We start from the raw sequence: 54955 nt of genomic DNA, 5'->3' as shown, positions 1-54955 counted from the left end.
GCGCCAACGATTTTCGAGGTGGTCATGCATATTCATATTCTTGGTATCTGCGGCACGTTCATGGGCTCGCTGGCGGTCCTCGCCAAGGAACTGGGGCATCGTGTCACCGGTTCCGACGCCAACGTCTACCCGCCGATGAGCACGCAGTTGCAGGCGCAGGGCATCGAGCTGACCCAGGGCTATGACCCTGAACAGCTGGAGCCCGCGCCGGATCTGGTGGTGATTGGCAATGCGCTGTCGCGCGGCAATCCTGCCGTGGAATACGTGCTCAACCGTGGCTTGCCGTATGTGTCGGGCCCGCAATGGCTGGCCGACCATGTGCTGCAAGGCCGCTGGGTACTGGCCGTGGCCGGCACGCATGGCAAGACCACCACCAGCAGCATGCTGGCCTGGGTGCTTGAGCACGCCGGCATGGCGCCGGGCTTCTTGATCGGCGGTATTCCGCAGAACTTCACCGTGTCGGCCCGTCTGGGCGATACGCCGTTCTTCGTGGTCGAGGCCGACGAGTACGACAGCGCCTTCTTCGACAAGCGCTCCAAGTTCGTTCACTACCGCCCACGCACTGCGATCCTCAACAACCTTGAGTTCGATCACGCCGACATCTTCCCTGACCTGGCCGCCATCGAGCGCCAGTTCCATCACCTGGTGCGCATCATCCCGAGTGAAGGCCTGGTGATTCATCCGACCACGGAGCCGGCCTTGCAGCGCGTGGTGCAAATGGGCTGCTGGACGCCGGTGCAGACCACCGGTGCCGGCGGCCAATGGCAGGCCCGCTTGCTCAGCGAAGACGGATCGCGCTTTGAAGTGCTGTTCGACGATCAGGTGCAAGGCACCGTCGAGTGGCCAATGACCGGCCAGCACAACGTGGCCAATGCCCTGGCGACGCTGGCGGCGGCGCGTCATGTCGGCGTGTTGCCGGCCCAGGGCGTCGAGGCGCTGAGCGCATTCAAGAGCGTCAAGCGGCGCATGGAAGTGGTTGCCCAGGTCAACGGCATCACGCTGTACGACGATTTTGCCCACCACCCAACGGCCATCGCCACGACCCTGGACGGCCTGCGCAAGAAGGTCAATGACGCGCCGATCATCGCCGTCATCGAGCCGCGCTCAAACTCGATGAAGCTGGGCGCACACCGTGATGGCCTGCCCGAAAGCGTGCAACAGGCCGATCAGGTGGTCTGGTATGCGCCGGCCAATCTGGGCTGGGACCTGGGCGCCACAGCGGCGCAGTGTCCGGTGCCGGCTGTAGTCTGTGATTCGCTTGAGGCCATCATTGCCCGGGTCAAGAGCCAGGCGCAGCCCGGCACGCATGTGGTGATCATGAGCAACGGCGGCTTTGGCGGCCTGCACGGCAAACTGGCCGAGGCGCTGCAATGAGCGGCCCGGAGCGCATCACAGTAGCCGTCACCGGCGCGTCCGGCGCGCAATATGCTCTGCGCCTGCTGGACTGCCTGGTGCGCGAAGACCGCGAGGTGCATTTTCTGATCTCCAAGGCCGCGCAATTGGTGATGGCCACTGAGACGGACGTTCGTCTGCCGCCCAAGCCTGCGATGATGCAGGCCTTTCTGACCGAGTACACCGGGGCTGCGGCCGGGCAGATTCGCGTCTACGGCCGCGATGACTGGATGTCGCCGGTGGCCTCGGGTTCCGGCGCACCTGGCGCGATGGTCGTGGTGCCATGTTCCACCGGCAGCTTGTCGGCGATTGCCAGTGGCGCCTGCAACAACCTGATCGAGCGGGCAGCCGACGTGACGCTTAAAGAGCGCCGCCCGCTGATATTGGTGCCGCGTGAGGCGCCGTACTCCAGCATCCACCTGGAAAACATGCTCAAGCTGTCGAACATGGGCGCGGTGATCCTGCCGGCTTCCCCCGGCTTCTATCATCAGCCGCAGACCATCGACGATCTGGTGGACTTTGTCGTGGCGCGGATTCTCAATCTGCTGAACATCCCGCAGGACATGCTGCCGCGCTGGGGCGAGCACCATATGGGCAGTGACGAATAGAGCGCGCTCTGGACGCTGCCCGGTCATTTCCCCAGCTTGCGCAACTCATCGGACTCGACCACCCGCACCCCGTTCTGCTCTTCCAGCGCCAGGCGCCACAAGGCGCGGGCCAGGCTGCAGGCCTCGATAGCGCCGTATTTGCCGGGCAGCAGCTTGGCGATCGGCGCGGCCAGTTGCTCGGCCCAACGGGTTTCGGTGCGGTTGCCGACCAGCAGCGACGGGCGGGCGATGGTCAGTTGCGGCCAGCCCTGGCGCTTCAGCGCCTCTTCCATCTCGCCCTTGATGCGGTTGTAGAACACGCTTGAGTCCGGATCGGCACCAATCGCGCTGATCACTAGCAGATGACGGGCGCCCAAGGCGCGCGCGCGTTCGGCGAAGGCGACTACCAGATCGAGATCGACAGCACGAAAAGCCTCTTGCGAGCCTGCCTGCTTGATCGTGGTGCCCAGGCAGGAATAAGCGATGTCCACGCGGCCACCAAGGCTGGGCAGCAGTGTGGCCAATTCGCCGATGGGATTTTCCAGGTCGATATGGCTGGCAAGAGGGCGCCGGGTCGGGGCCAGCACGCGGCTGACCGTGGGCTCGTTGAGCAACCGGTCGAGCAGATGCTCGCCGGTAAGGCCCGTGGCGCCTGCGAGCAGAATATGTTGTGGCGTCAGGTACATGATGGCTCTCCCTTGATACTTACAGCCTAGGACATCCAGCGTCAGGCATCGGTGCCCCGGTTGCTAGCGGCTACTGGAGGTTTTTGCGTCCTTGCGTGTCAGCGTCGTGGTCAGTGCGCGTTCTGCTTGCTGCTTGCGCAACAATTGCCAGCGGGCGATTACCCCCTTTGGTGCCCAGATCTGCGGTTCGGAAGCCTCGAAATTGTCTTCGATCTCACGCTGGGCGACATAGGCGCTGGCGTGTTCGAACGCTTGTTTCAAGTCATCTGTTTCGACCAGCGCCTTGGCAAATAGTGCGTCGCCGAAATAGGTGAAGTCCGCCTCTTCAGAGCAGCCGAACGATACTCGGTCGGCCCGTGAAGCGGTGATTACCAAGGTGCGCTCGTCTTTGAGCGGTGCGATGAACCCGCCCGAATAGCAGGCCGAGATCACCACGACCTTGTCGCGGTTTTTCAGTGGCGCCATGAGCACCGCCAACTCGTCGGCGGGCAGGTCCGACAGCGACAGGCGCGGCTGGTCCAGGACCAGCTCATGGTCGTGGGTGCCGTGGCTGGTCAGGTAGATGAAAATCAGGTCTTCAGGGCCACTGCGCTGGGCCAGGGTCTGCACCGCGCGGCTGATGGTTTCGCGCGTGGCCAGCGGGCGGTTCTGCATCTGGTCGCGATGGTTGACCAGGCTTACCTGGCCATGCGCGCCGAAGCGCGTTTTCAGCAGGTTGCTGACGTAGTCGGCTTCACGCATGAACACGCTCTGCTTGCCATCGCCGCCCACAACCAGGCTGTACAGCTCCACTGCCGGCGTCGAGGCCGGCACCGCTTTCAGGGCGCTGTCGAGCAATGCGCCCTGTGCCAGCAGGCCGGTTTCCAGGCTGTCGGGCAGCAAGTTGCCCTGTTCGTCGCGCACTCTTTGGCCATTGGCCCACACACCTCGTTGCACGCGACCGTCGGCCTGGGTCAGTACACCGGCGCCTTGATAGGTGTCATTGGCGAAGCCGCCGACAAAGGTACTGCCATCGGCCAGGCGCAGGCGGCCTTCACCCATGAAGCGCCAGTTATTGAATTCGCCCTCGTAGCGGCTGCCGTCGGCACCGATCAGCTCGCCCTTGCCGGTGAATGCGCCATTCTTGAACTGACCGCTCCAGACATCGCCTTCGCTGTTCTCGTAGCGGCCTTTACCGTCGAGCTGGTTGTCATGAAAGTTGCCCAGGTACTGATCGCCCTCGGCACTGGTAAAGGTGCCAATGCCCTGCAACTGGCCAGCAACGAAGCGGCCGCTGAACTGATTGCCATTGGCATCGCTGCGCACCCCTTCGCCGTCGGGCTTGCCCTTGACGAACTGGCCCTGATACTGGCTGCCGTCATCCAGCTCCAGGCGTCCCGAGCCGTCGTAGAGGTCAGACTTGAACTGGCCGCGATACAGCACGCCTTTTTCCTTGAGCGTGCCTTCGCCGTCGCGACGGCCCTTTTTGAAGCCGCCGACATAACTGCCGTTGTGGGTGGTCAGGCTGCCCTGGCCATTGAACAGCCCCTGCTCGAAGCCACCTTTGTACACATCGCCGTTGCTGGCGTGCCACTCGCCCTGGCCATGCCATTGGCCGTTGTCGAACTGGCCGGCGTACCAACTGCCATTGGGGTAATCGATACGGCCCTGGCCTTGCAGCAGGCCATTGACCAGTTCGCCCCGATAGCGACCACCGTCCGGCAGGCGGCCATCGGGCGGCAGCAGGGATTCGCCGTCTCCGCAGCCAGCGATCAGAAGGGTCAATGCCAAGGGTGCAAGCGCGCGCATGTCAGGTCTCGACGAGGTATGAATCCGGGAGGTGTGCGCCGGACAGAGCCAGGCGCACGGAAGTGCGATACAACAGGCGCGAGTATGCCGCAGCGTGTCAGGGCGGCGAAACAGTCAGTAGCGACTGTTTCATGTCTGTGGACGTTACACGAAGCACAGCGTCAGAGGCTCGGCGACGTAGGCCGGCTTGTCCTGGCCTTCGATTTCCAGGGTCACCGTGCCTTTGAGCAGCCATTGGCCGGGTTTCTTTTCGGATACATCCGTGAGTTTCAAATGCAGTCGCACCCGCGAGCCGACCGCCACCGGCTGGATGAAACGCACGCTGTCCAGGCCATAGTTGACGACCATCTTCAGGCCTTCGGGCAATACCAACAGGTCACCCATCAGCTTGGGAATCAGCGACAGCGACAGAAAACCATGGGCGATGGTGCCGCCAAAGGGTGTTTGCGCGGCCTTGACCGGGTCGACATGGATGAACTGAAAATCGCCGGTGGCCTCGGCGAACAGGTCGATGCGATCCTGTTCGATGGTCAGCCAGTCGGAATGTCCCAGGTCCTGACCCACATAGTCGCTCAGTTGGGCTACCGGTACGTAAGGCATGTTTCTCTCTCCTTGAGGCGTGATGCATTGATAAAGGCCGCTGAAGATCAGCAGAGCCTGGCCGGTTGGTCAAGTCCGGCAAGGTGCATCGATGGTGGTCTATAGCCTGGCGCCTCTCGTGCTTATAATGCCCACCGCGAAATAGGTCATCTGCCGGAGTAAGCATGCTGCTACGAGGACTGACGGCACTGGTGTTGTTCCAGTTGCTGGGGACTGCGCTCAATCATCTGCTCATATCGATCCTGCCCGGCCCGATCATCGGCATGATCCTGCTGCTGGTATTTCTGCTGGTGCGCGGCGAGGTGGACGAGCCGATCAGCGTGGCCGCCAGCAGCCTGCTGCGTTATCTGCCGCTGCTGCTGGTGCCGCCGGCAGTGGGCGTGATGGCGTATGCCGGCGCTATCGCCGAGGATTTCTGGGCCATCAGTGGCACGCTGGTGGTGTCGCTGGCGCTGTCGATGGTGTTTGTCGGCGTGTTGATGCAAAAACTCGCCGAGCGTCAGGCGCGTCGCAAGGAGCCGTCATGACTCTGGACTGGCACGGCGCCTGGGTCTCGGTGATTCACCATCCGCTGTTCGGCATCGGCATTACGCTGGCCGCTTATCAACTGGCCATTGCCGCCTACGAGCGAACCCGCTGGCTGTTCCTGCAGCCGGTGCTGCTGTCGATGCTGGTGTTGATCGGCATTTTGCTGGCGTGCGCAATCGATTACAGCGAATACCGTAAAAGCACCGAAATTCTCGGCGTACTGTTGGGGCCCGCTACGGTGGCGCTGGCTGTGCCGCTGTACCTGAATCTGCGCCGGATTCGTCAGTTGTTCTGGCCAACCTTGACTACGCTGGTGCTGGGCGGTGTGTTCGCCACCGGCGCCTGTCTGCTGCTGGGCGTATTGCTGGGCGTCGATCACATGATCCTGATGACCCTGGCGCCCAAGTCGGTGACCTCGCCGATCGCCATGCTGGTGGCTGAGCAAATGGGCGGCGTTGCGGGTCTTGCGGCAGTGTTCGTGTTGATTACCGGTGTGCTGGGCGCGATCTGCGGCCCGGCACTGTTGTCGCTGGCCAGGGTCAACCATCCAGCCGCGCGCGGTATGGCGCTGGGTCTGACCGCGCATGCGGTGGGCACCTCGCTGGCGTTGCAGGAAGGTGAAGAAACCGGCGCGTTTGCGGCGCTGGCCATGAGCCTGATGGGTGTGGCGACGGCATTGTGCCTGCCACTGGCGGTGTCTTTGGTTGTTTGAGGGAGTGTGTCATGACGTTGCCGCTGTTCCCGCTCAATGCGGTGCTGTTTCCGGGGTGTGTGCTGGACCTGCAACTGTTCGAGGCACGCTATCTGGACATGATCGGCCGGTGCATGAAGCGCGGCGAAAGTTTCGGCATCGTGTGCATTACCGAAGGCCGTGAAGTCGGCCCGGCGCCGGGCAGTTATTCACTGATCGGCTGCGAGGCACTGGTGCGCGACTTTCAGCAGCAGGACAACGGCTTGCTTGGCATTCGCGTCGAAGGCGGGCGGCGTTTTCGGGTGAACAGTGCCGAGGTGCAGCGCGACCAGTTGCTGGTCGCCGAGGTGCAATGGCTTGAAGAGCAACACGAGCGACCCTTGCAGGAAGAGGACGCCGATCTTGTGGCGCTGCTGCAAGCATTGGCCGAACATCCCATGGTCGCTTCACTGAACATGGGCCTGAATGCCGAGGGCCAGCAATCGCTGGCCAATCAGTTGGCTTACCTGCTGCCGTTCAGCGAGCAGGACAAGATCGACCTGCTGGAAATCGATGACCCCGAAGAGCGTCTGGATGCGATCCAGACGCTGCTCGATGATATTCAGGGCGACGCGTAAAGCCGCCCCCGCGCGTTATCAATACTGGTAACGCAACACCGCATGCGACAGCGCATGCACGGCAAAACCGCCCAGCAGCGCCGTCACGGCCGGTAGCAGCAGCCACCAGACCCGTGGCGACATGGCCGGCAATGGCGTGCGGTGCTGGATGAGGGTCAGGCTGGCGGCACAGATTCCCAGCGCCAGCATCATCCCGGCCAGGATATCGGTCGGCCAGTGCACGCCCAGGTACACCCGTGACAAGGCGATGGCCAGCGCCGGAATCGCACCCAGCACCAGCCAGGCCAGACGCAAGCGCACCGGCTGATTGCGCCCGGCCAGCACCGCCAGGGTCATGAACAGCGCAAAGGCTGCCGAGCTATGGCCACTGGGCATGCTGTAGCTGGTCAACGGGTCGAGCAGCACCTCGGGGCGGGCGCGGGCGAACAGCGCCTTGAGCGTGCCGTTGGCCACTGCGGTGCCCAGCAAGGTCATCAGCGCGAAGGCAGCATGGCGCCACTGGCGGGCGATCAGCAGCGCGACGATCACCACGATGGCTGCCAGCAACTGGGTTCTGAAATCACCGATGCTGGTCACCAGCAGCACGATATTCTGCGCCGTCTCGCTGCGATGCTCCTGTACCAGGGTCATCAGGCCCTGGTCGAAGCGGTCCAGGTGCGGCCAGCCGACGAACAACGCCGCCATGACCAACAGGCACAGGCCGCTGATCAGCTTGGTGGCGTAGCGCTGCTGACGCAGGCTGCACTGGATGCTCAGGCCGAACAGGATCGCGAGACCTGCGCCGACCACCGCCGCTTCGGTCCAGAAACCTTCTGGCAACGGCAGGCGAATCGCCGCCCCGGTCGCCCAGCCCGGCAGCAGATAAGCAATCGACCAGCCGATGGCGGCCACAATGCTGACCGCGAGAAAGCGTATGAACGGCATGTCGCACATGCCGGCGATCATCGGCAGCATCGGCCGCAGCGGCCCGATGAAGCGCCCGACCAGCAGGCTGGCAATCCCGTAACGCTGGAAATAGGCCTCGGCGCCGGTCATCCACTCCGGGTGCGAACGCAGGCCCGGCAGGCGGCGGATGTTCTGGTGAAAATGCCGACCGAGGTAGTACGACACCAGATCGCCCAGCAATCCGCCCAGCACGCCCAGCAACAGCACCTCGCTCAACGGCAGGATGCCGCTGCCCGCCAGTGCGGCGATGGCGAACATCAATATCGTGCCAGGGACCACGATCCCGGCAATCGCCACGCATTCAACAAACGCCACGACAAAAATCGCCACCGCCACCCAGGAAGGGTTGGCCGTCAGCCAGCCGGTGATGCCGTCAAGCCAGTGACCCATGGTCAGGTTCCTTGATTCAGATAAAAGTAATCGCGGCCTTCGACCTGACCGCGACGCAGTGGGTTCCGTGTGCACCACCGTGCCTGTTCGGCATCGACGAAGCGGTACATCAGTTGCTCATCGCGCCCGGCAGGAATGCCCAGGCGAGTGGTTTGAATAATGCGCGCAGGGCGCAGACCGACGTCCTCGACGAACAAACGGTCAGGGTCGAAACGCCTTGCATCCCACACCGGCACTTTCAGGCCCATGGCCTTGCACAGCAGTGTCTGCCCGGCGCACAGCCGCGTCGGGTCGCGCAGGGCGCCGCTGGCATCGGGGTTGTTCAGTTGCATCTGCGCCAGGGCGTTGGCATCGCTGAAGGCGTCGACCCACGGCATGCCGGACTTGATCAGCACCGCATTGCCGGGCCCTTCGGCGCTGAAGTTCAGCGAGTCGCCACCGCGTGCGTAATACATGTAGATATGCCCGCCATCAAGAAACAGCGCCTTGCGCTTTTCGGTATAGCCCAGAGAGGCATGGCTGCCTTTTTCGGCCAGGTAATACGCCTCGGTCTCGATGATGCGCGCGGCCAGCCACAGCTCGCCGACCTTGTGGCGAATGACCTTGCCCAGCAGGTCGCGGGCCAATACCTGTGCATCGCGGTTGAAGAAGCTGTCGGGCAGGGCGTTGGGCATAAAAGGCACGTCTGAAGGTTCGGGGCAGTGACAAGGCGCAGAATCATAGCAAGCAACGTTTGGAATGCAGCTCAATCCTTGTGTTCCGCCCGCTTTGTTGTTTCTGGAAATGACAAGGCATGGCCTGGCTGGCAACGGGCCGGCTGTCAGGCCTGCGAGACACGGTGTTGATGAAGATTTTACAAGGATGTCGACCATCCGCCTGTCTGCGCTGTCGTTCGGGCGGCCCGACAGCTATAATCGACCGCTTTCCTCTTTGCCAAGACCTCTTGAGACCATGACTGAGTCTGTTCTTGACTACATGACCCGCCTGGGCACGGCTGCCCGCCAAGCATCGCGTGTGATCGGCCGGGCCAGTACTGCGCAGAAGAACCGCGCCCTGCTGGCCACCGCCGCTGCGCTGGACGCCGCCCGTGCCGAGCTGTCTGCCGCCAACGAGCAAGACCTTGCCAATGGTCAGGCCAATGGCCTGGACGCGGCGCTGCTCGATCGCCTGGCCCTGACCCCCGCACGCATCGACAGCATGATCGTCGGGCTGCGTCAGGTTGCCAGTCTGCCGGACCCGGTGGGCGCGATCCGCGACATGAGTCATCGGCCCTCGGGTATTCAGGTCGGCAAGATGCGCGTACCGCTGGGTGTGGTCGGCATCATTTATGAATCGCGGCCGAACGTGACCATCGATGCCGCCAGTCTGTGCCTGAAGTCCGGCAACGCGACCATTCTGCGTGGCGGCTCAGAGGCCATTCACTCCAACCGTGCCATCGCCGCCTGCATCGCCCGTGGCCTGACCGACGCCGGTCTGCCGGCCGGTGTGGTGCAAGTGGTCGAAACCACCGATCGCGCCGCCGTCGGCGCGCTGATCACCATGCCCGAGTTTGTCGACGTGATCGTGCCGCGTGGCGGCAAGGGCCTGATCGAGCGCATCAGCCGCGATGCCCGTGTGCCGGTCATCAAGCACCTGGACGGCATCTGCCATATTTATATCAGTGCCCACGCCGACCTGAGCAAGGGCCAGCAAATCGCGTTCAACGCCAAGACTTACCGTTACGGTATCTGTGGCGCGATGGAAACCCTGCTGGTCGACCAGGCGGTCGCGGCCGATTTTCTGCCGCCGATGGCCGCGCAACTGCGTGAAAAGGGCGTCGAGCTGCGCGGCTGCGAGCGTACCCGCGCCTTGATCGAGGCGCTGCCGGCCAGCGAAGAAGACTGGCACACCGAATACCTGGCGCCGATCCTGTCGATCCGTGTGGTGGCCAGTCTTGATGAGGCCATCGAGCACATCAACCATTACGGCTCGCACCACAGCGACGGCATCGTTTCCGAGCATCAGGGGCAGATCCGGCGCTTCATGGCCGAAGTCGACTCCAGCTCGGTGATGGTCAACGCGCCAACCTGCTTTGCCGACGGTTTCGAGTACGGGTTGGGTGCCGAGATCGGCATTTCCACCGACAAGCTGCACGCCCGTGGCCCGGTTGGTCTTGAAGGCCTGACCTGCGAGAAATACATCGTGATCGGCGATGGCCAGTTGCGCGGACAGGAGCCGGTCTGATTTGAGCGAATCCGCGCCAGCCTTGTCCAGGCGTATCGGCATGTTGGGCGGCACGTTTGACCCGGTGCATATCGGTCATCTGCGTGGCGCCCTCGAGGTTGCCGAACTGCTGGGTCTCGATGAGTTGCGCCTGACGCCCAGCGCCCGGCCGCCGCATCGCGAGCTGCCGAACGTGTCGGCTCAGGACCGGCTGGCCATGGTGCGTTGCGCGGTGGCCGGGGTCGCGCCGCTGACGGTGGATGACCGCGAGCTTTTGCGCGACAAGCCGTCGTACACCCTCGACACCCTGGAGTCGATGCGCAGCGGGATGGACCCCGCAGATCAACTGTTTCTGCTGCTGGGCTGGGATGCATTCTGCAGCCTGCCGGCCTGGTACCGCTGGGAACAGTTGCTCGATTATTGCCACATTGTGGTGCTGCAACGTCCGGATGCGGACAGCGAGCCGCCCGAAGCCTTGCGCGATCTGCTGGCGGCGCGGGCGGTCAGCGACCCGACGGCCCTGCAAGGGCCCGGCGGGAACATTACGTTTGTCTGGCAGACCCCGTTGTCGGTGTCTGCCACCCAGATCCGCCAATTACTGGCCGACGGCCGATCGGTACGCTTTCTGGTACCCGATGCGGTTCTGGCCTATATCGAAGCACACGGGCTGTACCGTGCGCCGAATACCGATGGAGCCTCCTAGGCGACTTGCACGGCAAGTCCCAGGGGGCGTCCACATTGATGAGTGAATGAGTTTTTTATGAGCAAACAGAAATTGAACAGTGAAGAAGTCGTCCAGTTGGCTACCGCCGCTCTGGAAGATGTAAAAGGCACTGACATCCTTGCGATCAACGTGCGCGACAAGACCAGCATCGCCGACTACATGCTGATCTGCACCGGTACCTCCAACCGCCAGCTCAACGCACTGGTCGACAGCGTCCGTGAAAAGGTCAAGGCCGCCGGCGTGCAACCGCTGAGCGAAGAAGGCAAGGGCGACAGCGACTGGGTGCTGCTGGACCTGGGCGATGTCGTGGTTCACGTGATGACCGCCGCCGCCCGTCAGTTCTACGACCTTGAGCGCCTGTGGCAGGGTGCCGAGCAAAGCCGCGCTGCCAGCGCCGCACACCACACTCCAGGCTTCGAATAAGCCTGGTCGTGCGTATACGCCTGATTGCCGTTGGCTCGCGCATGCCCAAGTGGGTCGAAGAGGGCTGGCACGAGTACGCCAAGCGCCTGCCTTCGGAGCTTGCTCTGGAACTGGTCGAGATACCGCTCAATACCCGTGGCAAGAACGCCGACGTGGCGCGCCTGATCCGTCAGGAAGGCGAAGCCATGCTGGCCAAGGTGCAGCCGGGCGAGCGTATCGTCACGCTTGAAGTACAGGGCAAGCCCTGGAGCACCGAGCAACTGGCGAGTGAGCTGGACCGCTGGCGCCTGGATGCGCGCACCGTTAACCTCATGGTCGGCGGCCCGGAAGGGCTGGCGCCGGAGGTCTGCGCGCGCAGCGAACAGCGCTGGTCGTTGTCGCCGCTGACTTTGCCGCATCCGCTGGTGCGCATCCTGATCGGCGAACAGATCTACCGCGCCTGGACAGTTCTGTCCGGGCACCCTTACCACAAGTAGTTCGCCCTCCCAATGTCCCAGCCGATCCGCCTCAAAGACCACGAGAAAGACGCACGCCTGGTGCGCAGCCGTGTCGTGGTCGGGGCCGTGGCCATCATGCTGCTGGTCTGTGTACTGATTGCCCGCCTGTACTACCTGCAGGTCATTCAGTACGACTACCACTCGACGCTGTCGGAGAACAACCGGGTTCATGTCCAGCCGATTCCGCCCAGTCGCGGCCTGATCTACGACCGTAATGGTCTGGTGGTGGCCGACAACCGGCCCAGTTTCAGCCTGAGCATGACCCGCGAGCGGGCCGGTGATTGGGCCGGCGTGCTCGACACCATCGTCGAGGTGCTGCAACTGAGCCCCGATGACCGCGCGATCTTCGAAAAACGCATGAAGCAGGGGCGTCGGCCGTTCGAGCCGGTGCCGATCCTCTTTGAGTTGACCGAAGAGCAGATCGCCCTGGTGGCGGTCAATCAGTTCCGCCTGCCCGGTGTCGAAGTGGTCGCGCAACTGGTCCGGCATTACCCGCAGGGCGCGCACTTTGCGCACTCGGTCGGGTATGTGGGGCGCATCAACGAGAAAGAGCTCAAGAGCCTCGACCCGGTTGCCTACAGCGGCACGCACCATATCGGCAAGACCGGCATCGAGCGCTTCTATGAGAACGAACTGCACGGTCAGGTCGGCTACGAAGAGGTCGAAACCAACGCTCGCGGTCGCGTATTGCGCGTGCTCAAGCGCACCGACCCGGTGCCGGGCAAGGACATTGTCCTGAGCCTCGACATCCACCTGCAGGAAGCCGCCGAAGCTGCACTCGGCGGTCGCCGCGGTGCCGTGGTGGCCCTGGACCCGAACACCGGCGAAGTGCTGGCCATGGTCAGTGCGCCGAGCTTTGACCCGAACCTGTTCGTGACCGGCATCAGCTTCAAGGCCTATGCCGAGCTGCGCGATTCCATCGACCGGCCGCTGTTCAACCGTATCCTGCGCGGCCTGTACCCGCCGGGTTCGACCATCAAGCCTGCGGTGGCCATCGCCGGCCTCGATGGCGGCGCGGTGACGCCAGGATCGCGGGTGTTCGACCCCGGTTACTACCAGTTGCCCAACTATGACCACAAGTACCGTAACTGGAACCGCTCCGGTGACGGCTGGGTCGACCTCGATACCGCGATTATGCGGTCCAACGACACCTACTTCTATGACCTGGCGCACAAGCTGGGCATCGACAAGCTGTCGACCTACATGAACAAGTTCGGTATCGGCCAGAAAGTCTCGCTGGACATGTTCGAAGAGTCGCCGGGCCTGATGCCGTCCCGCGAATGGAAGCGCACCACGCGCCGCCAGGCCTGGTTCCCCGGCGAAACCCTGATTCTGGGTATCGGCCAGGGCTATATGCAGGCCACGCCGCTGCAACTGGCCCAGGCCACTGCGCTGGTGGCCAGCAAGGGCAAGTGGATTCGTCCGCACCTGGCCAAGACCATCGAAGGCGAACCGCCGGTCGACCCCAATCCGATGCCGGACATCCTCCTGCGCGATCCCAACAACTGGGCGCGGGTCAACCATGGCATGCAGGAAGTGATGCACGGCGCACGCGGTACTGCGCGCAAGGCGGCAGTCGGTGCGCAATACCGGATTGCCGGCAAGAGCGGTACGGCGCAGGTGGTAGCGATCAAGCAGGGCGAAAAATACGACCGTACCAAGGTCCAGGAGCGCCATCGCGACCACGCCCTGTTCGTCGGCTTTGCACCGGCCGACAATCCCAAGATCGTGGTGGCGGTGATGGTCGAGAACGGCGAGTCCGGTTCCGGCGTCGCCGCCCCTGTGGTCCGTCAGGTCATGGATGCCTGGCTGCTCGACCAGAACGGCCATCTCAAGCCCGAATATGCAGGCTCCCTCAACCCTGAGCGCGGCAGCGCGCCGACCGCAGAGGCCGCTGCCCGTGAAGAGTAATTTCGACCGTATCCTGTCCAGCGAAGACGTCATGCGTCGCCGCGCGACCTTTCTGCAACGTATTCATATCGACGGCCCTTTGCTGGTGCTGCTGCTGATACTGGCGGCCGGCAGCCTGTTCGTCCTGTATTCGGCCAGCGGCAAGAACTGGGACCTGCTGCTCAAGCAAGCCAGCTCCTTTGGTCTGGGCATGATCGCCATGGTGATCATTGCCCAGTTCGAGCCGCGCTTCATGGCCCGTTGGGTGCCGGTCGGCTATGTGATCGGGGTGATCCTGCTGCTGGTGGTCGATATCATGGGCCACAACGCCATGGGTGCGACCCGCTGGATCAACATTCCCGGGGTTATCCGCTTCCAGCCCTCGGAATTCCTGAAGATTCTGATGCCGGCGACCATCGCCTGGTACCTGTCCAAGCGCACCTTGCCGCCGCAGCTCAAGCATGTGGCCGTCAGCCTGGCGCTGATCGGCGTGCCCTTTGTCCTGATCGTGCGCCAGCCGGACCTCGGCACTTCGCTGCTGATCCTGGCCTCCGGTGCGTTCGTGCTGTTCATGGCCGGCTTGCGCTGGCGCTGGATCATCAGCGTGCTGGCCGCTGCGGTGCCGGCTGCTGTGGTGATGTGGTTCTTCTTCATGCATGACTACCAGAAGCAGCGCGTACTGACGTTTCTCGACCCCGAGAGCGACCCGCTGGGCACCGGCTGGAACATCATTCAGTCCAAGGCGGCCATCGGCTCCGGCGGCGTGTTCGGCAAGGGCTGGCTGCTGGGCACCCAGTCACACCTGGACTTTCTGCCGGAAAGCCACACCGACTTCATCATCGCGGTACTTGGCGAAGAATTCGGCCTGGTCGGCATCTGTGCGCTGCTGATCATCTATCTGTTGCTGATCGGCCGGGGCCTGGTGATTACCGCCCAGGCCCAGACCCTGTTCGGCAAGCTGCTGGCCGGGGCACTGACCATGACGTTCTTTGTCTATGTGTTCGTCAATATCGGCATGGTCAGCGGTTTACTGCCAGTGGTAGGCGTCCCGTTACCCTTCATTAGCTATGGGGGAACTTCGTTGGTGACGCTACTGTCAGCGTTTGGAATTTTGATGTCGATTCATACTCATCGAAAATGGATCGCACAAACTTGATCAAGGTGAACAATTCAATGCAAGCAGTGCGCAACTGGGCTCGCTACGCTCCGCTGGTTGGCCTGGTGGGAATTCTCGGCTCGCTGCAAGAGGCTATGGCTGGCTCCTATGATGGCTCGCCCCAGGTGGCTGAGTTCGTTGGCCAGATGACCCGCGATCATGGTTTCGCGGGCGAACAACTGATGGGCATCTTTCGCGAAGTCGAGCGCAAGCAGGCGATTCTCGACGCCATTTCGCGGCCGGCCGAGCGGGTCAAGCCGTGGAAGGAATACCGGCCGATGTTCCTCACCGAGGCGCGCATCGCCCGTGGCGTGGATTTCTGGCGTCAGCACGAAGCTGCCCTGGCGCGGGCCGAGCGTGAATACGGCGTGCCGGCCCAGGTCATCGTGGCGATCATCGGCGTCGAGACGTTCTTTGGCCGTAACACCGGCAATTACCGGGTGATCGATGCGCTGTCCACGCTGGGCTTCGATTACCCGCCGCGCGCCGACTTCTTTCGCAAGGAACTGCGCGAGTACCTGTTGCTGGCTCGCGAGCAGCAGGTCGACCCGCTGACCATCAAGGGCTCCTACGCCGGCGCCATGGGCCTGCCGCAGTTCATGCCCAGCAGCTTTCGCGCCTATGCCGTGGATTTCGACGGCGACGGGCACATCAATATCTGGACCGACCCGGACGACGCCATTGGAAGTGTCGCCAGTTATTTCAAGCGCCATGGCTGGACGGCCGGGCAGCCGGTGGTCAGCCGCGCCAGTGTCCAGGGCGCGCAGGTCGACAAGGGTTTGAGCCCTGGACTTGACCCGGTCATGAGCCTTGGGGAGTTGCGGGCGCTGGGCTGGTCAAGTCATGATGCGCTGCGCGCCGACCTGCCGGTCACTGCCTTTCGTCTTGAGGGTGACCAAGGCCCTGAATACTGGATAGGCTTGAATAATTTTTATGTCATTACCCGTTATAACCGCAGCGTGATGTACGCCATGGCCGTGCATCAGTTATCCGAATCCCTGGTTCAAGCTCGAGGCCTCAAGTAATGCGGGCAAGTACCTCACTGAAACTGCTGGTATGCGTAGGGCTCGGGCTGGTACTGGCCAGCTGCTCGTCGCCCAGCCGCTCTCCACAGAAAAGCGGTCCGGTCGTGCGCGCCACGCCGGGCCTGGACATCAACCGTGCCCACAAGGACGGGGCGCCGTGGTGGGATGTCGACATCACCAAGATTCCCGACGCCACGCCGACCGTGCACACCGGCGCCTTCAAGGCCAACCCGTACACCGTACTGGGCAAGAACTATTTCCCCATGAACGACGGCAGGCGTTATGTCGCCACCGGCACCGCGTCCTGGTACGGCACCAAGTTCCACGGCCAGAACACCGCCAATGGCGAGGTGTATGACCTGTACGGCATGAGTGCCGCGCACAAGACCTTGCCGCTGCCGACGTATGTGAAGGTCACCAACCTGGACAACAACCGCACCGTGGTACTGCGCGTCAATGACCGTGGGCCGTTTTATTCGGACCGCATCATCGACCTGTCTTACGCGGCAGCGAAAAAGCTCGGGTACGCCGAAAGCGGCACCGCACGGGTCAAGGTCGAAGGCATCGACCCGCAGCAATGGTGGGACCAGCGCGGCGGCCAGGCGCCGTTGATGCTCAGCCAGCCGCAAGTGGCGCCCAAGGCTGCCGCGCCGGTGATCACCGCCTCGACCGGCACCATCGAGCAGTGGACGCCGCCACCTCAACAGCATGCCGCGCCTGCCGTGCCGCTGCAGCTTGAGGCAAAAAAAAACGATTCAGGATCAGCCGCTGGGCTGTTTCTCCAGGTGGGAGCCTTCGCCAACCCGGATGCTGCGGAACTGCTGCGCTCCAAGCTGAGCACGATGGTCCGGGCGCCGGTGTTCGTGAGTTCGATCGCGCGCAACCAGCAGACACTTTATCGCGTGCGGATGGGACCGGTCGCAACCCAGGGTGAAGCCCAGCAATTGCAGGACAGTGTCAGGTCGGCCAATCTGGGTTCGCCCAGCATGGTGACCCCGGATTGACCCGCGTCGCCTGCGGCCATGGCCGCAGGCACCGGTGTTGCACCAAGGCCTTAACCTGCCGGGCAGAGCAGTAGGTGACGGTGCATCGGCAAGCTTGTTCTTGCCTGCCAGGCCAGACCTGGCGTCACGGGAATCGGGAAGGTGTGACCTTGCCCGGATCCTTGAGTTTTGCCCGCGAGGGCATGTTTGCCATCAGTAATTTCGAGAGACGGATGAACATCACAACCTTTGCAAAACGTTTGTGCCTGCTAGTGCCACTGATGATCACGCCTACTGCCTGGGCCGTAGAGCAGATGACACCGGCTGCACCCCAACTGGCCGCCAAATCCTACGTGTTGATGGACGCCGCCAGCGGCAACGTTCTGGTTGAGAACAATAGCGACCAGCGTCTGCCACCGGCCAGCCTCACCAAACTGATGACGGCCTACATCGCGACCCTGGAAATCCGTCGCGGCCAGATCGGCGAGAACGATCCGGTAACCGTCAGCGAGAACTCCTGGCGCACCGGCGGCTCGCGGATGTTCATCAAGGTCGGCAGCCAGGTCAGCGTCAGCGACCTGCTGCATGGCGTCATCATCCAGTCGGGCAACGACGCCAGCGTGGCGATTGCCGAGCACATCGCCGGCAGCGAAGATGCATTCGCCGACATGATGAACAAGACCGCCGCCGATCTGGGGCTGACCAACACCCACTTCATGAACCCCACCGGCCTGCCGAACCCGGAGCACTACTCCTCGGCGCACGACATGGCCAAGCTGGCACGGGCAATCATTCATGAAGACCCGGCGCACTACGCGATCTATTCGCAGAAAGAGTTTTTCTGGAACGGCATCAAGCAGCCCAACCGCAACCTGCTGCTGTGGCGCGACAAGACCGTTGACGGTCTGAAAACCGGCCACACCGACGAGGCCGGCTACTGCCTGGTGTCTTCGGCCGTACGTGACGGCATGCGCCTGATCGCCGTGGTGTTCGGCACCAACAGTGAGCAGGCCCGCGCTGCTGAAACCCAGAAGCTGCTGACTTACGGTTTCCGTTTCTTCGAAACCCAGAACTTCTATCAGAAGGGCGCAGAGCTGGCCCAGGCACCGGTCTGGAAAGGCGCTACCCGTCAGGTCAAGGCTGGCCTTGCCGACGATCTGAGCCTGACCATGCCTAAAGGGCAGATGAAGAAGCTGTCGGCCAGCATGACCATGAACCCGCAACTGGTAGCCCCCATCGCCAAAGGCGATGTAATCGGCAAGGTTGAAGTGCGCATGGAAGACAAAGTGGTGCACACCGCTGACCTCATCGCTCTGGAAAGCGTCGAGGAGGGTGGCTTTTTCCGCCGCGCGTGGGATAGCATTCGCCTGTTCTTCTCCGGCTTGTTCAGCTGACAACCCAGAAATCAATGCCGACTCTCTCGCGGCCCGTCCATGATCTGGACGGGCCGCGTGTCCGTCGTCACGGCTTGTGAGACCTTTACTGCCATGACCGATACTGATGTACAACCGCCAAAAATCGAATTTCCTTGCGCCGACTACCCGATCAAAGTGATCGGCGACACTGGCGTCGGGTTCACCAGCAACGTGCTTGAGATCCTCAAGGCGCATGCCGAGGTGGATGTCACTACCCTGGCCGAGCGCCAGAGCAGCAACGGCAAGTACACCACTGTCCAGTTGCACATCATCGCCACGGGCGAGGATCAGCTGCGCGATATCAATAGCGCCCTGCGCGCGACGGGTTTCGTGCACATGGTGCTTTGATGGGCGATGTTCTGGGCATTCGCGAGCTGGGTCTGGTCGAGTACCAACAGGCCTGGCATGCGATGCAACGCTTCACCGACACCCGTGGGCGCGAGGCCGGCGACGAAGTCTGGCTGGTGCAGCACCCGCCGGTGTTCACCCAGGGCCAGTCCGGAAAGCCCGAGCATTTATTGCTGCCGGGCGATATTCCTGTCGTACAGGTCGATCGTGGTGGCCAGGTGACTTATCATGGTCCCGGCCAACTGGTGGCGTACCTGTTGCTCGATGTCCGGCGCAAAGGCTGTGGCGTGCGAGACCTGGTGACGCGCATCGAGAACAGCCTGATCGATTTGCTGGGCAGCTATGGTGTCCAGGCGGCGGCCAAGGCCGACGCGCCGGGTGTCTATGTCGAGGGGGCGAAAATTGCCTCCCTCGGCCTGCGCATTCGCAACGGTTGCTCCTTTCATGGTCTGGCGCTGAACGTCGACATGGACCTGGCGCCGTTCCAGCGCATCAACCCCTGCGGGTATGCAGGGCTGACGATGACCCAGCTGAGTGAGCATGCAGGGTCAATAGAATTTGCCGAGGTAAGTGCCCGGCTGCGTGCGCAGCTCGTCAAACACCTCGACTATGCAGAGCAGGCGACCCTTACGGGCGGAATAGACTGATATGACTGAAACCGTGCAAACCCTGATCCCGACGCTGGATATTTCCGAGCGCGCGCCCCGCCCTAAAGTCGAAGCAGGTGTAAAGCTGCGTGGCGCGGAAAAAGTCGCACGTATCCCGGTCAAGATCATTCCAACCGTCGAACTGCCGAAAAAACCTGACTGGATTCGCGTGCGCATCCCGGTTTCGCCGGAAGTCGACCGCGTCAAGCAACTGCTGCGCAAGCACAAGCTGCACAGCGTCTGCGAAGAAGCGTCCTGCCCGAACCTGGGCGAGTGCTTCTCCGGCGGCACCGCGACCTTCATGATCATGGGTGACATCTGCACCCGTCGCTGTCCGTTCTGCGACGTCGGCCATGGCCGTCCGAAGCCTCTGGATACCCAGGAGCCGCACAACCTGGCTGTAGCGATCGCCGACTTGCGCCTCAAGTACGTGGTCATCACCTCGGTGGACCGCGATGACCTGCGTGACGGCGGTGCCCAGCACTTTGCCGACTGCATCCGTGAAATCCGTGCGCTGTCACCCAACGTGCAGCTCGAAACCCTGGTGCCGGACTACCGTGGGCGCATGGACGTTGCGCTGGAAATCACCGCTGCCGAGCCACCGGATGTGTTCAACCACAACCTGGAAACCGTGCCGCGCCTGTACAAGGCTGCGCGTCCGGGTTCGGATTACCAGTGGTCGCTGACCCTGCTGCAACGCTTCAAGCAGATGGTCCCGCACGTACCGACCAAGTCCGGCCTGATGCTGGGCCTTGGCGAAACCGACGAAGAAGTCATCGAAGTCATGCAGCGCATGCGCGAGCACGACATCGACATGCTGACCCTGGGCCAGTACCTGCAACCGTCGCGCAACCACCTGCCGGTGCAGCGCTTCGTGCACCCGGACACCTTTGCCTGGTTCGCCGAAGAAGGCTACCGCATGGGCTTCAAGAACGTGGCGTCCGGGCCGCTGGTGCGTTCTTCGTACCACGCCGACGAGCAGGCCAAGATCGCCAAGAAAGCGCTCTGATTCAAGGCTGAAACAAAAACGGGCCGGATAGTGATATCCGGCCCGTTTTTTATGCCTTGCAGAAAACGGCCGCTATTGCGACTGACGCAGGCTGTTCAGCAATTCATGGGTCGGGTAGCCGTCGGCTGGCCAGCCCAGCGATTGCTGCGCGCTACGGATCGCCTTGCGCGTGTTGGTGCCGATGATCCCGTCCGGCGCGCCAGCGTCGTACTGACGGGCGCTGAGCAGCGTCTGCAACTCGATGCGCTCGGAACGACTGAGCGGCAGATCGGTGCGTGGCCAGCTGCCGACGACAAACCCTGAGCCCTTGAAGCGATCACCCAGCATGCTGATTGCCATGGCATAGGAGCTTGAGTTGTTGTACTTGAGGATCGCGCGGAAGTTGTCCAGTACCAGAAAGGCCGGACCACGGTAACCGGCAGGCAGCAACAGCGAGGCTTGTTGCTGGCTGGCAGCCGGCGGCAGCGGCGTGCCGTCGGGCAGCTTCAGGCCCAGTTCCTGCCATTGCGCCAGGGTTTTACGAATCGAAGGATCGGCCAGGGCATAGTCGAAGCCGCTGGCCAGGACCACTTCATAGCCCCACGGCTGGCCACGTTGCCAGCCCGAGCTTTGCAGGTAATGCGCGGCCGAGGCCAGGGCATCGCTGGGGCTGCTCCAGATATCGCGGCGGCCATCGCCGTCAAAGTCCACGGCGTGGGTGTTGTAGGTGGTCGGCATGAACTGGGTCTGGCCCATGGCGCCGGCCCAGGAGCCGATCATCCGGTCGGCGCTGATATCGCCTTGCTGGATGATGCTCAGGGCGGCCAGCAACTGGCTCTGGGCAAAGCCCGGCCGACGGCCTTCATACGCCAGCGTGGCCAGCGAGCGGATCACCGACTGGCTGCCCTGGAACTGGCCGAAGTTACTTTCCATGCCCCAGATGGCAACCAGGGTCTGGCGGTCGACGTTATAGCGCTGTTCAATGGCCTGCAATTCGCCAGCGTACTGGGTCAGCAGCGCCTGGCCTTTGCGTACACGGGCATTGGAAATGGCGTTGTCCAGATACTCCCACACCGGGCGGCTGAATTCAGGCTGGCTGCGGTCAGCCTTGACCACGCTCATGTCCGGGGTTACGCCGGCAAATGCGTTGTCGAAGACATCGGCGCGGATACCGGCCTGCAAGGCCTGATTGCGAAAGCCTGCTTGCCACTCGCTGAAACTTACGGTCGGCTGGATCGCCAGAGCATCGTCCACTGCCAGCGGCGCCGTGGGGGTGGCTACCGTAGTCGCAGCGGGTAACTTGCTGTTCGGAAGTGGGGTGGCATCGGCCGCGGTGGGCTTTTCAGCGCAGGCAACCAGAGCAATAAGGCTGGAGGCGGCGATCAACTGGCGCAGTGGCCAGCGTTGGGTAAAACAGAAGTGCATGCTGGGGTCCAGGCAAATACCGTTAGATGCAGACCTTAACACGCCAGCCAAGTTGCAGGGGCTGCGAAAGTAACGACAATTATCAAGCTGCCATAAAGTAAAAAGCCTCCCGGTCTTTCGACTGGAAGGCTTCGCGGCGGTAGCTGCCTTTGCCCTTGGCCGGGCGTTCCTGGCGGCTTCGGAACAATGGCTGGGCGATGATGGATTTGGCCTTGTTGGGCCGCTTGTTCTTGCTCATGGCGATAATCCCCGCGGGTGTGTGCGGTGCGCATCATCAAGCCTTGCGCTGGCTGTGTCCAATAGACCTGTGCTATGGGTTTTGCGGTCCCGACTATCGTTGCGCCGGCAATTGCAGCCGTTGGCCTGCCATCATTAATGCCAGCTGCGCCAGGCTGCTCCAGGGCGAGCCGGGCGCCTGGCCCTTGATTTGCGCATCGATCTGTTGGGCATCGAGCAGCAACTGGTTCCAGCGCTTGCTGGACATACGCTGCAAGGCCTTGCTCATCAGCGGTTTGCGCTTGTCCCAGATCGGCGGGCGGGCCGAGCTGAACACCTTGTCCAGTGGAATGCCCTGGCTGTACTGCATCGCCATGGTGGCCAGCGAGCGCAGCTCACGGGTCAAGGCCCAGAGAATCACCGGCGTTTCCACGCCTTCGCCGCGCAGGCCTTCAAGAATGCGCAGGGCATGCGCGGCATCGCCTGCCAGCACGGCGTCGGTCAGGCCAAACACATCGAAGCGCGCACTGTCGGCCACCGCCGCTTGCACCGTCTCGACGGTAATCTGCCCGTCTTCGGCCATCAGCTTGAGCTTTTCGATTTCCTGCGCGGCGGCCAGCAGGTTGCCTTCGACGCGCGCCGCGATCAGCTCTACTGCGTCCTGGGTCGCGGCCAGCCCTGCCTGGGACAGGCGCTGACGAATCCATTGCGGCAACTGATTGGCATCCACCGGCCAGATCTGAATGAACTGGCAGTGCGCGCCGTCGACCAGCGCCTTGCCCCACTTGGTCTTCTGCGCGCTGCCATCGAGCTTGGGCAGGCTGATCAGCAGCAACGTGTCTTCGGCAGGGCGCGAGCAGTATTCGATCAGCGCCGCAGCGCCCTTGTCGCCAGGCTTGCCCGAAGGCAGGCGCAGTTCCAGCAGGCGCCGTTCGGCAAACAGCGACAGGCTGGCGCCGGCCTGGAGCAGTGTGCCCCAGTCGAAGCTGGCGTCGGCGCTGAACACCTGGCGTTCGTCGAAGCCTTGCTGGCGAGCGGCTGCACGGATGGCGTCAGCGGCCTCCTGACACAGCAACGGGTCATCGCCACTGACGATATAGACCGGTGCGAGCGTGCCTTGCAGGTGTTTGCCGAGTTGAGCGGGAGCGAGTTTCATGGCGGGCCGGCGATCGGGGCCAGCAAGCTGGCCCCGTAAGGTTTAGCGGGTCGGAATTTCGACAGGCGACTGCTGAGGCGTTGCATCGCGCAGGCGTTGTGCCGCCTGACGATCCAGTTCTTCGGCACGGGCCACTTCATCGGCACGCGCTTGCAGCTGCTCCAGACGCTCAGGCGTCAGCTGTTGCAGGCGAGCGAGCAGGCGCTGGATCAGGTCGTTACGCATTTCCTGACGGATTTGCGCTGCTTCCTGGTCGGAGCCGGTCAGGTTGTTACCGTCGTGTACATAAATGCGCTCGGCGCTGACCTTGTCGCCCAGCAGGAAGCGATCCTGGATGCCGTGGATTTCATACTCCAGCGTCGAGGTCAGTTGGTATTCGGCCGAGCGACCGGAGCCGGAGTAGCTGGCAGTACGCTGGGTCTCGGACTCGTTGACCAGTTGCAGCTTGTACTGCGCACCGGTGTAGACCTTGACGCCGGCGCTGGTCAGCAGGCGATTGAGCTGGGTGACGGTGTCGCCGTATGCGTTACGGGCACTGACGTCCAGTTCCTTGATGGCCAGTTCATTGCTGCCGGTACCCCGCAGCTGGAAGCCGCAGGCACTCAGCATCACAGCCAGACCCAGCACCAGCAGATTGCGTTTGATCATCTTTTTATTCCCCTTGAATCCGTATGGGCTGCTCGTGCGCGCCCTGGAAATAGGCCGTGCGCCGGAACCTGCCGGCGCACGGGACCATCAACTTGCGACGATATTGACCAGCTTTCCTGGCACTACGATGACCTTGCGGATCGTCAGGCCGTCGATAAAGCGCAGCACGTTCTCGTTGACCCGGGCGGCCGCTTCGATTTCTTCACGGCTGGCGCTGGCGGGCATCTCGATGTGGCCGCGCAGCTTGCCGTTGACCTGAATCACCAGTTGCAGGGTGTCCTGCACCAGCGCGCTTTCATCCAGTACCGGCCAGCCGGCATCAATCACCGGCGTGCTGTGGCCCAATTGCTGCCACAGCTCATGGCTGATGTGCGGCGTGATCGGCGCGAGCAGCAGGGCCACGGTCTGCAAACCTTCCTGAAGCAGGGCGCGATCCTGTTCGGTCGCTTGTGCAGACTTTTCCAGTACGTTCATCAAGGTCATCACCTGGGCGACGACCGTGTTGAATTTCTGGTTCTGGCCAATATCCTGGCTGGCCTGCTTGATCGCCTGGTGAATCGAGCGGCGAATGACTTTCTGCTCGTCGTTCAGTGCGGCCAGATCAAGTTTGCCCGGCAGGCCCTGAGTCACATGGGCCTGGGCCAGACGCCAGACGCGGCGCAGGAAGCGGCTCGAACCTTCGACGCCGGAATCGGACCACTCCAGGCTCTGGTCGGGCGGCGAGGCGAACATCATGAACAGGCGGCAGGTGTCGGCGCCGTACTGGTCGATCATGGTCTGCGGGTCGATGCCGTTTTTCTTCGACTTCGACATCTTCTCGGTGCCGCCGATCTCGACCGGCAAACCATCGCTGGTCAGTCTGGCGCTGATGACCTTGGCCTTGGCGTCACGCTCAAGTGTCACGTCGGCCGGGTTGATCCAGGTCTTCTTGCCGCTGGTTTCCATGCGGAAATAGGTTTCGGCGTTGACCATGCCCTGGGTCAGCAGGTTCTTGAACGGCTCGTTCGAGGTCACCAGGCCTTCGTCGCGCATCAGCTTGTGGAAGAAGCGCGCGTACAGCAGGTGCAGGATCGCGTGTTCGATACCGCCGATGTACTGATCCACCGGCAGCCAGTGGTTGGCCGCGTTCGGCTCGACCAGGCCACCTTCGTAGTGCGGGGAGGCGTAGCGGGCGTAGTACCACGACGACTCGACGAAGGTGTCCATGGTGTCGGTTTCACGCTTGGCCGGTGCGCCGCATTTCGGGCAGCTGCACTCATAGAACTCGGGCATGCGTGCCAGCGGCGAGCCGGCGCCGTCCGGCACCACGTCTTCGGGCAGCACGACCGGCAACTGGTCTTCCGGCACCGGCACGTCGCCGCATTGCTCGCAATGCACGATCGGGATCGGGCAGCCCCAGTAGCGCTGGCGGCTGATGCCCCAGTCGCGCAGGCGGAACTGGGTGCGCGACTGGCCAAGGTCTTTCTTGATCAGCGCCACTTCAATGGCGTCGAACGCGCCCTGGAAGTCCAGGCCGTCGAACTCGCCGGAATTGATCAGCGTGCCGTGCTCGCCATAGGCGGCCTGCCATTCGTGGGTGACTTCATCGCCCACGCTGGTGCGCACTACGGCCTTGATCGGCAGGTTGTACTTGGTGGCGAACTCGAAATCGCGCTCATCATGTGCCGGCACGGCCATGACCGCGCCGTCGCCGTAGTGCATCAGCACGTAGTTGGCGACCCACACCGGCAGCTTCTCGCCGGTCAGCGGGTGCTCGACGAACAACGAGGTCGGCAGGCCTTTCTTTTCCTGGGTGGCGACGTCGGCTTCGGCCACGCTGCCGCCCTTGCATTCATCGATGAACGCTTGCAGCGCAGGGTTGCCCTGAGCCGCTTGTGTTGCCAGCGGATGCTCGGCGGCCACGGCGACATAGGTCGCGCCCATCAGGGTGTCGGGGCGGGTGGTGAATACTTTCAGGGCACCGGCTGCGCCGATGCTGGCCTGATCGTACGGGAACTGCACTTCCATGCCGCGCGACTTGCCGATCCAGTTGCGCTGCATGGTCTTGACCTGCTCGGGCCAGCCCGGCAGATCGTCAAGGCTGGTCAGCAGTTCATCGGCGTACGCGGTGATCTTGAAGTAGTACATCGGGATTTCGCGCTTCTCGATCAGCGCGCCCGAACGCCAGCCACGGCCGTCGATGACCTGCTCGTTGGCCAGTACCGTCTGATCGATCGGGTCCCAGTTCACAGTGCCGTTCTTGCGGTAGATCACACCCTTTTCGAACAGGCGAGTGAACAGCCATTGCTCCCAACGGTAGTAATCGGGCTTGCAGGTGGTGATTTCACGCGACCAGTCGATCGCCAGGCCCAGGCTTTTCAGCTGGTCCTTCATGTAGGCGATGTTTTCGTAGGTCCACTTGGCGGGCGCTACGTTGTTGTCGATGGCAGCGTTTTCTGCCGGCATGCCGAAAGCATCCCAGCCCAGCGGCTGCAGGACGTTTTTGCCGAGCATGCGCTGGTAGCGGGAAATTACATCACCGATCGTGTAGTTGCGCACATGACCCATGTGTAGCTTGCCGCTGGGGTAAGGAAACATCGACAGGCAATAGTAGGTCTCCTTGCCTGGCTGTTCACTGACTTCAAAGGATTTTTGCTCGTCCCAGAACGACTGGGCGGCGGCTTCGATTTCGCGGGGCTGATAGAGTTCGTGCATGGCTTTTTTTACTAAGGATGGGTGACCCTTGGCCTCTTCATCGCTTCACCGGGTCGGCACGCACCGGGGGCGATGGCCTGGGTGGTGCGTCGAAACTGGAGTAAGCGCAAGTGGGGTGAAGGAAACGCCGTAGCATACATGAGCGCTGTCTACCGAGGGAAACCCTGATTGCGCAGCCAGGCGGCAAAAGCCCCGATGAGTGACGTGCCCGGTGGATAGTTCCCGCCGTTGGTCGCAGTTTCTCGCCTGTTTCAGTGGCAGCGCTAAGCTCAAGAACGAGGGTATGTTCTATCTTCGACGAGGTGAGCGGATGACAGAGTTGCAGCACCTATCAGGCACTCCTGAGCTGTATGAACGTTTGATCAATCGTATGGAGCTTGCGCTGGAAACGGCAAGTACAGCAGTTCGTCTTCGCAACGAACTGCTGGTGGAACTCGAATTCAACGGCCTGACCAATGCCGAGTTCGAGCTGATTGAGGCCTACCTTGAAAAAGGATCAAGGGCCGCAAACGGGGCTGTTAAGGACAAGTCAGAGGACAGTTTCAAGGCAACACCGGAGCGATCCGGTTCGCTACAGGCGTCGCACGAGCCGGCCAAGGTCATCTGGCTCAAGGACAAGCGCCGTACTGGGAGCCCAAGCCGATCGAACGGTCACTCAAAGACCACATTCAAGTTCTGACCATCACGGGCTGCGGGCCCGTCTTTCAAGCATTGTCGCTTGGCATCATTGCTTTTAGGCTTCGGACATCTCTGGAGATGTCCGATGCCTTTACGCTATCTGTTCAAAACCCTGTTGTTGCCGCCCGGCATTCTGTTTCTGCTGCTATTGCTTGCCTGGTGCTGGCGGCGCTCACGGCCGCGCCTGGCCTTTGCCTGCTTTGCCCTGGGATTGGGTGGGTTGTGGCTGATGAGCCTGCCGGTCGTGGTCGAGCATGCGGCCCGCAGCCTGGAGCAGGTGCCGCCTTTGCCCAGGGCGCAGTGGGCAAGCCTTGCGCAGCAGGCCGATGTGATCGTGGTGCTGGGCAATGGCCGCGAGCGGCATTCGCCGACCTGGGGCGCCGATTCACCGACGGCGCTGGGCCTTGAGCGTTTGCAACTGGCCGCAAGGCTGGCCAAGGAGTCCGGGTTGCCGGTGCTGGTGAGCGGCGGTCTGCATTATGGCGAGCCGCCCAGTGAAGCGCGGATCATGGGCGACACGTTGCGCGACGACTTCGGCGTCACCGTGCGCTGGCTGGAAGAGCAGAGCCGCACCACCTGGGAGAACGCCACCCTGAGTGCCGAACAACTGCTGCCGCCAGGGCTCAAGCGCGTGGTGCTGGTGACCCAGGCCTGGCACATGCCGCGTGCGCGCTGGAGCTTCGAGCAGGCCGGCTTTACCGTGATTGGCGCACCGGTCGGCTTTCTCGGCGTGGATAACGCCCGGCCTTTTGGCGGCTGGCTACCGGAAAGCCGCGCCTTCGGCCAGAGCGCATTGCTGCTGAACGAAGCCGCAGGCTTGCTGGTATACCCGTGGATATACCCGTAGGGCCGACTTTAGCCGGGAAGGGAAACCTTCGCTGCTGAAGCCGCTCCTACGACGGTTTATGTCCATCAAGGCGGGTTCTGGATTTACGCGCCGCCACAAACGCCCAGCCCAGCAGCACAAAACACACCACGCCCAAAGGCCAAGAGCGCCAGCGAAGGTACGGGGTCAGTTCATGCATCGGCACCACTTCGCCGTACAGCACGCCGCGTTCGAACGAAGGCAGGCGGGCGGTGATCTGGCCGAACGGGTTGATCAGGGCGGTTACGCCATTGTTGGTGGCACGGATCATCCAGCGACCGGCTTCCAGCGCCCGCATCTGCGCCATTTGCAGGTGCTGCAGCGGGCCGATGGAGGTGCCGAACCAGGTGTCGTTACTGACCGTCAGCAGCAGGTCGCTTCTGGCGGCCAGCCCGGCAGCAAACTCCGGGTACACCACTTCGTAGCAGATATACGGCGCGATCTGATAACCCTGCGCCTGCAGCAACGGCTGATCATGCGGCCCACGGGCAAAGTCCGACATGGGCAGGTTGAAGAACTCGATCAGGCCGCGCAGCAGGTCCTGCAACGGCACGTATTCGCCGAACGGCACCAGTTTCTGCTTCAGGTAAGTGCCGTCGCCGACGCCGGTCACGGTGATGCCGTTGTAGTAACGGAATTCACCCTGATGATTGCTCTGGCGCAGCGGCACGCCGGTGATCAGCGCCGAATTCCGCTCGGCAGCAAAGCGCCCCATCATGCTCAGGTAGCCTTCAGCCATTTCCTTGAGCACCGGCACCGCTGTTTCCGGCCAGATGATCAGGTCGGCCTGCTTTGAGCGAAAGGTCATGTCACGGTACAACGCCAGTTGCGCGTTGAGGTGCTCAGGGTCCCATTTCAGGGTTTGTTCGACATTGCCTTGCAAGGCCGCAACCGTCAGCGGCTTGCCGGCCGGCGAGGTCCAGGCGTGATCCTTCAGTGCCAGACCGATCACCCACGGTGCGAGCAGCAGCGCCACGCCAGCCGCCAGGCTTGAGCGCTGCGCGCGCAGGCGCGGCAGGTTGCAGAGTACGGCCGCCGTCAACGCCAGGGCAAAGGACGCCAGCCACACACCGCCCAGCGGCACGAGCCCGGCCAGCGGGCCGTCGAGCTGGCTGTAGCCGGAGTACAGCCACGGAAAACCGGTGAGGAACCAGCCGCGAAAGACTTCCTGCACCACCCACAATGCCGCGAACGCCAAGGCGTCGGCCAAGGGATGTGGCGTGCGCCGCAGCCAGCGCGCCCAGGCCCAGGCGGGCAGGGCGAAGAACCAGGCAATGGCGGCAATGAACGACAGCATCAGCAAGCCTGCGAGCAGCGCCGAAGCACCGCCGTAGGTGTTGATGCTGACGTAGATCCAGCTGGTGCCGGCGCCGTACAGGCCAAAACCAAAGCACCAGCCGCGCCACAAGGCCTGGCGCGGACTCAAATCGCGCAGGCCCAGGTAAAACAGCGCAGCGGCCAGCAATGCCAGTGGCCAGATATCGAATGGCGCCAGGGCCAGTGTGGTGAGACCACCGGCCGCCACGGCCAGCAGGTTACCGGGCCAGCCGGGGCGGGTGATCCAGCGCATCAAAAATCCTTAATACGGCGTAATACAGGTTATGCCCGGGACAACGGGCTCAGGCGCAGCAGGTGAATGCGGCGGCTGTCGGCGTTGAGGATGCGGAAGCGATAGGCGCCGATCTCGGTGGTTTCGTTGCGCTTGGGCAGATGACCGAAGGCATTCATCACCAGGCCGCCCACCGTGTCGAACTCGTCGTCGGAGAACTCGCTGTCGAAAAACTCGTTGAAGCTTTCGATCGGCGTCAGGGCCTTGACCAGGAAGTCACCGCTGGGCAGCGGCTTGATGTAGCTGTCTTCCTCGACGTCATGCTCGTCCTCGATGTCGCCGACGATCTGCTCCAGCACGTCTTCAATGGTCACCAGGCCCGCCACACCGCCGTATTCGTCGATGACGATGGCCATGTGATTGTGGTTGGCGCGAAACTCGCGCAACAGCACGTTCAGGCGCTTGGACTCCGGTACGAAGGTGGCTGGGCGCAGCAGTTTCTTGATGTCCTGCTGGTCGCTGTCGGCTTGCAGGATCAGCGGCAGCAGATCCTTGGCCAGCAGCACGCCGAGCACATCGTCGTGGCTTTCGCCGATCACCGGGTAGCGCGAGTGGGCGGCATCGATGACGGCGGGCAGGAATTCGCGCGGCGTCTGCGTGGCGCGGATGCTGATCATCTGCGAGCGCGGCACCATGATGTCGCGTACCTGCAGGTCGGCCACCTGAATGGCGCCTTCAACGATGGCCAGTGCCTCGCTGTCCAGCAGCTTGTTCTGATGGGCTTCGCGCAGCAGCTCCAGCAGCTCCTGGCGGTTCTTGGGCTCGTGGGCAAAAGCCTGGGTCAATTTGCCCAGCCATGACTTTTGCCCGTTGCTCGATCGATCTTCGCTCATGGCCCTTACTCGTGGTCCTTGCTTGGTGTCTCTGAATGTTGAGGTTCTTCGCTGTCGTCGTCCGCGTAAGGATCCGGGTAGCCCAGTTCCTCAAGCAACGTTCGTTCCAGCGCTTCCATTTCTTCGGCTTCTTCATCGTCTATATGATCGAAGCCAAGCAGATGCAGGCAGCCATGGATCACCATGTGCGCCCAGTGAGCATCGGGCTGCTTGCCCTGCTCCTGCGCTTCGCGGTTGACCACCGGGACGCAGATGACCAGGTCACCCAGTAACGGGATATCCAGCAGGTCATCGGGCACATCGGCCGGGAACGACAGCACGTTGGTGGCGTAATCCTTGTGCCGCCAGGTGTGATTGAGCTCGCGGCCTTCGGTTTCATCCACCAGCCGGATGGTCATTTCCGAATCGGCCGTGCGCGCACGCAGGCCCATTTCGCACCAGAGGCGAAACTGGGCTTCGGTGGGCGCGCAGGTTTTGCTGGCGATTTGCAGGTCCAGCTCAAGCATTGCGGTGGCCTTCATCGCGGGCTTCGAAGCGCTCGTAGGCTTCGACAATGCGCTGCACCAGCGGGTGGCGCACCACATCTTTTGGCTGGAAATGGGTAAAGCTGATGCCCGGCACATCCTTGAGCACGTCAATGACGTGCGCCAGGCCCGACTTGGTGCCGCGTGGCAGGTCGACCTGGGTGATGTCGCCGGTGATCACGGCGGTGGAGCCAAAGCCAATACGGGTCAGGAACATCTTCATCTGCTCGACGGTGGTGTTCTGACTCTCGTCGAGAATGATGAAGCTGTTATTAAGGGTACGACCGCGCATGTAGGCCAGCGGGGCAATTTCGATCACTTGCTTCTCGATCAGCTTGGCCACGTATTCGAAACCGAGCATCTCGTACAGCGCGTCGTAGAGCGGGCGCAGGTACGGGTCGATCTTCTGGGCCAGGTCGCCGGGCAGGAAGCCGAGTTTTTCACCGGCCTCGACGGCCGGGCGAACCAGCAGGATGCGACGGATCTGCTCGCGCTCCAGGGCATCGACGGCGCAGGCCACGGCCAGCCAGGTCTTGCCGGTACCAGCAGGGCCGATGCCGAAGTTGATGTCGTTGCCCAGCACCGCCTTGACGTAGCGCTGCTGATTGACGCCGCGCGGGCGAATCATGCCCTTCTTGGTACGCAGGCCCACGCTGGCCTCGGCGACCGGATTGTGCTCCGCGTCGTCGATGCCGGTTTCCTGCAGGAACAGGTGAACCATGTCCGGCGTCAGTTCGGCAGCCTTGGCTTCCCGATACAGACGGCGCAACAGATTTTCTGCCGAGGAGGTGAGCCTGGGTTCGCCGATCAGTTCGAACTGATTGCCACGGTTACGGATCTCGATGTCCAGGCGCTGTTCGATCAGGCGCAAGTGCTCGTCGAGTTGTCCGCACAGGTTGGCGAAACGATGGGCCTCGAAAGGTTCGAGGGTGAAACGATGAGGTTCTATGGGTGCGTTCAAGGTCTTCTTTTTGGCCGCCTGACGGCTGTGGGGGTTGGACTGAAGAATAACCCCAGCGTTGTCTGTGCGAAAGCTCTGACTTGTAATGAGCTTATGTCGCCCGAGCGGCTTTGGCCGCAAAAGGCTCGGTATTGAGCCTTTTGTCGGATTGCCGCCCGTAGCGGATTTATTGCAGCAGCGAACCACGCAGCGAATGCGGCTGTGCGGCATCGATGTGTACATCGACGAACTGGCCGATCAGGCCGGGGTTATCGCAGCTGAAATTGACGATCCGGTTGTTCTCGGTGCGCCCCTGCAACTGGCCGGGGTCTTTTCGCGAATAGTCGGTCACCAGAATGCGCTGGGTCGAGCCCACCATCTGTCGGCTGATCTCGAAACCCTGTTGGTTCAGGCGATGTTGCAAAGCGGCCAGTCGCTGCTTTTTCACCTCTTCCGGGGTCTCGTCCTTCAGATCGGCGGCCGGCGTACCGGGGCGCGGGCTGTAGACGAAGGAGAACGAGAAGTCGAAGCCCACGTCCTGCACCAGCTTCATGGTGTTTTCGAAGTCTTTTTCGGTTTCGCCCGGGAAGCCGATGATGAAGTCCGAGCTGATGCAGATGTCCGGCACCGCGGCCTTGAGCTTGCGCAGCCGCGATTTGTATTCCAGCACGGTGTGGTTGCGTTTCATCGCTGCCAGCACGCGGTCAGAGCCCGATTGCACCGGCAAATGCAGGTGTTTGACCAGCTCCGGCACCTCGGCATGGGCCTGGATCAGACTGTCGGAGAACTCCAGCGGGTGCGAGGTGGTGTAGCGGATGCGGTCGATGCCATCGATGGCGGCCACCACGCGAATCAGGTCGGCCAGGTCGGCGACGCTGCCGTCGGGATGGGTGCTGCGATAACCGTTGACGTTCTGGCCCAGCAAGGTGACTTCACGCACGCCGTTTTCGGCCAGGTGGATGACCTCGCCCAGCACATCGTCGAACGGCCGGCTGACTTCTTCGCCACGGGTGTAAGGCACCACGCAGAAGGTGCAGTATTTGCTGCAGCCTTCCATGACCGACACATAAGCGGTCGGGCCGTCGACGCGAGGCTCGGGCAAATGGTCGAACTTTTCGATTTCCGGGAACGAGACGTCGACCTGCGGCTGACCGCTGACGCGCGCGGCATCGATCATTTCCGGCAGGCGGTGCAGGGTCTGCGGACCGAAGACCACGTCGACATACGGCGCGCGGTCACGAATGGCGGCGCCTTCCTGGCTGGCCACGCAACCGCCGACGGCAATCACCATCTCGGGGTTGGCCAGCTTCAACTCGCGCCAGCGGCCGAGCTGGGAATACACCCGGTCCTGGGCACGTTCGCGAATCGAGCAGGTGTTGAGCAGGATCACGTCGGCATCTTCGGCGCGTGCGGTGACTTCCAGTGCTTGATGTTCGCCCAGCAGATCGACCATGCGCGAGCTGTCGTACTCGTTCATCTGGCAACCGTGGGTTTCGATATAAAGCTTCTTGGCCATGCTCACTAATCTGCTGATTCAAAGAACCGCGCATTATAGGGGGGATGTGGGTTGTGTTCTAGCATTGCCTGTCCGGCGGGCGTGCTATAGTTCCGCTCTTTTTCACCTCTGTGATCATTGCCTGTCGACCATGACCAAACGCGAATCTCCCATTTACAAAGTGATTTTCCTCAACCAGGGCCAGGTGTTCGAAATGTACGCCAAGCAGATCTACCAGAGCGATCTGTGGGGGTTTCTTGAAGTCGAGGAGTTTGTCTTTGGCGAGCGCACGACCGTGGTCGTGGACCCTAGCGAAGAAAAGCTCAAGGCTCAGTTCGAGGGCGTCGTGCGCAGTTTCGTGCCGATGCACTCGATCGTGCGCATCGACGAAGTCGAGCGCATGGGCACGCCAAAGATCAGTGAAGCGAAGGGCGGCAGCAATGTCATGCCGTTCCCGGTGCCGATGCCGGAGAAGTAATTCCGGCTAGGGCAATGGCGAGAAGGGCGTGCGCCCTTCAGCCGTCTGCAACTCAAGCAGGTATTTGCGGAAAATCTGCCCCAGCACCTGGGTGGCGATTTCCAGCTCGTTGCGCTGCATCTTGGCCGACACTTCGTCGGCGGCGTCCAGCGCGTCTTCCGAGCCGTTGACCGCAGCCATCTTCAGCACCACGTAAGCCTGAATGTTGTTGACCGGCACACCTTCGCCGGCGGCAAACATCGAGCCCAGCCGGTATTGCGCCTGGGCATGGCCTTGCAGCGAGGCTTTCTCGAAATAGTTCAGCGCCTGGCTCAGGTCGCGCTCGGTCTGTTTGCCTTCGTAGTAGAACTCGCCCAACTCGTATTGCGCCTGTGCATCCCCCGATTGCGCCGCCTGCTGACAGGCGCTCAAGGCATCTGGCAGGTTTTCCGGCAGCGTATTGAGGGTGCAACGACCCATCGCTGGGATCAACAACGAGTTGCCGCCTGCTGCCTGGGTCAGCAGGGGATAGACAAGCAACAGGCAGCCCAATGCAAGGGTGCGGCCGGTGCGGTTCATGGGAGTCGACTTGCCTCTGAAAAAGATGCGGGCGTACTGTGCAGCTGAAGGTGCTGGCTGCGCATTATGAAATAAGCGGAGCCCACCTTACAAAGTGTTTACGGATTTTCTGCTGCACGGCTTTTAAAAGCCTTGTTTTTAGAGGGTAGAGCACTAAGGCATTTGCGCCCGCTATTTTCATGAGCGGGCGCAATCCGCTTATTTCAGTGCGGCAAACGCCTTTTCAGCGGCATCCAGGGTCAACTGCAACTCTGCCTCGCCATGAGCGATGGAGGTGAAGCCGGCCTCGAAGGCGCTCGGCGCCAGGTACACGCCGCCGTCGAGCATCAGGTGGAAGAAGCGCTTGAAGCGCTCGGCATCGCTGGTCATCACATCATTGAAGGTGACGATGGCTTTGCTCTCGGTGAAATACAGACCGAACATGCCACCGGCTTGCGTCGTGGTGAAGGCGATGCCGGCCGCGTCGGCACGTTCCTGCAGGCCTGCCAGCAGGCGAGAGGTGTAGGCCTCCAGTTCTGCATGAAAACCCGGACGGCTGATCAGGCGCAACGTGGTCAGGCCGGCGGCCATGGCCAGCGGGTTGCCCGACAGGGTGCCGGCCTGATAGACCGGGCCCAGCGGGGCGATGTGCGACATGATCTCGCGCTTGCCGCCAAAGCAGCCGACCGGCATGCCGCCGCCGATGATCTTGCCGAAGGTCGACAGGTCCGGGGTCACGCCGTAATACGCCTGGGCGCCGCCGAGTGCGACGCGGAAACCGGTCATCACTTCGTCGAAAATCAGCACCACGCCGTGCTCGTCGCACAGCTCACGCAGGCCTTGCAGATAACCCGGTGCCGGTGGCACGCAGTTCATGTTGCCGGCCACTGGCTCGACGATGATGCACGCCACTTCCTGGCCCACTTCGGCGAGCATGCTGCGCACCGCTTCCAGATCGTTGAACGGTGCAGTCAGGGTGTGTCTGGCAAAGGCCGCCGGCACGCCGGGCGAACTCGGCACGCCCAGGGTCAATGCGCCGGAGCCGGCCTTGACCAGCAGGCTGTCGGAGTGACCGTGGTAGCAGCCTTCGAACTTGATGATGCTGTCGCGGCCGGTGTAACCACGGGCCAGGCGAATTGCACTCATGGTCGCTTCGGTGCCGGAGCTGACCATGCGCACCATTTCCATCGACGGCACCAGCGAGCAGACCAGATCGGCCATCTCGGTTTCCATCGCGGTCGGCGCGCCATACGACAGGCCGTGTGCCAACTGTGCGCGCACCGCGTCGAGCACTTCGGGATGGCTGTGGCCGAGGATCATCGGGCCCCAGGAACCGACATAGTCAACGTAGCGCTTGTCGTCTTCGTCCGTCACATAGGCGCCTTCGGCGTGCTTGAAGAACAACGGCGTACCGCCGACGCTCTTGAAGGCGCGCACCGGGGAGTTGACTCCGCCGGGGATGTGTTTTTGGGCGTTGGCGAACAGTGTTTCGGAACGGGACATGATCGGGTCTCTGCTTTTGAAACGGAAAGTCGTGTCTGCGCGGGCCTTGCAAGGCCACACGGCGCAAGAGGCGGCACTATAGCAAAAGCCACTTGACTGGCGGCTGTCGATGTCCGATTTCAGCCAGACATTTGCCAGGCGCTGGCTTAGAGTCTGGCTTATGAAAACCCTCGACCCGCAAGTCTGCTACGCCGCCTTTGTCGCCCGCGACCGTCGTTTTGACGGCTGGTTTTTCATGGGCGTGTCCTCGACCGGTATCTATTGCCGGCCGGTGTGCCCGGTGCGTGCGCCGCTGGCGCGCAACTGCACGTTTTACAACTCGGCCGCCGCGGCCGAGCACGCAGGCTTTCGGCCGTGCCTGCGCTGCCGTCCGGAACTGGCGCCCGGGCACGCAGCGCTGGAGGCGTCCGAGCGACTGGCCGAGGCGGCGGCGCGGCTGATCGAAGACGGCTATCTCACGGGCTGCAATCTGGAAGACCTGGCGCAAAGAGTGGGCGTTACCGCTCGCCATCTGCGGCGTCTCTTCGAGGCGCACTTCGGGGTGAGCCTGATCGAGTTTGCCCAGACCCAGCGGCTGCTGATCGCCAAGCGCTTGCTGACCGAAACCGGTCTGCCGATGACCGAGGTGGCGTTGGTGTCAGGCTTTGGCAGCGTGCGGCGCTTCAATGACGTATTCCAGGCACGCTATGCACTCAACCCCTCACGCCTGCGCAAGGCCCGGCAGGTGCCGGCGGCGCAGAGCCTGAACCTTGAACTGGCTTACCGGCCACCGTTTTCCTGGCCCGGCGTTCTGGCCTTTCTGGCCCATCGTTGTATTGCCGGCGTCGAGCGGGTCGACGCCGACAGCTACAGCCGCGCCATCGAACTTGAGCAGGCGGGCCAGCGCCTGACCGGCTGGGTACGTGTTCGCCATGCCGCATCGCGGCATGCCTTGCAGGTAGAAATCTGCAGCACGATACAGCCGGCCATTGCGCAGATACTGGGTTTGCTGCGGCGGGTATTCGATACCGGCTGCCGGCCCGATCTGGTCGATGCGCATCTGGGTCCGCTGGCCGAAGGCTTGCCGGGCATGCGCGTGCCGGGCGCTTTCGATGGCTTTGAAATCGCCGTACGGGCGGTGGTCGGCCAGCAGATTTCGGTGCTGCGCGCCCGGCAGATTCTGGGCCGTATCGCCGAACGCTACGGCACGCCGGTCGCGCAAGCCCCCGAAGGCTTACAGCAGGCCTTCCCGAAAGCCGACGTACTTGCCGAACTGGAGCCCGAGGCGCTGATTGCCACCGGGCTGATCCGTATTCGTGCCGAGGCGATCATTCTGGTCGCCAGGGAAGTGGCGGCAGGCCGTATCGTGCTGGAGCCTTTGGTGCCGCTGGAGCAAACCCTGGCGGCGCTGCGGCAGATTCGCGGTATCGGCGAATGGACCGTGCAATACATTGCCATGCGTGCGCTGGGCTGGCCCAATGCATTCCCGCACGGCGATGCGGTGCTAAAGAAGTACCTGGGTTGCAGCAGTGCTGCGCAGCTCGATGCGCATGCCAGCCGTTGGGCGCCGTGGCGGGCTTATGCCGTGGTGCATCTGTGGCGTTTAAGTGAGGAGGCAAAACAATGAACACAGGCTATCTGTTGAGCAGCCCGCTGGGCGATATCGTCCTGCGGGCCGAAGATGACGCCCTGACCGGTGTGTTTTTCATCGGCCAGAAACATTACCCCGAGCTGTTGCAACTCACGGACGAGGCGAATGTGCCGCGCATCATCGCGCAGGCCCGTGAGCAGTTGCAGGAGTTCTTCAGTGGCGAGCGCCAGGTTTTCGACCTGCCGTTGCGCGCCCGTGGCACGCCCTTTCAGGAGCAGGTCTGGCAGGAACTGGCGCGTATTCCGTATGGCGAGGTGCTGTCTTATGGCGCCATGGCGCGCAAGATGGGCCTGAGCGCGGGGCATTCGCGGGCGGTAGGCACCGCCAATGGGCGCAACCCGATCTCGATCATCGTGCCGTGTCACCGGGTGGTGGGCGCCTCCGGCGATCTGACCGGCTACGCTGGCGGCGTCGACCGCAAGCAAGCCCTGCTGGCACTGGAGTGCGCGCAGGGCTTCAAGCTGGGTTAACGGTCAGCGCCCCAGCAATGCATTGAAGGCCCGCGCCCGGCGGGTCACTTCGGCGGGGCTGTCAGCGCCGAACAGGCCGTTGACCACCGCCAGCAGATCGGCCCCGTGCTCTACCAGTGGCGCGGCATTCTCCAGGGTGATTCCACCGATCACTGCAATCGGCAGGTTGATCCTGGCGCGAACCTGTTCAAGCAATTGCAGCGGGACGGCCGGTGCATCGGGCTTGGTCACCGAGTTGAAAAAACGCCCGAATGCCACATAGGTGGCGCCATCGGCCTTGGCCTGTTCAGCCAGTTCGAGCCGGCCGTGACAGGTGGCGCCGACAATCGCTTTATGGCCCAGCAAGGCCCGGGCATTGGACAGCGAGCCATCGGTCTGGCCCAGATGCACGCCAACGCCCAGACGCGCCGCCAGTTCGGCGTCGTCGTTGATGATCAGGCGGGTCTTGTAGCGCTCGCACAGCTTGAGCAATTCGCTGGCTTCGCGCAGGCGGCGCGATTCGTCATGGGTCTTGTCGCGGTATTGCAGCAGCGTGACGCCGCCCTCAAGGGCAGCCTCGACGTAGGACAGAAACCTGCCGGCCAGCAACTGGCCGTCGGTGATGGCGTACAGGCCGCGTAGCTTCATGGAGCTGGCCTCGCTAGGGTGGTCACGAACAGAAATCCAGCGGCAGGCGGCGCGGTACGAACTGACCCCGACCCAGCAGGTCGGCATCGCGCAGGGTGCGCCAGGTGTAATCCAGCGCCGACTCGACGGCACTGACCAGTTCCTGGCCCAGCGCCAGACGTCCGGCCAGGGCGCTTGCCAGTGTGCAACCTGAACCATGATAGCTGCCCGGCAGGCGCTGGCAGGTAAAGGTGAGCGGTTGCTGGCCACGAATGTACAGGCGGTTATGCACCTGTTCTTCATCACCATGGCCGCCGGTGATCAACAGGTGCTGGCAGTATTCCAGCAGGCGTGCCGCGCACTCGTCGGCCGTGCCTTCAGGCAGTTCGGCGAGGATGCGTGCTTCGGGCAGGTTGGGCGTGGCAATGGTCGACAGGGGCAGCAAGCGCTCGCGCATCGCATAGCCGACTTCATCCTTGCCCAGCCGGCCGCCGCCGCCTGCGCGCAGTACCGGGTCACAGACCACCGGCAAGTGCGGGTGCGCGCTGAGCAGGCCGACCACGGTGTCGACCATTTCCAGCGAGCCGAGCATGCCCAGCTTGACGGCCTCGACCGTCGAGTCGTTGAGCACGGCATTGGCCTGGGCCAACACCCATTCACGGTCCAGAACGCGGAAGTCGCTGACATTCACCGTGTCCTGAACCGTCAATGCGGTCACGGCAGGAGCGGCATGGCAACCCTGGGCAAGCAGGGCTTCGATATCGGCCTGCAAACCGGCGCCACCACTGGGGTCGTGACCGGACAGGCAGAGAACTACGGGGCGGGTGCTATAGAGTGTGTTCATGGTGCGCGAGCTTATCATCAACTTCGCGGGGGCCGCTGCCAGGGCCCTGAAAATTTCGCCTGCGCGACTTTGTGCGGTGTGTCGCATTCCTGACTTGTTGCGTCTTAATAGCCCGAACCAGAGCCTTCGCTTGAAATTCAAAGGCATGGTGCCTTTGGATGATTAACAGCTATCCTTGTCTGTCTGTGCACGGACGCTAGCACAAGGCCTGCCACTGGCGGCCTGTAGCGCGACCCGGCACGGGTAAGGAACCTATTGAACCTGCTTCACGGATGGAAAACTGCAGGGCGTCGCTTCAGGGATCGAGGGAGTGCGACGGACTACCTTGGGGCTTTCATGCGCTACTTGCTGATCCTGCTGGTTGCTTGCCTGCCGATACTGGCCCATGCCGTCGAGTTCGACGAAAGCACCCGCAATCTGTCGCTCGGCCGCTGGACTGAAGTGTTCGAAGACACCAGCGGTACTGTGGGCATCGAACAGGTCAGCCGTGCCGACATGGCCCAGGCCTTCCGTCCCTTGGGCCAGGCAACCCTGAATGCCGGCTATTCGCGTTCGGCGTTCTGGATGAAAATCGACCTGGCCTACCTGCCGCGTGATCCGGCCCGGCATTCCGACTGGCTGCTGGAACTGGCCTACCCGCCGATGGACCATGTCGATGTGTACCTGCTCGACGCCAGCGGCCGCCGGCAAATGAGCTGGCAGACCGGCGACATGTTGCCGTTCTCCAGTCGCCAGATTCGCCAGAACAATTATGTCTTCGAGCTGCCGCTCAAGCCCGGCGAGACGATGACCGCCTATGTGCGCGTCGCCAGTAACGGCTCGGTGCAGGCACCGCTGAACCTGTGGTCCAGCCATGCCTACCTCGAAGAACAACCCTCGCGTATCTATACCCTCGGGCTGATCTATGGCGTGTTGCTGGGCATGCTGGTCTACAACCTGTTCATCTATGTCAGCGTGCGCGATACCAGTTACCTGTATTACATCCTGTATATCGCCTCGTTCGGCTTGTACCAGGTGTCGGTCAATGGCGCGGCCATCGAATACCTGTGGCCCGACAATCCCTGGTGGGCCAACACCGCGACGCCGTTTCTGATGGGCGCCTCTGTGTTGTTTGCCAGCCAGTTCACCCGTAGTTTCCTGCAGACAGCGTTGCTGGGGCGCTGGCTGGACAACCTGCTGATCTGGATGATGGGCAGTGCGGTGGTGGTCATGGGCCTGGCGCTGTTTGCCGATTATGGGCTGGCGCTGCGAACGGTCACGCTGCTGGTCATGGTGTTCACCGTGCTGGTGTTCACCATCGGCATCATCGCCGCGTTCCGCCGGGTGCGGGTGGCGCGCTATTTTCTGGTGGCGTGGTCGGCGTTTCTGTTCGGCGGCCTGATCAATGCCGTGATGCTCATGGGCTATCTGCCCAACACCTTCCTGACCATGTACGCCAGCCAGATCGGCTCGGTGCTCGAGGTGTGCCTGCTGTCGCTGGCCCTGGCCGACCGCATCAATCATGCCCGTGAGTTGCAGGCGCAGAACCTGCTGGAAGCCGGCAAGGACCTTGAACGACTGAACACGCAACTGGCGACCAGCAACCGCCTCAAGGACGAGTTTCTCGCCACGCTCACCCACGAATTGCGCACGCCCATGAACGGCATCATTGGCTCCCTTGAACTGATGCGCACCGTGCCCATGGACGGTGAACTGCAGATGTACCAGCAGACTGCGGCCAGTTCCTCGCAGGAAATGATGCACTTGATCAACGGCATGCTGACCCTGACCGAGCTCCAGGCCGGTGCGTTGTATGCCCAGAACGAAGTGTTCGAGTTGCACAGCCTGACCCGCCGCCTGCACGCGCGCTTCATCGGCGCGGCGCAGGCCAAGGGCTTGCAGCTGCGCCTTGACATGGATTCGCGACTGCCGCGCTGCCTGCGTGGCGATCCCGACAAGCTCTACCAGTGCATCGAGTGCCTGGTCGACAACGCGATCAAGTTCACCCGCCAGGGCGCCGTCACGCTGCGCCTGCGCGGTCAGCGTCACGACGCGGACAAGTGCCACTTGCAGATCGATGTGGTGGACACCGGCATCGGTTTCAGGCGTCTCGACGAGGCGGTGTTGTACCAGCGCTTCTTCCAGGTCGACAGCTCGATGACCCGCGAGTACGGCGGTCTGGGCATTGGCCTGGCGATCTGTCGGCAACTGATCGAGTTGCAGGGCGGGCGCCTCAGCCATCATTCCGAGCCGGGCCGGGGCAGTTGTTTCACCTTGAGCCTGCCCTTGCCGGTGGTGCTGACGACCGTCAGTGAACAACAAGGCAAATGCGCCGATGGTTCGTCCGGTATGGCGCTTTTTAAACTGCGGGGTGCGTGATTCACTGCGGTTTACCCGCTTGGTCCGCTGACCCGAGGACGCCATCATGAACCTGCATTCATTGGCCCAGACCCACGAAGTCACCAATCAGCCGCCGCCGCTCGACGGCTTCAACCTGTACCGCATCGACCTGCCGCTGCAAGCCTGGGTTCGCCACTTCGGCGCCGGCTGGGCGGATTCACGTATCGACGCCTACGGCGCTCTGGCCGGTGGTCCGCTGATGGAAGCGGGCTTTCTGGCCAACCGGCACAAACCTGAGTTTCACAGCCACGACCGCTACGGGCAGCGCATCGACCTGATCGAATTTCATCCTGCCTGGCACTTGCTGATGCGCACCGCCATCGAGCACGGCATCCCGTCCTTGCCGTGGTGTGAGCCGCAACCCGGCGCGCATGTCGCCCGTGCCGCCATGAGTTACCTGCACACCCAGGCCGAGCCCGGCAGCGGCTGCCCGTTGACCATGACCTTCGCCAGCGTGCCGGCGCTTAAAATGCAGCCCGACCTGGCGCAAGTCTGGCTGCCCAAGGTGCTGGCCACTGAGTACGACCCGCGTAACGTCGGCATGGCCTACAAGCCCGGTGTCACCCTCGGCATGGCCATGACCGAGAAACAGGGCGGCACCGATGTGCGCGCCAACACCACGCGGGCTTATGCGGTCGGCGCTGGCGGGCCGGGACAGGCCTATGAACTGGTCGGCCACAAGTGGTTCTGCTCGGCGCCGATGTGCGATGCCTTTCTGACCCTGGCGCAGACCGACAAGGGCCTGAGCTGTTTTCTGCTGCCGCGCCATCGCCCGGACGACACCCTCAACGCTTTCCAGATCCAGCGTCTCAAAGACAAACTCGGCAACAGCTCGAATGCCTCCTGCGAAGTCGAGTTTCGCGGCGCGCTGGCCTGGATGCTGGGTGAGGAGGGGCGTGGTGTCGCGACCATCATCGAAATGGTCGCCATGACCCGCTTCGACTGCATGGTCGGCTCCAGCGCCCTTATGCGTCAGGCCCTGACCCAGGCCACTCACCACTGCGCGCACCGTAAAGTCGGCGGGCGGGTGTTGGCGCAGCAACCGTTGATGCAAAACGTGCTGGCCGATCTGGCGCTGGAAAGCGAGGCGGCGCTGGCGCTGACCTTGCGCATGGCCCATGCACTGGATAACGCTGGCGACGATCATCAGGCGCGCTTTATCCGCCTGGTCACGGCGGTGGGTAAATACTGGATCTGCAAACGCGCCCCGGCGATGATCAACGAGGCCGCCGAATGCCTGGGCGGCGCCGGCTATATCGAAGACAGTATTCTGCCGCGCCTGTACCGCGAAGCGCCGGTCAACTCGATCTGGGAAGGCTCGGGCAACGTCCAGTGCCTGGATGTGCTGCGTGCGCTGGAGCGTGAGCCCGGCGTGCTCGATGCCCTGTTCGACGAACTCGACGACGGCCGCGGCGATGCCGACCTGACCCGCCACGTGCAGCAGCTCAAGAATGACCTGGCCGATCGAGAAAACCTGCCTTATCGGGCCCGGCAACTGACCGAGGATATTGCCTTGGCCCTGCAGGCGCGGCTGTTGCTCGAGGCCGGCGTCAGCGCGGTCAGCGACGGCTTCATCGCCGGCCGCTTGCGTACCCAGGCCAGGGCCTATGGCGCACTGCCGCAAGGGGTGGACTGCGAAACATTGTTGGCGCGTGCATCGCCACAGGTGGCATGAGCCGGTTACGATGCAGCACTGCACGTCAGACAGGACCTTTACCGTGACCCATGCTTTTGTTGTCGTAGAAACCGCCGAACAGGCCGTTCAACAACTGGCCGAGCTGCACGAGCGCGCCACCGGCGCCTTGAGCCAGGCCCTCAAGCGTTACCTCAAGGAGCGCATCGAGCCCGATGCCGAACAGCGTGCGCTGTTTCGCTACCCTGAACTGCGTCTGACCTACACCTCCAACGGCGAAGTGCCGACCACCACGCGCGCCTACGCCAAGGTCCAGTTGCCCGGCACCTACACCGTGACCGTGACCCAGCCGGCGGCGTTTCGCAAATACCTGCTCGAACAGCTCGGCCCGCTGATCCGTGACTTCAACGTCACCCTGGAAGTGGGCTTCAGTGAAAAGACCATTCCTTATCCGTACGTGGTCGAGCAGGGCGACGAACTGGCCGGCACCGGCATCACCGCCGCGGCGCTGGCGCGGGTCTTCCCCAGCACCGACCTGTCGGCCACCACCGATGGTATCGCCGACGGCCTGCACGACTGGGCCAACGCCGACCCGCTGCCGCTGGCGCTGTTCGACGCCGCCCGCACCGATTTCTCGCTGCGCCGCCTGGTGCATTACACCGGTAGCGACTGGCGCCATGTACAACCGTGGATCCTGCTGACCAACTACCACCGCTATGTCGACCAGTTCATCATGCATGGCCTGGAAACCCTGCGTGACGACCCGCGTTTCGTGCGTCTGGTGCTGCCGGGCAATGTCATCGTCGACAAGCAGATGGACGCCGAAGAAGCCCAAAGCGTGGTCGCCAGCGTGGTCTGGCACCGCTACCAGATGCCGGCCTATCACCTGGTGGCCGAAGACGGCCATGGCGTGACCCTGGTCAACATCGGCGTCGGCCCGTCCAACGCCAAGAACATCACCGACCACCTTGCAGTGCTGCGTCCGCACTGCTGGCTGATGATCGGCCACTGCGGCGGCCTGCGTCAGTCGCAGACCATCGGCGACTATGTGCTGGCCCACGCCTACATGCGCCGCGACGGCATTCTCGACCGCGTACTGCCACCGCACATCCCGATCCCGGCGCTGGCCGAGGTGCAACTGGCCCTGCAGGAAGCCGCTGCACAGGTCACTGGCGAACGTGGCGAAGACCTCAAGAAGCGTCTGCGCACCGGCACGGTTCTGACTTACGACGACCGCAACTGGGAACTGCGTTGGGCGCAGGAACGGCCGCTGATCAACCTGTCCCGCGCTGTCGCCGTCGACATGGAAAGCGGCACCATCGCAGCGCAAGGCTATCGCCTGCGCGTGCCGTACGGCACCTTGCTGTGCGTCTCCGACAAGCCGCTGCACAGCGAAATCAAACTGCCGGGCTCGGCCAACGCCTTTTATAACCGCGCGGTCAGCCAGCACCTGAAAATCGGTATCGCGGCCCTGGATCTGCTGCGCGCCGAACTCAACTCACTGCACTCACGCAAACTGCGCAGCTTCGACGAACCACCGTTCCGGTGACAGGTGGCGGCGATGGATCGCCGCTCAGCGGTGGGTACGGCTACAATGGCGCTTTGTTTTTTCCGGTCACTGTCATGTCCCGTACCCAACGTCCTGCGCCCCGGCGTCCGGCCTCCGGCAAAGCCGCTGCTCCACGGCGTGTCGCCAAGGCGCCGCCGGCCGAGCCGAAGCTGATTCTGTTCAACAAGCCATTCGATGTACTGACCCAGTTCAGCGACGATCAGGGCCGCGCCACGCTCAAGGACTTTATCGATATCCCCGGTATTTACCCGGCCGGCCGTCTGGACCGTGACAGTGAAGGCCTGTTGCTGCTGACCAACGACGGCCAGTTGCAGGCGAAAATCGCCGACCCTAAACACAAGCTGGCCAAGACGTACTGGGTGCAGGTCGAGGGCGAGCCGAGCGAAGCGCAAATCCAGCAATTGCGCGATGGCGTGACGCTCAACGACGGCCCGACCTTGCCCGCCGAGGCCCGCGCTATCGACGAACCGGCCTTGTGGCCGCGTAATCCGCCGGTGCGCTTTCGCCAGAGTATTCCGACCCGCTGGCTGGAACTGGTGATCAGGGAAGGGCGCAACCGTCAGGTCAGGCGCATGACCGCCGCCGTCGGCTTGCCGACCTTGCGGCTGGTGCGGGTCCGCATCGGCCCCTGGACACTCGAAGGCCTGGAACAAGGCCAATACCGTGAAGCCGCAAGCTTTGAGTTGTGAGCTCCAAGCTTAGTTACGCAGGTGTGTCAGGGGCATTTCGGTGCTGGCCAGTACCTGGTTAAGCACGAAGCTGGATTTGACGCTGGTCACGCCGTCGATACGGGTCAGGTGGCCCAGCAGCAGCTTCTGGTAGTGGTCCATGTCCGGCACCACGACCTTGAGCTGATAGTCGGCATCCATCCCGGTCACCAGGCTGCATTCCAGCACCTGCGGCAGGTTGCGGATATGCTGCTCGAAGTTTTCGAAGCGTTCCGGTGTGTGACGGTCCATGCCGATCAGCACATAGGCGGTCAGGCTCAGGCCCAGCTTCTTGCGGTCCAGCAGCGCGACCTGACGCACGATATAGCCGTCGTCTTCAAGCTGCTTGACCCGGCGTGAGCAGGGCGAGGGCGACAGGCCGATGCGCTCTGCCAGTTCCTGGTTGGATATGCGCGCATCGCGCTGCAGTTCAGCCAAAATGCTCAGGTCGTATCTGTCGAGCTTGCTCACGATGTTCACCTTTATGAGTTCTATTGCGCTGAATTATTGATCCGAAGCTAAAAATTGCGCAAGCAGGCTTTTATTGAGCAATCTTCGCAATCTCCTGTCGCGGCTAAAGGCCTATTCTTTTCAACACCAATCACTGCCCGGACTTAGCGTCCACTGCGGCTCACCGAATCAGGCCAGCCGCGGCCTCCCACCCAACCGGGTGGACCAGGCCCCCGGGCTGCATCCCCTCCAGAAGACGGGATGATGTGAGCCGGCGCCACAAGCGTCGAGCCAGGACGAAGTATCCCAAGGGGGCCTCAAGGCCCCTTTTTTAATGCCTCTGATAAAGTGCGCGAAACGACGCTGCGCAGAACCACATGGCGGCGATGCAGTCTTAAATAACGTCAATTCATTTTCCTGGTGGGCAAAGCATGAAAACCGGCTTCTGGCAGCTCGCGGTTCCCAGTCTGTTGTGCCTGAGCCTGGCCGGCCAGGTTCACGCAGGCGCGCAATTCCAGGACGGGCAGCGCGATGCCAACGCTGATCAACGCAACCAGCAGAATCAGGTCAACCAGGCCGAGCGTCAGCAGCAGCGGCAGATTCAGCAACAGCAGCAACAACTGCGCGGCGTCGAGCAACAGCAACAACAGCAGATCCAACAGCAGCAATACAACCAGCAACGACAGATCCAGGATCAGCAGAATCAGCAACGCCAGGTCGAGCGTCAGCAGGATCGTCAGGTCCAGCAACAGCAGAACCAGCTGCGTAATGCCGAACGTCAGCAGCAACAGCAGCAGTATCAACAGCAGCAGCAACAGCGCGACCAGCAACGTCAGTTCCAGACCCAACAGCGTCAGGACGAGCGTCAGCAGTTGCAGCAACGCCAGGACAACCTGCCGATTCAGAGTGGCCCACGCGAGTCATGGCAAACCCAGCCGCCGCGTCAGGGCAACTATCAGGACCTGCCGCGCGATCAGCGCCCGCGTCAGAACTGGGCCGGGCGTCCCGACGGACGTGGTGATGGCTGGGGAACAGGGCCGCGCTACCGCCCCGGCAATACCCTCAATCAGGTACCGCGTGGCTATTCGCGCATTCCATGGCGTGGCCAGGATTACTACTATGCCGAAGGTTACTGGTACCGCCCGCAAGGCGAGCGCTACGTGGTAGTGGCGCCGCCGCAGGGCGTACGCGTGAGCCGCCTGCCGGCTTACTCGCAAGAACTGTGGGTCGGGGGCTCGTTGCTGTTTCTCGCCGCAGGCAGTTATTACGCCTGGCAGCCTGACAGCCAGGACTATGTGGTGGTCAACCCGCCACAAGCGCAGGTCGACAGCCAGGGCGCTCCACCTTCGGGCAGCGAGTACGATCCGGTGTTTTCACCCATTGCCGGGCAGACGCCGGAGCGGGTCGAGTATGACCGTTACCAATGCTACCGCTGGGCCGCTGACCAGAGTGGTTTCGACCCTGCGAACGTGACCTATGCACCGGCCGATCAAGTCGTGGACGTGTACCGCCGCGCCATGGGCTCGTGCCTGTATGAGCGCGGTTATCGCGTCGAGTAGCGTAGTCGATCAGGCGCCGGTCTGCTTCACCACTTCCTGCGGGTCGGCATGCACCAGCACTTCGGCCAGCGGGTAGTGCGCATGAATGGCGGCCGCAGCGCGGTCGCACAGTTCATGAGCGACAGACAGGGTCAGGGAGCCGGGCAATTCCAGGTGCAGTTGCACAAACCAGACCTGCCCGGAAATCCGCGTACGCAAGTCATGCGCACCCAGCACACCGGGCACGCCGCGGGCCAGTTCCAGCATCTGCGCGCTGACCTCAAGTGGCAGTTCCTCATCCATCAGCACCGAAAACGTCTCGCGGGCGATCTGCACTGCACTCCAGACGATATAACCCGCAATCGCCAGACCGAACCAGGCATCGGCCTGCTGCCAGCCCAGCCCGCTCAACACCAGAGCTACCAGAATGCTGACGTTAAGCAGCAGGTCTGAACGGTAATGCAGCGAGTCGGCCTTGATCGCGCTGGAGCCGGTGATCCTGATCACCTTGTGCTGAAACCCCAGCAACGCCGCCGTCAGGGCAAGCGCCAGCAGGGTCACGATAATGCCCGGCAACGCCGCCAGCAGCGGTTCGGGGTTCTGGATGCGCTCGATCGCCTGGATGCCGATCAGCACGCCACTGACTGTAATGAACAACGCCTGCGCCATGCCCGACAAGGCTTGCGCCTTGCCATGCCCGTAGCGGTGGTCCTCGTCGGCCGGGCGCAATGCGTAATGCACCGCCAGCAGATTAAGCAACGAAGCGGCGCCATCGAGCAGCGAGTCGGTCAGGCCGGCCAGCAGGCTCAACGAGCCACTCATCCACCAGGCCACGCCCCTGGTGACGATCAGAATGACCGCCACCGCCAGCGAGGCCCGGGTCGCCAGGCGCAGCAGGCGGTTGTGTTCAACGTTTACGTGCATACAGACTCTTCAGATCAAAATCAGGCGGCGGGGCGCAGGCCCAGGCTGGCCAGTTGCTCGATGCTGCCCTTGTGCTGGATCAAGCGTGGATCGTCGAGCGGAAACTTGCGACCCAGCTCGTCTTCAAGAATGACCTGCAGCTTTTGCGTGTCGACACTGCCATCGGCGTTAACGGCCGGCTTCAGCGTTTGCGGATCAACATAGGCCTGTTCGCCCGGTGCGTAATAGATTGCGCCGGTGGCGAAGTCCACACCCAGCGCAATCACCCCAGGAATCACATAGAACAGCAGGCCCAGTGCATCGAGCACCACAATCGCCGGGTCGACCTTGCCGTCGATCTGGCCACGACGGTCGGGGTAGAAAATGCTGCCGCAAGCGGAAAGCTGGGTCAGCAAGGTGGCGGCCAGAACACCGCCGATCAAACGCGAAGCAAGGCGCATGGGGAAACTCCTGTAGTGAAGAAGGGCAACTATACAAGGCAAAGACTGCCGGGCTAAGACTATCGCGCGCGGCGCAGGTTCTCATTCAGGAAATTTTTGCAGGCTCAAGCGCCATGGAAAGCGCGTTATAGTTCGGCGGATCCGATTCTTTCCAGTCATGCAGGGCGATCACGGTTTATGGTCAAAGCAGCCTCCTCCTCCAGATCCACCGCCGAGCACTGGTTACTGCATGTCGAGTTGCAAGGCACCGAGCCGTCCATCTGGCGCCGGGTTGCCGTGCCGTCCGATCTGTATCTGGATGATCTGCACGCGTTCAGAATCGGCGATGTGGTTTACGGAGGTGTTCCATGAGGATTTCGACCCCGTCCCTGTTTGATCTGCAAGACACCGATGAGTTGTTGATGCAGTTCAACCCTCTGGATGCCCGTGAGGTCTATCAAGTGCTCAAGGACCTTGCACTGGAACAGCGCAGCCTGCGCAAGGCCGCTGTACAGCCGGACGATAAAACCGCCGATGCGCCGCTGGTGGTCGAGATCGATGACTGGTTGCTCGTGCTCGCCACTGACGAGCAGGGCCTGGCCCTTTGTCAGCTCTGCCGCGCGCCTGATGGCCGGCTCGGCACTATTGAAGACTGGCACCGCGCGGGTACCGATCCGGTGGCGTTTCTCAGTGCCTGGGAGAAACAGCAGGTGGAGCGGCTGTTGAAGGCGTTGTAGGGCTTGCGCTTGATACCTTTGATTCCCGGGCTTTCACCTTGATCATTCGTGTTCAGCGGGAACAGCCCTGCTTGGTCAGCAGCCCGCTGATCCCCTGGCCGGTCGAGATCAACGGTTGAAGCGTCCTCAAGGCCCGGTAATTCCGTCCATTTGGCAAACAACATAATCTATTGACTTATCAGGTTTAAAATTCACCGCGTGTAGGAGCGCGCTTGCCCGCGACCGAGTGCAAAGCGCTCGCAGAAATTAATGAAACGCTGAAATTTTACGACGGTTAACACAGTTGGTCGTCCGTATGCGGTCTGGACCTGACGCGCGTCTACGTAAGGACTCAGTGAAACAGGTGAAGAATAATTGCCCCGGCCAATACCAAAAATATACCCATCACCTGAATGGATAGCAGCCGCTCCTTGAAGAAAAGATATCCCAATATAGCGGCAATTCCTCCAGACAAGGTACTGATGACGGTGACTACAGAGACAGAGCCGTTAATGGAGCCAAACGAGAAAGCCGAAAAGCCACCAAGGTTTAACAAGCTTGCACTGGTCAATGTGCCAAGATTTTTGGCAGAAGGTAACTTCAAGCCTGAGTCGGTTTTCAATACCAGAAGAAAAAGGGTGAACAAGCCTACCGCGTATCCCAACCATAACATGGTGATGGGGCCTAACGACGGCAGCGTATATTTACCTTGAATCCAGAAACTTGCGCCATACAGGATGGCTGCGAGTAATCCGTAAATAATAGATGCCTTGTTCTTGCGTTTATCTTCACCCTCGGCACTGTCATGCGCGCTTGTCAGTAACACGCCAATCACACAAACAGCGATACCGGCAAACTGGGTGAAAGTAATGATGTCACCACTCGCCCACGCCAATGCAGTTGTGAATACACCGTAAGAGGTTACCAGTGGCGCAACAACAGCGGCCTTGCCCAAAGCAAAAGCCTTTGACAGCACCAACGCGCCTGCAACCGTGAACATCGCTGCTATGCATCCCAATATCCAGTCTTGTACAGGTGCGGATATCGATTTCATGAGATAGGCCGGGTAGATGAGCAATAGCGCACTCATCAGAATGAAACCTAACGCCTGACCAAAAAAAACGGCTCGCTTGACACCCACTGCCCTGGCGTTCAATCCCACAAGAAAGTCTGTGCCTCCCCAGAACAAAGCAGCGACAAAGCCCATCCATATGTCCATGGCAAGTTCTTCTTGTTGGATTGTTTGCGGGAGAGCGACATTGAGCTATTTACAGCGACTATTCCAGTCCACACGGCAACAACGAGACATTTCTCTCCGTCTTTGTCGAATGTTCCTACAGTAAAAGTGCGGAGAGTGGCAGCGCTTATATTGCCTGCAATCTAAAGTAATTAGTGATCGGTAGTCCGGCCTGCCTCATGTGAAATCCAGTCAGGTGGGTGAATAGCAGAATTATTCTGAAAAATCTGCTAATGATCGAAGTCGGCGACTGCACTCATTTTCAATGCCCGGTATCTTTCGTCAGTTGCCCATATAGCGACGGGGTTTGACGGCCCTTGATACATACAGGCACACAAGCGCGCCATAATCATTGCAGGCGCTTTTTTTGTGCTCGCATCTGTTTATGGCGGCTGTGCGCGGAAGATCCTCGGGGCTGCCGGGTCCTGTATGCCCGGTCCGTCAACCTGCGCACAGTTGCCACCCTCATTTGTTTGACGGCGAACCGGTGACAGCTCTTCACATACAGGAGCAATACCTATGCAGTTCTCTCTCAACACAGCCATACCGCACTTCACCGCCGCAAAGTTTCAACCTGACCAGCTCGCCCTGTCACACCAAGGGATCGCACACCGTCATTATCGATCAGGGCCGGTATACTGCCGGCCCTGATCAATGCCCATCAAGTTCAGAAAACTGATTTATGCGAACAGAATGGTCATGAAATTTCGCCGTCACTTCTAGCTCGCCGCCCATGGCCTGGATGAAACGACGTAGCGAACTGATGTACATGTCTGCTCGCTTCTCCATCTTGGCAACGCTGGCCTGATTGACGTGAAGATTCTGAGCCAGCGACTCTTGCGACAGCTTGCGTGCCCTGCGCAACTCTGAAAGGTCCATTTGCAACTGCAGTGCTTCGGTCTTTTCAATAACGTGGGCCTGGGATTCCTCAGACATTTTTTTCTGCAAAGTCGAAAAGGATTTTCTACCTGGCATCTTTATTCCCTCCGTTCGCTCTCAAGTTCTTCAAGGTGGATGTCATAGAGTTTGTCCGCGACCGGTATCCACTTTTCGTAAAAACGACCATCGCCTGTTTTATCGCCACCGATTAGCAAGATGGCTGATCGCCTGGGATCGAAGGCATAAAAAACCCGGATGGGCTTTCCGCCGCTCTGTATGCGCAGCTCACGCATATGCTCATGCCTTGAGCCATTGATACCGCTGCTGAACGGAAATGGCAGTTGAGGTCCCTTCTTCATGAGCAGGTTGACGTGGGCACTAACATCCTCCTGAAAGGATTCGATCAGATCGTTCCACCAGGCTTCAAACTCGTCTGTGTATTCAACATTCCATTCCATGGAGGGAATACTATGCCCTGAAAGGCATGTTTTCAAGGTTTCAGAGGGCTTGAGCCCGCTGCGAGCACGTCAGTCCTTCAAGGACACCTCTAAGCATCCGTCCTTGAGCCGCTGCGTCATTACCGAACCGGGCCGGTATACTGCCGGCCCAGTTCGGGAGTAGCCCATGATTGCCTTGCCCATCGACGCTGTATTGCCGGCCCTGCGCCAGGCCCTGACGACCCGCCATGAAGTGGTGCTCGAAGCACCGCCCGGCGCCGGCAAGACCACGCGCGTGCCGCTGGCGTTGCTCAACGAGGCATGGCTGGCCGGGCAGACCATTCTGATGCTCGAACCGCGTCGTCTGGCTGCGCGCGCCGCGGCCGAACGGCTGGCCAGCGAGCTGGGCGAGAAGGTCGGCGAAACGGTGGGTTACCGGATTCGTCTCGACAGCAAGGTCGGGCCGAAGACGCGCATCGAGGTGGTCACCGAAGGCATTCTGACCCGCCGCTTGCAGGATGATCCGGCGCTGGACGGCGTCGGCCTGGTGATTTTCGATGAATTCCATGAGCGCAGCCTTGACGCCGACCTGGCCCTGGCACTGAGCCTCAATGGCCGTGAACTGCTGCGCGACGAGCCGCCGCTGAAAGTCCTGCTGATGTCCGCCACGCTGGAAGGCGAGCGCTTGTCGGCATTGCTCGACGACGCGCCGGTGGTGCGCAGCGAAGGGCGTATGTTCCCGGTGACGATCCAGTGGGGGCGGCCGTTCCAGCCGGGTGAATTCATCGAGCCGCGGGTGGTGCAGACGGTGCTCGATGCCTTGGGCAACGAGACCGGCAGCCTGCTGGTGTTCCTGCCGGGGCAAGCGGAGATTCGCCGGGTTCATCAACAACTGGCCGAGGCCTTGGGCGAGCGCGCCGATATTCTGCTGTGCCCGCTGCATGGCGATCTGGACCTTAATGCCCAGCGCGCTGCCATCGACCCGGCGCCGCCGGGGGCACGCAAGGTCGTGCTGGCCACCAACATTGCCGAAACCAGTCTGACCATCGACGGCGTGCGCGTGGTGATCGACGCCGGGCTGGCGCGGGTGCCGCGTTTCGATCCGGGCAGCGGCATGACCCGCCTCGACACCCAGCGCATCTCCCGCGCCAGCGCCACGCAGCGCGCCGGTCGTGCCGGGCGGCTGGAGCCGGGCGTGTGTTATCGGTTGTGGTCCGAGGCCCAGCACGATCAGTTGGCAGCCTATGCCAGTGCCGAGATTCTTCAGGCCGATCTCGCCGGCCTCGCCCTGCAACTGGCGCGTTGGGGCGTAGAGCCCGACCAGTTGAAGTGGCTCGACTTGCCACCGACCGCCGCCTTTGCCCAGGCCCGTGACCTGCTGCAACGCCTTGGCGCGCTGCAAGCCGACGGCCGCCTGGCAACCCATGGCCAGGCCATGGCCGAAATGCCGGCGCACCCGCGCATTGCTCATCTCTTGCTGCGTGGCCAGTCGCTGGGGCTGGCCGACATGGCCTGTGACGTCGCCGCGCTGCTGGGCGAGCGCGACATCCTGCGCGGTGCCGGTGCTGATCTGCATAGTCGGTTGGTCTTGTTATCCGGCGAGCAAAAAGCCCAGCGCAATGCGCAGGGCGGCGTGCAGCGCGCCCGGCAACTGGCCCGGCAATACCGCAGCAATCTACGCGGCAAACCCGTACAAGCGGTCAGCGACCCCGATCATCCGCGCTGGCTGGGCGCCTTGCTGGCGCTGGCCTACCCGGACCGCGTGGCGCGCCAGCGTCGCCCCAGTGGCGCCGAATATCGTCTGGCCAACGGCCGCGCTGCCTTGTTTGGTGACAGCGATGCCTTGATGAAACACGAATGGCTGGTGGTTGCCGACCTCGGCAGCCGTCAGGGCCAGCGTGAAGAGCGTATTTATCTCGCCACCGACCTGGAGCCTGGGCTGTTCGACACGGTATTGGCCGAGCAGGTGCGCAACGTCGATCAACTGGACTGGGACGAACGCGAAGGCGTGCTGCGTGCCGAGCGTCAGCGCAAGGTGGGTGAACTGGTGCTGAGCAGCGAGCCGCTGCCCGGCCTTGATGAAGCGGCACGCGGCCAGGCCTTGCTCGAGCTGGTGCGGCGTAAAGGCCTGGAGCTATTGGCCTGGACGCCGGAACTGCGTCAATGGCAGGCCCGCGTCAGCCTGTTGCGTGAGCTGGATATGCAACAGCATGCCAGCAGCGAATGGCCCGACGTCAGCGACAGCGCCTTGCTGGCCAGCCTCGAACACTGGCTGTTGCCGTACCTGGGTAAAGTCACCCGGCTCAGCCATTTCAGCGCGCTCGACCTGTCGTCGGTGCTGCGCAACCTGCTGCCCTGGCCGCTGCCGCAGCGCCTCGACGAACTGGCGCCGT

55 protein-coding genes (1 of these 55 only partly in view) are annotated in these 54955 nt (G+C 62.1%); 30 read left to right on the top strand and 25 right to left on the bottom strand.

The window, feature by feature from the left end:
* Positions 1-24 precede the first annotated feature (24 nt).
* Together mpl and ubiX are read left to right on the top strand one after the other, a co-directional pair.
* A complete protein-coding gene (gene mpl, locus ACYAS9_RS10245) occupies positions 25-1374 on the top strand; it encodes a UDP-N-acetylmuramate:L-alanyl-gamma-D-glutamyl-meso-diaminopimelate ligase (RefSeq protein WP_463568169.1) in 1350 nt (449 codons plus the stop codon).
* Positions 1371-2000, top strand: a complete 630-nt coding sequence (gene ubiX / locus ACYAS9_RS10240; RefSeq protein ID WP_463568168.1) for a flavin prenyltransferase UbiX — start codon at positions 1371-1373, stop codon at positions 1998-2000. Before mpl ends, ubiX begins: the two co-directional genes overlap by 4 nt.
* Before the next feature lie 23 nt (positions 2001-2023).
* Here ubiX and ACYAS9_RS10235 read toward each other — a convergent pair whose 3' ends face one another.
* From ACYAS9_RS10235 to ACYAS9_RS10225, 3 genes are all read right to left on the bottom strand, one after another.
* Positions 2024-2665, bottom strand: coding sequence for an oxidoreductase (locus ACYAS9_RS10235; protein ID WP_463568167.1), 642 nt, complete (start codon positions 2663-2665; stop codon positions 2024-2026).
* Positions 2666-2728: 63 nt separating this feature from the next.
* A complete protein-coding gene (locus tag ACYAS9_RS10230) occupies positions 2729-4453 on the bottom strand; it encodes a C13 family peptidase (RefSeq protein ID WP_463568166.1) in 1725 nt (574 codons plus the stop codon).
* A 144-nt stretch (positions 4454-4597) separates the two neighbouring features.
* Positions 4598-5053 carry a MaoC family dehydratase gene (locus ACYAS9_RS10225; RefSeq protein ID WP_463568165.1) on the bottom strand — a complete coding sequence of 152 codons (456 nt, stop codon included), beginning with the start codon at positions 5051-5053 and terminating at the stop codon, positions 4598-4600.
* A 164-nt stretch (positions 5054-5217) separates the two neighbouring features.
* On the opposite strand from ACYAS9_RS10225, the gene ACYAS9_RS10220 reads away from it, so the two are divergent.
* The 3 genes from ACYAS9_RS10220 to ACYAS9_RS10210 are packed head-to-tail and all read left to right on the top strand — an operon-like array spanning position 5218 to position 6889.
* Positions 5218-5580, top strand: a complete 363-nt coding sequence (locus tag ACYAS9_RS10220) for a CidA/LrgA family protein (RefSeq protein WP_463568164.1) — start codon at positions 5218-5220, stop codon at positions 5578-5580.
* Positions 5577-6293, top strand: a complete 717-nt coding sequence (locus ACYAS9_RS10215) for an LrgB family protein (RefSeq protein ID WP_463568163.1) — start codon at positions 5577-5579, stop codon at positions 6291-6293. Before ACYAS9_RS10220 ends, ACYAS9_RS10215 begins: the two co-directional genes overlap by 4 nt.
* Before the next feature lie 11 nt (positions 6294-6304).
* On the top strand, positions 6305-6889 hold the full coding sequence (locus ACYAS9_RS10210) for an LON peptidase substrate-binding domain-containing protein (protein WP_463568162.1): 585 nt from the start codon (positions 6305-6307) through the stop codon (positions 6887-6889).
* Between the two features lie 18 nt (positions 6890-6907).
* On the opposite strand, the gene ACYAS9_RS10205 is transcribed toward ACYAS9_RS10210, so the two are convergent.
* Together ACYAS9_RS10205 and ACYAS9_RS10200 are read right to left on the bottom strand one after the other, a co-directional pair.
* Positions 6908-8224: a bifunctional DedA family/phosphatase PAP2 family protein gene (locus ACYAS9_RS10205; RefSeq protein WP_463568161.1), complete on the bottom strand. Its 1317-nt coding sequence runs from the start codon at positions 8222-8224 to the stop codon at positions 6908-6910.
* Positions 8225-8226: 2 nt separating this feature from the next.
* Positions 8227-8898, bottom strand: coding sequence for a DNA-3-methyladenine glycosylase (locus ACYAS9_RS10200; protein WP_463568160.1), 672 nt, complete (start codon positions 8896-8898; stop codon positions 8227-8229).
* A gap of 277 nt (positions 8899-9175) precedes the next feature.
* On the opposite strand from ACYAS9_RS10200, the gene ACYAS9_RS10195 reads away from it, so the two are divergent.
* The 12 genes from ACYAS9_RS10195 (at position 9176) to lipA (ending at position 20543) form a co-directional block, all read left to right on the top strand.
* Positions 9176-10447 carry a glutamate-5-semialdehyde dehydrogenase gene (locus ACYAS9_RS10195; RefSeq protein WP_463568159.1) on the top strand — a complete coding sequence of 424 codons (1272 nt, stop codon included), beginning with the start codon at positions 9176-9178 and terminating at the stop codon, positions 10445-10447.
* 22 nt (positions 10448-10469) lie between these two features.
* Positions 10470-11129: a nicotinate-nucleotide adenylyltransferase gene (nadD, locus tag ACYAS9_RS10190; RefSeq protein WP_463568190.1), complete on the top strand. Its 660-nt coding sequence runs from the start codon at positions 10470-10472 to the stop codon at positions 11127-11129.
* 57 nt (positions 11130-11186) lie between these two features.
* Entirely contained in the window at positions 11187-11573 is a 387-nt protein-coding gene (rsfS, locus tag ACYAS9_RS10185) for a ribosome silencing factor (RefSeq protein WP_463568158.1), read from the top strand.
* Between the two features lie 8 nt (positions 11574-11581).
* Positions 11582-12049 carry a 23S rRNA (pseudouridine(1915)-N(3))-methyltransferase RlmH gene (gene rlmH / locus ACYAS9_RS10180; protein WP_463568157.1) on the top strand — a complete coding sequence of 156 codons (468 nt, stop codon included), beginning with the start codon at positions 11582-11584 and terminating at the stop codon, positions 12047-12049.
* A 12-nt stretch (positions 12050-12061) separates the two neighbouring features.
* Positions 12062-13981, top strand: coding sequence for a penicillin-binding protein 2 (gene mrdA, locus ACYAS9_RS10175; RefSeq protein WP_463568156.1), 1920 nt, complete (start codon positions 12062-12064; stop codon positions 13979-13981).
* A gap of 31 nt (positions 13982-14012) precedes the next feature.
* On the top strand, positions 14013-15116 hold the full coding sequence (gene rodA / locus ACYAS9_RS10170) for a rod shape-determining protein RodA (protein WP_463568189.1): 1104 nt from the start codon (positions 14013-14015) through the stop codon (positions 15114-15116).
* A gap of 17 nt (positions 15117-15133) precedes the next feature.
* Positions 15134-16141, top strand: a complete 1008-nt coding sequence (gene mltB / locus ACYAS9_RS10165; RefSeq protein ID WP_463568155.1) for a lytic murein transglycosylase B — start codon at positions 15134-15136, stop codon at positions 16139-16141.
* The gene (locus ACYAS9_RS10160) at positions 16141-17145 is read left to right on the top strand and encodes a septal ring lytic transglycosylase RlpA family protein (RefSeq protein ID WP_463568154.1); all 1005 of its coding nucleotides are present in this window, start codon (positions 16141-16143) and stop codon (positions 17143-17145) included. Before mltB ends, ACYAS9_RS10160 begins: the two co-directional genes overlap by 1 nt.
* 212 nt (positions 17146-17357) lie before the next feature.
* On the top strand, positions 17358-18518 hold the full coding sequence (locus ACYAS9_RS10155) for a D-alanyl-D-alanine carboxypeptidase family protein (protein ID WP_463568153.1): 1161 nt from the start codon (positions 17358-17360) through the stop codon (positions 18516-18518).
* A gap of 93 nt (positions 18519-18611) precedes the next feature.
* Positions 18612-18887 (top strand): DUF493 domain-containing protein, encoded by a 276-nt coding sequence (locus tag ACYAS9_RS10150; RefSeq protein WP_459744207.1) that lies wholly within the window; start codon positions 18612-18614, stop codon positions 18885-18887.
* A complete protein-coding gene (lipB, locus tag ACYAS9_RS10145) occupies positions 18887-19534 on the top strand; it encodes a lipoyl(octanoyl) transferase LipB (RefSeq protein WP_463568152.1) in 648 nt (215 codons plus the stop codon). The genes ACYAS9_RS10150 and lipB overlap by 1 nt, the downstream gene beginning before the upstream one ends.
* Before the next feature lies 1 nt (position 19535).
* On the top strand, positions 19536-20543 hold the full coding sequence (lipA, locus tag ACYAS9_RS10140) for a lipoyl synthase (RefSeq protein ID WP_463568151.1): 1008 nt from the start codon (positions 19536-19538) through the stop codon (positions 20541-20543).
* Positions 20544-20615: 72 nt separating this feature from the next.
* Here the strand turns inward: lipA and ACYAS9_RS10135 are convergent, their stop codons facing one another.
* From ACYAS9_RS10135 to leuS, 5 genes are all read right to left on the bottom strand, one after another.
* Positions 20616-21947 carry a lytic murein transglycosylase gene (locus ACYAS9_RS10135; protein WP_463568150.1) on the bottom strand — a complete coding sequence of 444 codons (1332 nt, stop codon included), beginning with the start codon at positions 21945-21947 and terminating at the stop codon, positions 20616-20618.
* A gap of 82 nt (positions 21948-22029) precedes the next feature.
* Positions 22030-22185 carry an alternative ribosome rescue factor ArfA gene (gene arfA, locus ACYAS9_RS10130; protein WP_056841874.1) on the bottom strand — a complete coding sequence of 52 codons (156 nt, stop codon included), beginning with the start codon at positions 22183-22185 and terminating at the stop codon, positions 22030-22032.
* 93 nt (positions 22186-22278) lie between these two features.
* Complete coding sequence (gene holA / locus ACYAS9_RS10125) at positions 22279-23319, bottom strand: DNA polymerase III subunit delta (protein WP_463568149.1); 1041 nt, start codon at positions 23317-23319, stop codon at positions 22279-22281.
* Positions 23320-23361: 42 nt separating this feature from the next.
* Positions 23362-23967, bottom strand: coding sequence for an LPS-assembly lipoprotein LptE (locus ACYAS9_RS10120; protein WP_463568148.1), 606 nt, complete (start codon positions 23965-23967; stop codon positions 23362-23364).
* An 87-nt stretch (positions 23968-24054) separates the two neighbouring features.
* Positions 24055-26661 carry a leucine--tRNA ligase gene (gene leuS / locus ACYAS9_RS10115; RefSeq protein ID WP_463568147.1) on the bottom strand — a complete coding sequence of 869 codons (2607 nt, stop codon included), beginning with the start codon at positions 26659-26661 and terminating at the stop codon, positions 24055-24057.
* A gap of 310 nt (positions 26662-26971) precedes the next feature.
* On the opposite strand from leuS, the gene ACYAS9_RS10110 reads away from it, so the two are divergent.
* Together ACYAS9_RS10110 and ACYAS9_RS10105 are read left to right on the top strand one after the other, a co-directional pair.
* Positions 26972-27340, top strand: a complete 369-nt coding sequence (locus tag ACYAS9_RS10110) for a hypothetical protein (protein ID WP_463568188.1) — start codon at positions 26972-26974, stop codon at positions 27338-27340.
* A gap of 84 nt (positions 27341-27424) precedes the next feature.
* Positions 27425-28186 (top strand): YdcF family protein, encoded by a 762-nt coding sequence (locus tag ACYAS9_RS10105; RefSeq protein WP_463568146.1) that lies wholly within the window; start codon positions 27425-27427, stop codon positions 28184-28186.
* 46 nt (positions 28187-28232) lie between these two features.
* Here the strand turns inward: ACYAS9_RS10105 and lnt are convergent, their stop codons facing one another.
* The 5 genes from lnt to miaB all read right to left on the bottom strand — a co-directional run bounded on the left by lnt (position 28233) and on the right by miaB (position 33626).
* A complete protein-coding gene (lnt, locus tag ACYAS9_RS10100) occupies positions 28233-29774 on the bottom strand; it encodes an apolipoprotein N-acyltransferase (protein ID WP_463568145.1) in 1542 nt (513 codons plus the stop codon).
* 29 nt (positions 29775-29803) lie between these two features.
* On the bottom strand, positions 29804-30646 hold the full coding sequence (locus tag ACYAS9_RS10095) for an HlyC/CorC family transporter (RefSeq protein WP_463568144.1): 843 nt from the start codon (positions 30644-30646) through the stop codon (positions 29804-29806).
* A 5-nt stretch (positions 30647-30651) separates the two neighbouring features.
* On the bottom strand, positions 30652-31152 hold the full coding sequence (gene ybeY / locus ACYAS9_RS10090) for an rRNA maturation RNase YbeY (RefSeq protein ID WP_463568187.1): 501 nt from the start codon (positions 31150-31152) through the stop codon (positions 30652-30654).
* Positions 31145-32131 (bottom strand): PhoH family protein, encoded by a 987-nt coding sequence (locus tag ACYAS9_RS10085; RefSeq protein WP_463568143.1) that lies wholly within the window; start codon positions 32129-32131, stop codon positions 31145-31147. Before ACYAS9_RS10085 ends, ybeY begins: the two co-directional genes overlap by 8 nt.
* A 166-nt stretch (positions 32132-32297) precedes the next feature.
* Positions 32298-33626: a tRNA (N6-isopentenyl adenosine(37)-C2)-methylthiotransferase MiaB gene (gene miaB / locus ACYAS9_RS10080; protein ID WP_463568142.1), complete on the bottom strand. Its 1329-nt coding sequence runs from the start codon at positions 33624-33626 to the stop codon at positions 32298-32300.
* Positions 33627-33756: 130 nt separating this feature from the next.
* On the opposite strand from miaB, the gene ACYAS9_RS10075 reads away from it, so the two are divergent.
* Positions 33757-34083 carry a DUF1820 family protein gene (locus ACYAS9_RS10075; protein WP_056841884.1) on the top strand — a complete coding sequence of 109 codons (327 nt, stop codon included), beginning with the start codon at positions 33757-33759 and terminating at the stop codon, positions 34081-34083.
* Between the two features lie 6 nt (positions 34084-34089).
* Here ACYAS9_RS10075 and ACYAS9_RS10070 read toward each other — a convergent pair whose 3' ends face one another.
* Both ACYAS9_RS10070 and hemL read right to left on the bottom strand, forming a co-directional pair.
* Positions 34090-34641 (bottom strand): tetratricopeptide repeat protein, encoded by a 552-nt coding sequence (locus ACYAS9_RS10070; protein ID WP_459744229.1) that lies wholly within the window; start codon positions 34639-34641, stop codon positions 34090-34092.
* A 198-nt stretch (positions 34642-34839) separates the two neighbouring features.
* Positions 34840-36123, bottom strand: a complete 1284-nt coding sequence (hemL, locus tag ACYAS9_RS10065) for a glutamate-1-semialdehyde 2,1-aminomutase (RefSeq protein ID WP_463568141.1) — start codon at positions 36121-36123, stop codon at positions 34840-34842.
* 109 nt (positions 36124-36232) lie between these two features.
* Here hemL and ACYAS9_RS10060 point away from each other — a divergent pair, with 109 nt between their 5' ends.
* Positions 36233-37729 carry an AlkA N-terminal domain-containing protein gene (locus tag ACYAS9_RS10060; RefSeq protein ID WP_463568140.1) on the top strand — a complete coding sequence of 499 codons (1497 nt, stop codon included), beginning with the start codon at positions 36233-36235 and terminating at the stop codon, positions 37727-37729.
* Positions 37726-38223, top strand: a complete 498-nt coding sequence (locus ACYAS9_RS10055; RefSeq protein WP_463568139.1) for a methylated-DNA--[protein]-cysteine S-methyltransferase — start codon at positions 37726-37728, stop codon at positions 38221-38223. Before ACYAS9_RS10060 ends, ACYAS9_RS10055 begins: the two co-directional genes overlap by 4 nt.
* A gap of 3 nt (positions 38224-38226) precedes the next feature.
* On the opposite strand, the gene thiE is transcribed toward ACYAS9_RS10055, so the two are convergent.
* Positions 38227-38850 carry a thiamine phosphate synthase gene (thiE, locus tag ACYAS9_RS10050; RefSeq protein WP_463568138.1) on the bottom strand — a complete coding sequence of 208 codons (624 nt, stop codon included), beginning with the start codon at positions 38848-38850 and terminating at the stop codon, positions 38227-38229.
* Between the two features lie 22 nt (positions 38851-38872).
* Positions 38873-39673 (bottom strand): hydroxymethylpyrimidine/phosphomethylpyrimidine kinase, encoded by an 801-nt coding sequence (locus ACYAS9_RS10045; RefSeq protein ID WP_463568137.1) that lies wholly within the window; start codon positions 39671-39673, stop codon positions 38873-38875.
* Between the two features lie 336 nt (positions 39674-40009).
* Here ACYAS9_RS10045 and ACYAS9_RS10040 point away from each other — a divergent pair, with 336 nt between their 5' ends.
* The 4 genes from ACYAS9_RS10040 (at position 40010) to ACYAS9_RS10025 (ending at position 45944) form a co-directional block, all read left to right on the top strand.
* Positions 40010-42031, top strand: a complete 2022-nt coding sequence (locus ACYAS9_RS10040) for a 7TM diverse intracellular signaling domain-containing protein (RefSeq protein ID WP_463568136.1) — start codon at positions 40010-40012, stop codon at positions 42029-42031.
* A 46-nt stretch (positions 42032-42077) separates the two neighbouring features.
* Entirely contained in the window at positions 42078-43727 is a 1650-nt protein-coding gene (locus tag ACYAS9_RS10035) for an acyl-CoA dehydrogenase family protein (protein WP_463568135.1), read from the top strand.
* A 10-nt stretch (positions 43728-43737) separates the two neighbouring features.
* Positions 43738-45234: an AMP nucleosidase gene (gene amn / locus ACYAS9_RS10030; protein ID WP_463568134.1), complete on the top strand. Its 1497-nt coding sequence runs from the start codon at positions 43738-43740 to the stop codon at positions 45232-45234.
* Between the two features lie 74 nt (positions 45235-45308).
* Positions 45309-45944, top strand: a complete 636-nt coding sequence (locus tag ACYAS9_RS10025; RefSeq protein ID WP_463568133.1) for a pseudouridine synthase — start codon at positions 45309-45311, stop codon at positions 45942-45944.
* A gap of 9 nt (positions 45945-45953) precedes the next feature.
* Here ACYAS9_RS10025 and ACYAS9_RS10020 read toward each other — a convergent pair whose 3' ends face one another.
* Positions 45954-46433, bottom strand: a complete 480-nt coding sequence (locus ACYAS9_RS10020) for an Lrp/AsnC family transcriptional regulator (protein ID WP_459744244.1) — start codon at positions 46431-46433, stop codon at positions 45954-45956.
* Between the two features lie 410 nt (positions 46434-46843).
* On the opposite strand from ACYAS9_RS10020, the gene ACYAS9_RS10015 reads away from it, so the two are divergent.
* A complete protein-coding gene (locus tag ACYAS9_RS10015) occupies positions 46844-47971 on the top strand; it encodes a DUF6515 family protein (RefSeq protein ID WP_463568132.1) in 1128 nt (375 codons plus the stop codon).
* 9 nt (positions 47972-47980) lie between these two features.
* Here the strand turns inward: ACYAS9_RS10015 and ACYAS9_RS10010 are convergent, their stop codons facing one another.
* Complete coding sequence (locus ACYAS9_RS10010) at positions 47981-48874, bottom strand: cation diffusion facilitator family transporter (protein ID WP_463568131.1); 894 nt, start codon at positions 48872-48874, stop codon at positions 47981-47983.
* Positions 48875-48894: 20 nt separating this feature from the next.
* Positions 48895-49314, bottom strand: coding sequence for a polyribonucleotide nucleotidyltransferase (locus ACYAS9_RS10005; RefSeq protein WP_463568130.1), 420 nt, complete (start codon positions 49312-49314; stop codon positions 48895-48897).
* Positions 49315-49491: 177 nt separating this feature from the next.
* Between ACYAS9_RS10005 and ACYAS9_RS10000 the strand changes: the two genes are divergently transcribed.
* Both ACYAS9_RS10000 and ACYAS9_RS09995 read left to right on the top strand, forming a co-directional pair.
* Entirely contained in the window at positions 49492-49665 is a 174-nt protein-coding gene (locus ACYAS9_RS10000; RefSeq protein WP_463568129.1) for an IS1096 element passenger TnpR family protein, read from the top strand.
* Entirely contained in the window at positions 49662-50030 is a 369-nt protein-coding gene (locus ACYAS9_RS09995; protein WP_463568128.1) for a DUF7693 family protein, read from the top strand. Before ACYAS9_RS10000 ends, ACYAS9_RS09995 begins: the two co-directional genes overlap by 4 nt.
* A gap of 331 nt (positions 50031-50361) precedes the next feature.
* On the opposite strand, the gene ACYAS9_RS09990 is transcribed toward ACYAS9_RS09995, so the two are convergent.
* From ACYAS9_RS09990 to ACYAS9_RS09980, 3 genes are all read right to left on the bottom strand, one after another.
* On the bottom strand, positions 50362-51228 hold the full coding sequence (locus ACYAS9_RS09990) for a DMT family transporter (protein ID WP_463568127.1): 867 nt from the start codon (positions 51226-51228) through the stop codon (positions 50362-50364).
* A 669-nt stretch (positions 51229-51897) separates the two neighbouring features.
* Positions 51898-52221: an XRE family transcriptional regulator gene (locus ACYAS9_RS09985; RefSeq protein ID WP_463568126.1), complete on the bottom strand. Its 324-nt coding sequence runs from the start codon at positions 52219-52221 to the stop codon at positions 51898-51900.
* Positions 52222-52223: 2 nt separating this feature from the next.
* Positions 52224-52583, bottom strand: coding sequence for a type II toxin-antitoxin system RelE/ParE family toxin (locus ACYAS9_RS09980; protein ID WP_463568125.1), 360 nt, complete (start codon positions 52581-52583; stop codon positions 52224-52226).
* A gap of 166 nt (positions 52584-52749) precedes the next feature.
* On the opposite strand from ACYAS9_RS09980, the gene hrpB reads away from it, so the two are divergent.
* Positions 52750-54955, top strand: partial view of an ATP-dependent helicase HrpB gene (gene hrpB, locus ACYAS9_RS09975; protein ID WP_463568124.1) — the 5' portion only. The gene runs 317 nt beyond the window's last position; the window shows 2206 of its 2523 coding nt (coding positions 1-2206); the start codon lies at positions 52750-52752; its stop codon lies beyond the right edge, outside the window.

The sequence above is a fragment of the Pseudomonas sp. HP_08 genome, assembly GCF_055284095.1.
This window is presented reverse-complemented; position numbering and strand designations above follow the sequence as displayed.

What these genes read in the sequence shown, in the direction of transcription:
- ACYAS9_RS10110 (WP_463568188.1), top strand. Translation starts at nt 26,972, where the DNA reads ATGACAGAGTTGCAGCACCTATCAGGCACTCCTGAGCTGTATGAACGT.
- ACYAS9_RS10120 (WP_463568148.1), bottom strand. Translation starts at nt 23,967, where the DNA reads ATGATCAAACGCAATCTGCTGGTGCTGGGTCTGGCTGTGATGCTGAGT.
- ACYAS9_RS10015 (WP_463568132.1), top strand. Translation starts at nt 46,844, where the DNA reads ATGAAAACCGGCTTCTGGCAGCTCGCGGTTCCCAGTCTGTTGTGCCTG.
- ACYAS9_RS09985 (WP_463568126.1), bottom strand. Translation starts at nt 52,221, where the DNA reads ATGCCAGGTAGAAAATCCTTTTCGACTTTGCAGAAAAAAATGTCTGAG.
- amn (WP_463568134.1), top strand. Translation starts at nt 43,738, where the DNA reads ATGCAGCACTGCACGTCAGACAGGACCTTTACCGTGACCCATGCTTTT.
- ACYAS9_RS10010 (WP_463568131.1), bottom strand. Translation starts at nt 48,874, where the DNA reads ATGCACGTAAACGTTGAACACAACCGCCTGCTGCGCCTGGCGACCCGG.
- ACYAS9_RS10150 (WP_459744207.1), top strand. Translation starts at nt 18,612, where the DNA reads ATGACCGATACTGATGTACAACCGCCAAAAATCGAATTTCCTTGCGCC.
- lipB (WP_463568152.1), top strand. Translation starts at nt 18,887, where the DNA reads ATGGGCGATGTTCTGGGCATTCGCGAGCTGGGTCTGGTCGAGTACCAA.
- ACYAS9_RS10220 (WP_463568164.1), top strand. Translation starts at nt 5,218, where the DNA reads ATGCTGCTACGAGGACTGACGGCACTGGTGTTGTTCCAGTTGCTGGGG.
- lnt (WP_463568145.1), bottom strand. Translation starts at nt 29,774, where the DNA reads ATGCGCTGGATCACCCGCCCCGGCTGGCCCGGTAACCTGCTGGCCGTG.
- hemL (WP_463568141.1), bottom strand. Translation starts at nt 36,123, where the DNA reads ATGTCCCGTTCCGAAACACTGTTCGCCAACGCCCAAAAACACATCCCC.
- mrdA (WP_463568156.1), top strand. Translation starts at nt 12,062, where the DNA reads ATGTCCCAGCCGATCCGCCTCAAAGACCACGAGAAAGACGCACGCCTG.
- ACYAS9_RS10000 (WP_463568129.1), top strand. Translation starts at nt 49,492, where the DNA reads ATGGTCAAAGCAGCCTCCTCCTCCAGATCCACCGCCGAGCACTGGTTA.
- ACYAS9_RS10070 (WP_459744229.1), bottom strand. Translation starts at nt 34,641, where the DNA reads ATGAACCGCACCGGCCGCACCCTTGCATTGGGCTGCCTGTTGCTTGTC.
- ACYAS9_RS09980 (WP_463568125.1), bottom strand. Translation starts at nt 52,583, where the DNA reads ATGGAATGGAATGTTGAATACACAGACGAGTTTGAAGCCTGGTGGAAC.
- ACYAS9_RS10195 (WP_463568159.1), top strand. Translation starts at nt 9,176, where the DNA reads ATGACTGAGTCTGTTCTTGACTACATGACCCGCCTGGGCACGGCTGCC.
- ACYAS9_RS10235 (WP_463568167.1), bottom strand. Translation starts at nt 2,665, where the DNA reads ATGTACCTGACGCCACAACATATTCTGCTCGCAGGCGCCACGGGCCTT.
- ACYAS9_RS10040 (WP_463568136.1), top strand. Translation starts at nt 40,010, where the DNA reads ATGCGCTACTTGCTGATCCTGCTGGTTGCTTGCCTGCCGATACTGGCC.
- ACYAS9_RS10230 (WP_463568166.1), bottom strand. Translation starts at nt 4,453, where the DNA reads ATGCGCGCGCTTGCACCCTTGGCATTGACCCTTCTGATCGCTGGCTGC.
- arfA (WP_056841874.1), bottom strand. Translation starts at nt 22,185, where the DNA reads ATGAGCAAGAACAAGCGGCCCAACAAGGCCAAATCCATCATCGCCCAG.
- lipA (WP_463568151.1), top strand. Translation starts at nt 19,536, where the DNA reads ATGACTGAAACCGTGCAAACCCTGATCCCGACGCTGGATATTTCCGAG.
- ACYAS9_RS10135 (WP_463568150.1), bottom strand. Translation starts at nt 21,947, where the DNA reads ATGCACTTCTGTTTTACCCAACGCTGGCCACTGCGCCAGTTGATCGCC.
- rsfS (WP_463568158.1), top strand. Translation starts at nt 11,187, where the DNA reads ATGAGCAAACAGAAATTGAACAGTGAAGAAGTCGTCCAGTTGGCTACC.
- ACYAS9_RS10105 (WP_463568146.1), top strand. Translation starts at nt 27,425, where the DNA reads ATGCCTTTACGCTATCTGTTCAAAACCCTGTTGTTGCCGCCCGGCATT.
- ACYAS9_RS10045 (WP_463568137.1), bottom strand. Translation starts at nt 39,673, where the DNA reads ATGAACACACTCTATAGCACCCGCCCCGTAGTTCTCTGCCTGTCCGGT.
- ACYAS9_RS10055 (WP_463568139.1), top strand. Translation starts at nt 37,726, where the DNA reads ATGAACACAGGCTATCTGTTGAGCAGCCCGCTGGGCGATATCGTCCTG.
- ubiX (WP_463568168.1), top strand. Translation starts at nt 1,371, where the DNA reads ATGAGCGGCCCGGAGCGCATCACAGTAGCCGTCACCGGCGCGTCCGGC.
- holA (WP_463568149.1), bottom strand. Translation starts at nt 23,319, where the DNA reads ATGAAACTCGCTCCCGCTCAACTCGGCAAACACCTGCAAGGCACGCTC.
- ACYAS9_RS09990 (WP_463568127.1), bottom strand. Translation starts at nt 51,228, where the DNA reads ATGGACATATGGATGGGCTTTGTCGCTGCTTTGTTCTGGGGAGGCACA.
- ACYAS9_RS10035 (WP_463568135.1), top strand. Translation starts at nt 42,078, where the DNA reads ATGAACCTGCATTCATTGGCCCAGACCCACGAAGTCACCAATCAGCCG.
- ACYAS9_RS09995 (WP_463568128.1), top strand. Translation starts at nt 49,662, where the DNA reads ATGAGGATTTCGACCCCGTCCCTGTTTGATCTGCAAGACACCGATGAG.
- ACYAS9_RS10200 (WP_463568160.1), bottom strand. Translation starts at nt 8,898, where the DNA reads ATGCCCAACGCCCTGCCCGACAGCTTCTTCAACCGCGATGCACAGGTA.
- thiE (WP_463568138.1), bottom strand. Translation starts at nt 38,850, where the DNA reads ATGAAGCTACGCGGCCTGTACGCCATCACCGACGGCCAGTTGCTGGCC.
- leuS (WP_463568147.1), bottom strand. Translation starts at nt 26,661, where the DNA reads ATGCACGAACTCTATCAGCCCCGCGAAATCGAAGCCGCCGCCCAGTCG.
- ACYAS9_RS10210 (WP_463568162.1), top strand. Translation starts at nt 6,305, where the DNA reads ATGACGTTGCCGCTGTTCCCGCTCAATGCGGTGCTGTTTCCGGGGTGT.
- ybeY (WP_463568187.1), bottom strand. Translation starts at nt 31,152, where the DNA reads ATGCTTGAGCTGGACCTGCAAATCGCCAGCAAAACCTGCGCGCCCACC.
- ACYAS9_RS10095 (WP_463568144.1), bottom strand. Translation starts at nt 30,646, where the DNA reads ATGAGCGAAGATCGATCGAGCAACGGGCAAAAGTCATGGCTGGGCAAA.
- mpl (WP_463568169.1), top strand. Translation starts at nt 25, where the DNA reads ATGCATATTCATATTCTTGGTATCTGCGGCACGTTCATGGGCTCGCTG.
- ACYAS9_RS10225 (WP_463568165.1), bottom strand. Translation starts at nt 5,053, where the DNA reads ATGCCTTACGTACCGGTAGCCCAACTGAGCGACTATGTGGGTCAGGAC.
- mltB (WP_463568155.1), top strand. Translation starts at nt 15,134, where the DNA reads ATGCAAGCAGTGCGCAACTGGGCTCGCTACGCTCCGCTGGTTGGCCTG.
- ACYAS9_RS10075 (WP_056841884.1), top strand. Translation starts at nt 33,757, where the DNA reads ATGACCAAACGCGAATCTCCCATTTACAAAGTGATTTTCCTCAACCAG.
- miaB (WP_463568142.1), bottom strand. Translation starts at nt 33,626, where the DNA reads ATGGCCAAGAAGCTTTATATCGAAACCCACGGTTGCCAGATGAACGAG.
- ACYAS9_RS10205 (WP_463568161.1), bottom strand. Translation starts at nt 8,224, where the DNA reads ATGGGTCACTGGCTTGACGGCATCACCGGCTGGCTGACGGCCAACCCT.
- rodA (WP_463568189.1), top strand. Translation starts at nt 14,013, where the DNA reads ATGCGTCGCCGCGCGACCTTTCTGCAACGTATTCATATCGACGGCCCT.
- ACYAS9_RS10155 (WP_463568153.1), top strand. Translation starts at nt 17,358, where the DNA reads ATGAACATCACAACCTTTGCAAAACGTTTGTGCCTGCTAGTGCCACTG.
- ACYAS9_RS10060 (WP_463568140.1), top strand. Translation starts at nt 36,233, where the DNA reads ATGTCCGATTTCAGCCAGACATTTGCCAGGCGCTGGCTTAGAGTCTGG.
- ACYAS9_RS10160 (WP_463568154.1), top strand. Translation starts at nt 16,141, where the DNA reads ATGCGGGCAAGTACCTCACTGAAACTGCTGGTATGCGTAGGGCTCGGG.
- ACYAS9_RS10005 (WP_463568130.1), bottom strand. Translation starts at nt 49,314, where the DNA reads ATGCGCCTTGCTTCGCGTTTGATCGGCGGTGTTCTGGCCGCCACCTTG.
- ACYAS9_RS10215 (WP_463568163.1), top strand. Translation starts at nt 5,577, where the DNA reads ATGACTCTGGACTGGCACGGCGCCTGGGTCTCGGTGATTCACCATCCG.
- ACYAS9_RS10025 (WP_463568133.1), top strand. Translation starts at nt 45,309, where the DNA reads ATGTCCCGTACCCAACGTCCTGCGCCCCGGCGTCCGGCCTCCGGCAAA.